The organism is Ercella succinigenes, from assembly GCF_900002895.1.
In genome coordinates this window covers 57672-115342 of sequence record NZ_CDHP01000020.1, presented here as the reverse complement: position 1 = coordinate 115342, position 57671 = coordinate 57672, and the positions used below count along the sequence as shown (strand labels likewise).

At 37.7% G+C, this 57671-nt stretch carries 52 protein-coding genes, 2 tRNA genes, 1 other RNA gene, 2 pseudogenes and 1 riboswitch; of the genes and pseudogenes, 41 read left to right on the top strand and 16 right to left on the bottom strand.

The features are described from left to right. Positions 1-20: 20 nt before the first annotated feature. The 5 genes from AC0KSB_RS05860 to AC0KSB_RS05840 all read left to right on the top strand — a co-directional run bounded on the left by AC0KSB_RS05860 (position 21) and on the right by AC0KSB_RS05840 (position 7662). Entirely contained in the window at positions 21-1610 is a 1590-nt protein-coding gene (locus AC0KSB_RS05860; protein WP_472307276.1) for a YifB family Mg chelatase-like AAA ATPase, read from the top strand. Positions 1611-1699: 89 nt separating this feature from the next. Beyond that, positions 1700-2926, top strand: a complete 1227-nt coding sequence (gene dprA / locus AC0KSB_RS05855; RefSeq protein WP_472307275.1) for a DNA-processing protein DprA — start codon at positions 1700-1702, stop codon at positions 2924-2926. Positions 2927-3106: 180 nt separating this feature from the next. Continuing rightward, the gene (gene topA / locus AC0KSB_RS05850; RefSeq protein ID WP_472307274.1) at positions 3107-5356 is read left to right on the top strand and encodes a type I DNA topoisomerase; all 2250 of its coding nucleotides are present in this window, start codon (positions 3107-3109) and stop codon (positions 5354-5356) included. Then, a complete protein-coding gene (gene trmFO / locus AC0KSB_RS05845) occupies positions 5353-6693 on the top strand; it encodes a methylenetetrahydrofolate--tRNA-(uracil(54)-C(5))-methyltransferase (FADH(2)-oxidizing) TrmFO (RefSeq protein ID WP_472307273.1) in 1341 nt (446 codons plus the stop codon). Before topA ends, trmFO begins: the two co-directional genes overlap by 4 nt. A 15-nt stretch (positions 6694-6708) precedes the next feature. Beyond that, on the top strand, positions 6709-7662 hold the full coding sequence (locus AC0KSB_RS05840; RefSeq protein ID WP_472307272.1) for a YesL family protein: 954 nt from the start codon (positions 6709-6711) through the stop codon (positions 7660-7662). Between the two features lie 33 nt (positions 7663-7695). Here the strand turns inward: AC0KSB_RS05840 and AC0KSB_RS05835 are convergent, their stop codons facing one another. The 5 genes from AC0KSB_RS05835 to dapA all read right to left on the bottom strand — a co-directional run bounded on the left by AC0KSB_RS05835 (position 7696) and on the right by dapA (position 13029). Then, positions 7696-8355: an RloB domain-containing protein gene (locus AC0KSB_RS05835; protein ID WP_472307271.1), complete on the bottom strand. Its 660-nt coding sequence runs from the start codon at positions 8353-8355 to the stop codon at positions 7696-7698. Positions 8356-8357: 2 nt separating this feature from the next. Beyond that, a complete protein-coding gene (locus AC0KSB_RS05830; protein WP_472307270.1) occupies positions 8358-9686 on the bottom strand; it encodes an AAA family ATPase in 1329 nt (442 codons plus the stop codon). Positions 9687-9953: 267 nt separating this feature from the next. Continuing rightward, positions 9954-11072: a sensor domain-containing diguanylate cyclase gene (locus AC0KSB_RS05825; protein ID WP_472307269.1), complete on the bottom strand. Its 1119-nt coding sequence runs from the start codon at positions 11070-11072 to the stop codon at positions 9954-9956. A gap of 199 nt (positions 11073-11271) precedes the next feature. Beyond that, positions 11272-12030 (bottom strand): 4-hydroxy-tetrahydrodipicolinate reductase, encoded by a 759-nt coding sequence (gene dapB, locus AC0KSB_RS05820; protein WP_472307268.1) that lies wholly within the window; start codon positions 12028-12030, stop codon positions 11272-11274. Between the two features lie 120 nt (positions 12031-12150). Beyond that, positions 12151-13029: a 4-hydroxy-tetrahydrodipicolinate synthase gene (dapA, locus tag AC0KSB_RS05815; RefSeq protein WP_472307267.1), complete on the bottom strand. Its 879-nt coding sequence runs from the start codon at positions 13027-13029 to the stop codon at positions 12151-12153. Positions 13030-13208: 179 nt separating this feature from the next. Here dapA and queA point away from each other — a divergent pair, with 179 nt between their 5' ends. The 13 genes from queA to AC0KSB_RS05750 all read left to right on the top strand — a co-directional run bounded on the left by queA (position 13209) and on the right by AC0KSB_RS05750 (position 27158). Beyond that, positions 13209-14252 (top strand): tRNA preQ1(34) S-adenosylmethionine ribosyltransferase-isomerase QueA, encoded by a 1044-nt coding sequence (gene queA / locus AC0KSB_RS05810; RefSeq protein ID WP_472307266.1) that lies wholly within the window; start codon positions 13209-13211, stop codon positions 14250-14252. 81 nt (positions 14253-14333) lie between these two features. After that, the gene (gene tgt / locus AC0KSB_RS05805; RefSeq protein WP_472307265.1) at positions 14334-15482 is read left to right on the top strand and encodes a tRNA guanosine(34) transglycosylase Tgt; all 1149 of its coding nucleotides are present in this window, start codon (positions 14334-14336) and stop codon (positions 15480-15482) included. Between the two features lie 123 nt (positions 15483-15605). Further along, a complete protein-coding gene (gene yajC / locus AC0KSB_RS05800; RefSeq protein ID WP_472307264.1) occupies positions 15606-15920 on the top strand; it encodes a preprotein translocase subunit YajC in 315 nt (104 codons plus the stop codon). 56 nt (positions 15921-15976) lie between these two features. Beyond that, positions 15977-16123 (top strand): six-cysteine ranthipeptide SCIFF, encoded by a 147-nt coding sequence (gene scfA, locus AC0KSB_RS05795; protein WP_472307326.1) that lies wholly within the window; start codon positions 15977-15979, stop codon positions 16121-16123. Between the two features lie 159 nt (positions 16124-16282). Continuing rightward, on the top strand, positions 16283-17644 hold the full coding sequence (scfB, locus tag AC0KSB_RS05790) for a thioether cross-link-forming SCIFF peptide maturase (RefSeq protein ID WP_472307324.1): 1362 nt from the start codon (positions 16283-16285) through the stop codon (positions 17642-17644). A 145-nt stretch (positions 17645-17789) separates the two neighbouring features. Continuing rightward, positions 17790-19670, top strand: a complete 1881-nt coding sequence (gene dnaG / locus AC0KSB_RS05785; RefSeq protein ID WP_472307322.1) for a DNA primase — start codon at positions 17790-17792, stop codon at positions 19668-19670. 236 nt (positions 19671-19906) lie between these two features. After that, the gene (rpoD, locus tag AC0KSB_RS05780) at positions 19907-20956 is read left to right on the top strand and encodes an RNA polymerase sigma factor RpoD (RefSeq protein ID WP_472307320.1); all 1050 of its coding nucleotides are present in this window, start codon (positions 19907-19909) and stop codon (positions 20954-20956) included. Positions 20957-20995: 39 nt separating this feature from the next. Continuing rightward, positions 20996-21763 (top strand): class I SAM-dependent methyltransferase, encoded by a 768-nt coding sequence (locus AC0KSB_RS05775; protein WP_472307263.1) that lies wholly within the window; start codon positions 20996-20998, stop codon positions 21761-21763. A 3-nt stretch (positions 21764-21766) separates the two neighbouring features. Then, positions 21767-22588: a Nif3-like dinuclear metal center hexameric protein gene (locus tag AC0KSB_RS05770; protein ID WP_472307262.1), complete on the top strand. Its 822-nt coding sequence runs from the start codon at positions 21767-21769 to the stop codon at positions 22586-22588. Continuing rightward, positions 22586-22931, top strand: an RNA gene (gene rnpB, locus AC0KSB_RS05765) — RNase P RNA component class A. Before AC0KSB_RS05770 ends, rnpB begins: the two co-directional genes overlap by 3 nt. Before the next feature lie 28 nt (positions 22932-22959). Further along, complete coding sequence (locus AC0KSB_RS05760) at positions 22960-24141, top strand: AIR synthase-related protein (RefSeq protein ID WP_472307261.1); 1182 nt, start codon at positions 22960-22962, stop codon at positions 24139-24141. A 118-nt stretch (positions 24142-24259) separates the two neighbouring features. Continuing rightward, a complete protein-coding gene (gene rpsO, locus AC0KSB_RS05755; RefSeq protein WP_472307260.1) occupies positions 24260-24523 on the top strand; it encodes a 30S ribosomal protein S15 in 264 nt (87 codons plus the stop codon). 250 nt (positions 24524-24773) lie between these two features. Then, positions 24774-27158 (top strand): polyribonucleotide nucleotidyltransferase, encoded by a 2385-nt coding sequence (locus tag AC0KSB_RS05750; RefSeq protein ID WP_472307259.1) that lies wholly within the window; start codon positions 24774-24776, stop codon positions 27156-27158. A gap of 113 nt (positions 27159-27271) precedes the next feature. Here the strand turns inward: AC0KSB_RS05750 and AC0KSB_RS05745 are convergent, their stop codons facing one another. Beyond that, positions 27272-30100: a sugar-binding domain-containing protein gene (locus tag AC0KSB_RS05745; protein WP_472307258.1), complete on the bottom strand. Its 2829-nt coding sequence runs from the start codon at positions 30098-30100 to the stop codon at positions 27272-27274. 266 nt (positions 30101-30366) lie between these two features. On the opposite strand from AC0KSB_RS05745, the gene AC0KSB_RS05740 reads away from it, so the two are divergent. The 3 genes from AC0KSB_RS05740 (at position 30367) to AC0KSB_RS05730 (ending at position 31589) form a co-directional block, all read left to right on the top strand. Next, positions 30367-30720 carry a hypothetical protein gene (locus tag AC0KSB_RS05740; protein ID WP_472307257.1) on the top strand — a complete coding sequence of 118 codons (354 nt, stop codon included), beginning with the start codon at positions 30367-30369 and terminating at the stop codon, positions 30718-30720. Then, positions 30663-30902 carry a hypothetical protein gene (locus AC0KSB_RS05735; RefSeq protein ID WP_472307256.1) on the top strand — a complete coding sequence of 80 codons (240 nt, stop codon included), beginning with the start codon at positions 30663-30665 and terminating at the stop codon, positions 30900-30902. Before AC0KSB_RS05740 ends, AC0KSB_RS05735 begins: the two co-directional genes overlap by 58 nt. 153 nt (positions 30903-31055) lie before the next feature. Continuing rightward, complete coding sequence (locus AC0KSB_RS05730) at positions 31056-31589, top strand: ABC transporter ATP-binding protein (protein WP_472307255.1); 534 nt, start codon at positions 31056-31058, stop codon at positions 31587-31589. Here the strand turns inward: AC0KSB_RS05730 and AC0KSB_RS05725 are convergent. Next, positions 31578-31654: transfer RNA gene (locus AC0KSB_RS05725), tRNA-Pro, on the bottom strand. The two genes, AC0KSB_RS05730 and AC0KSB_RS05725, sit on opposite strands and share 12 nt — an antisense overlap. 282 nt (positions 31655-31936) lie before the next feature. Between AC0KSB_RS05725 and AC0KSB_RS05720 the strand changes: the two genes are divergently transcribed. Further along, a complete protein-coding gene (locus AC0KSB_RS05720) occupies positions 31937-32623 on the top strand; it encodes a SatD family protein (RefSeq protein WP_472307254.1) in 687 nt (228 codons plus the stop codon). Continuing rightward, entirely contained in the window at positions 32616-33371 is a 756-nt protein-coding gene (locus AC0KSB_RS05715) for a DUF3307 domain-containing protein (protein WP_472307253.1), read from the top strand. Before AC0KSB_RS05720 ends, AC0KSB_RS05715 begins: the two co-directional genes overlap by 8 nt. Before the next feature lie 138 nt (positions 33372-33509). On the opposite strand, the gene AC0KSB_RS05710 is transcribed toward AC0KSB_RS05715, so the two are convergent. The 4 genes from AC0KSB_RS05710 to AC0KSB_RS05695 form a co-directional block, all read right to left on the bottom strand. Next, on the bottom strand, positions 33510-34001 hold the full coding sequence (locus AC0KSB_RS05710; protein ID WP_472307252.1) for a flavodoxin domain-containing protein: 492 nt from the start codon (positions 33999-34001) through the stop codon (positions 33510-33512). A gap of 2 nt (positions 34002-34003) precedes the next feature. Beyond that, complete coding sequence (locus tag AC0KSB_RS05705) at positions 34004-34414, bottom strand: FMN-binding protein (protein ID WP_472307251.1); 411 nt, start codon at positions 34412-34414, stop codon at positions 34004-34006. Positions 34415-34510: 96 nt separating this feature from the next. After that, positions 34511-34966 (bottom strand): MarR family winged helix-turn-helix transcriptional regulator, encoded by a 456-nt coding sequence (locus AC0KSB_RS05700; RefSeq protein WP_472307250.1) that lies wholly within the window; start codon positions 34964-34966, stop codon positions 34511-34513. 110 nt (positions 34967-35076) lie between these two features. Further along, positions 35077-35649, bottom strand: coding sequence for a hypothetical protein (locus AC0KSB_RS05695; protein WP_472307249.1), 573 nt, complete (start codon positions 35647-35649; stop codon positions 35077-35079). A 148-nt stretch (positions 35650-35797) separates the two neighbouring features. Between AC0KSB_RS05695 and AC0KSB_RS05690 the strand changes: the two genes are divergently transcribed. From AC0KSB_RS05690 to AC0KSB_RS05675, 4 genes and pseudogenes are all read left to right on the top strand, one after another. Further along, on the top strand, positions 35798-36388 hold the full coding sequence (locus AC0KSB_RS05690; RefSeq protein WP_472307248.1) for a TetR/AcrR family transcriptional regulator: 591 nt from the start codon (positions 35798-35800) through the stop codon (positions 36386-36388). Positions 36389-36451: 63 nt separating this feature from the next. Beyond that, positions 36452-36664, top strand: coding sequence for a hypothetical protein (locus AC0KSB_RS05685; protein WP_472307334.1), 213 nt, complete (start codon positions 36452-36454; stop codon positions 36662-36664). Continuing rightward, positions 36640-36765, top strand: a pseudogene (locus AC0KSB_RS05680) (ATP-binding cassette domain-containing protein); the annotation flags it as partial. The gene AC0KSB_RS05685 and the pseudogene AC0KSB_RS05680, both read left to right, overlap by 25 nt. 247 nt (positions 36766-37012) lie before the next feature. Further along, a pseudogene (locus tag AC0KSB_RS05675) lies at positions 37013-37138 on the top strand (iron chelate uptake ABC transporter family permease subunit); the annotation flags it as partial. A 38-nt stretch (positions 37139-37176) separates the two neighbouring features. On the opposite strand, the gene tsaA reads toward AC0KSB_RS05675, so the two are convergent. Next, a complete protein-coding gene (tsaA, locus tag AC0KSB_RS05670) occupies positions 37177-37521 on the bottom strand; it encodes a tRNA (N6-threonylcarbamoyladenosine(37)-N6)-methyltransferase TrmO (RefSeq protein ID WP_472307247.1) in 345 nt (114 codons plus the stop codon). Positions 37522-37644: 123 nt separating this feature from the next. Next, positions 37645-37862: riboswitch (cobalamin riboswitch) on the bottom strand. Between the two features lie 355 nt (positions 37863-38217). On the opposite strand from tsaA, the gene AC0KSB_RS05665 reads away from it, so the two are divergent. The 3 genes from AC0KSB_RS05665 to AC0KSB_RS05655 all read left to right on the top strand — a co-directional run bounded on the left by AC0KSB_RS05665 (position 38218) and on the right by AC0KSB_RS05655 (position 41972). Next, positions 38218-38622, top strand: coding sequence for a hypothetical protein (locus AC0KSB_RS05665; protein ID WP_472307246.1), 405 nt, complete (start codon positions 38218-38220; stop codon positions 38620-38622). Positions 38623-38689: 67 nt separating this feature from the next. Further along, entirely contained in the window at positions 38690-39370 is a 681-nt protein-coding gene (locus tag AC0KSB_RS05660) for an ABC transporter ATP-binding protein (RefSeq protein WP_472307245.1), read from the top strand. Between the two features lies 1 nt (position 39371). Next, positions 39372-41972 (top strand): FtsX-like permease family protein, encoded by a 2601-nt coding sequence (locus AC0KSB_RS05655; protein ID WP_472307244.1) that lies wholly within the window; start codon positions 39372-39374, stop codon positions 41970-41972. 109 nt (positions 41973-42081) lie between these two features. On the opposite strand, the gene AC0KSB_RS05650 is transcribed toward AC0KSB_RS05655, so the two are convergent. Further along, positions 42082-42315: a chemotaxis protein CheX gene (locus AC0KSB_RS05650; RefSeq protein WP_472307243.1), complete on the bottom strand. Its 234-nt coding sequence runs from the start codon at positions 42313-42315 to the stop codon at positions 42082-42084. 141 nt (positions 42316-42456) lie between these two features. Between AC0KSB_RS05650 and AC0KSB_RS05645 the strand changes: the two genes are divergently transcribed. Both AC0KSB_RS05645 and AC0KSB_RS05640 read left to right on the top strand, forming a co-directional pair. Then, positions 42457-42789 carry a nitrogenase component 1 gene (locus AC0KSB_RS05645; RefSeq protein ID WP_472307242.1) on the top strand — a complete coding sequence of 111 codons (333 nt, stop codon included), beginning with the start codon at positions 42457-42459 and terminating at the stop codon, positions 42787-42789. Between the two features lie 155 nt (positions 42790-42944). Next, positions 42945-44174 (top strand): nitrogenase component 1, encoded by a 1230-nt coding sequence (locus AC0KSB_RS05640; RefSeq protein ID WP_472307241.1) that lies wholly within the window; start codon positions 42945-42947, stop codon positions 44172-44174. 54 nt (positions 44175-44228) lie between these two features. Here AC0KSB_RS05640 and AC0KSB_RS05635 read toward each other — a convergent pair. Next, a tRNA-Trp gene (locus AC0KSB_RS05635) sits at positions 44229-44303 on the bottom strand. 38 nt (positions 44304-44341) lie between these two features. Next, positions 44342-46654 (bottom strand): helix-turn-helix domain-containing protein, encoded by a 2313-nt coding sequence (locus AC0KSB_RS05630; protein ID WP_472307240.1) that lies wholly within the window; start codon positions 46652-46654, stop codon positions 44342-44344. A 310-nt stretch (positions 46655-46964) separates the two neighbouring features. Between AC0KSB_RS05630 and AC0KSB_RS05625 the strand changes: the two genes are divergently transcribed. The 5 genes from AC0KSB_RS05625 to AC0KSB_RS05605 all read left to right on the top strand — a co-directional run bounded on the left by AC0KSB_RS05625 (position 46965) and on the right by AC0KSB_RS05605 (position 52692). After that, positions 46965-47948: a substrate-binding domain-containing protein gene (locus tag AC0KSB_RS05625; protein ID WP_472307239.1), complete on the top strand. Its 984-nt coding sequence runs from the start codon at positions 46965-46967 to the stop codon at positions 47946-47948. 15 nt (positions 47949-47963) lie between these two features. Beyond that, entirely contained in the window at positions 47964-49466 is a 1503-nt protein-coding gene (locus AC0KSB_RS05620) for a sugar ABC transporter ATP-binding protein (protein WP_472307238.1), read from the top strand. A gap of 10 nt (positions 49467-49476) precedes the next feature. After that, positions 49477-50481, top strand: coding sequence for an ABC transporter permease (locus AC0KSB_RS05615; protein ID WP_472307237.1), 1005 nt, complete (start codon positions 49477-49479; stop codon positions 50479-50481). After that, positions 50481-51524: an ABC transporter permease gene (locus AC0KSB_RS05610; protein WP_472307236.1), complete on the top strand. Its 1044-nt coding sequence runs from the start codon at positions 50481-50483 to the stop codon at positions 51522-51524. The genes AC0KSB_RS05615 and AC0KSB_RS05610 overlap by 1 nt, the downstream gene beginning before the upstream one ends. 136 nt (positions 51525-51660) lie before the next feature. Then, positions 51661-52692, top strand: coding sequence for a rhamnose ABC transporter substrate-binding protein (locus AC0KSB_RS05605; protein WP_472307235.1), 1032 nt, complete (start codon positions 51661-51663; stop codon positions 52690-52692). A 134-nt stretch (positions 52693-52826) separates the two neighbouring features. Here the strand turns inward: AC0KSB_RS05605 and AC0KSB_RS05600 are convergent, their stop codons facing one another. After that, positions 52827-54326: an arabinose isomerase gene (locus tag AC0KSB_RS05600; protein ID WP_472307234.1), complete on the bottom strand. Its 1500-nt coding sequence runs from the start codon at positions 54324-54326 to the stop codon at positions 52827-52829. 269 nt (positions 54327-54595) lie between these two features. On the opposite strand from AC0KSB_RS05600, the gene AC0KSB_RS05595 reads away from it, so the two are divergent. From AC0KSB_RS05595 to AC0KSB_RS05580, 4 genes are all read left to right on the top strand, one after another. Then, the gene (locus AC0KSB_RS05595; RefSeq protein WP_472307233.1) at positions 54596-55105 is read left to right on the top strand and encodes a hypothetical protein; all 510 of its coding nucleotides are present in this window, start codon (positions 54596-54598) and stop codon (positions 55103-55105) included. Positions 55106-55120: 15 nt separating this feature from the next. Beyond that, the gene (locus tag AC0KSB_RS05590) at positions 55121-56098 is read left to right on the top strand and encodes a hypothetical protein (RefSeq protein WP_472307232.1); all 978 of its coding nucleotides are present in this window, start codon (positions 55121-55123) and stop codon (positions 56096-56098) included. Positions 56099-56117: 19 nt separating this feature from the next. Next, positions 56118-56483, top strand: a complete 366-nt coding sequence (locus AC0KSB_RS05585; protein WP_472307231.1) for a hypothetical protein — start codon at positions 56118-56120, stop codon at positions 56481-56483. A gap of 237 nt (positions 56484-56720) precedes the next feature. Next, complete coding sequence (locus tag AC0KSB_RS05580) at positions 56721-57611, top strand: helix-turn-helix domain-containing protein (protein WP_472307230.1); 891 nt, start codon at positions 56721-56723, stop codon at positions 57609-57611. Positions 57612-57671: the final 60 nt, after the last annotated feature.

The window sequence follows — 57671 nt, the reverse complement described above, 5'->3', positions numbered from 1 at the left end:
TTTTACAGGAGTTGATATTTGTGAACAAAGTAAAGTATGGCAGAATTTTGTCATGTGCTTTATTTGGTATAGAAGGCGTTCTTGTTGAAATTGAGGTTTCTTTACTGCCTGGTATGCCGCATTTCGAAATTGTTGGATTAGGGGATTCTGCTGTTAAAGAATCTCGTAACAGGGTTTATGCTGCAATTAAAAATAGCGGTTTTAATTTTCCGCAAGGAAAACTGACAGCCAGTTATGCTCCGGCTTGGTTAAAAAAAGAAGGAACCTCATTTGATTTGGCTCTTGCTTTGGCAATATTAATTGCTTCCGGTCAATTGAGTCAAAAAAGAAGTGATTGGCTGCCATGTGTTTTTGGGGAATTAAGTCTTAAGGGGCAGGTCAAACCTTTGCCTGGTGTAATCTGCATGGCTGTGGCATGTCTGGAAAATGGCATTGAGGAAATGATCGTTCCATCAGATAACTGGTTAGAGGCAGATTCGGTTGATGCGTGTAAACCAATACCTGCCTCAAGTTTGAGCGAGGCTGTAAAAATTCTGGCTTTGGACAAAAAATATTGTCTGGAGCTGGTAGCTAAAAAGCATATTATGCATACAGCGAACTGCGAACAGGAGGATGAATTAGCAGGAAATAGTTCTGAAATAGAAACAATTAACTTTGCTGGACAAAAAAGAGCTGTTAGAGGTTTGACTCTGGCGGCCGCCGGTTGGCATCATAGCTTGCTTATGGGGTCTGCCGGTTGTGGTAAAACCACTCTGGCACAGATTATGCCATATCTTTTGCCGCCGATTGATAATCAGGAAGCACTGATGATAACAAGAATACACAGTGCTGCCGGGAGGCTTGCCCAAAACAGTGGTTTAATTAAAGAACGGAAATTCTATGCCCCGCATCATAGTATTACACGTGCGGCTTTGACAGGAGGAGGTCGTTTCCCGTCACCTGGACTTTGTAGTCTTGCTCATTCAGGGGTTTTGTTTCTTGATGAAATGACAGAATTCAGTGCTGTTGTTTTGGATAGCCTTAGACAGCCCCTGGAAAATAAAGTAGTGAATATTTCCAGACTTAATAATCAGGTTACATGGCCGGCTGATTTTTTGATGATTGGTGCGGCTAATCCATGCCAATGTGGTGAATATCTTGAAAAGGATTCTGCCTGTAATTGTAATGCAGAACAAATAAAAAGGCATCTTGGTAAAATTAGCGGACCTTTAATGGACAGAATGGATATTACTATAGAAATGACCAGATTAAAGGGAGATGAATTACCTGATAGTGTTTCAGGTAAAAATTCTACGCTGGTAATCTGGCAGATGAAAAAAGATATTGAAAAATGCTGGAGAATTCAAAAACAAAGAACACGGGAATATGGAATAAGTGAACAGTTAAACAGCAGGGTTAAAAGTGATGATATTTCCGGTCTTTTTAAGTTTTCAAATGAAATTCTTAAATTCACGGCCTCTTCTGCTGAGACTCTAAGGCTATCTGCCAGAGGTTATATTAAGGTTTTAAAATTAGCAAGAACGATCGCGGATCTTCAAAATGAAGAACAAGTGAAAACTGAACATGTTGCTGAAGCTTTTCAATATAGACTACAGCGGCCGGTTGTATAACCAAAGCTTTTAATGTAAATATGTTTGTCAGTAACATAATTGAATGTATGACTAAGAGTAGGACTGATTATATAAAGGGAAAACAAGATATGATATTTGCAAAAACTATGACAGTAGAGTCAAAAAATCTTGCTTGTGCCATCTGGTTTGTAGACTTTTGCCGTAAAATAAGATTACCGGTCAAATTTCAACTTCTGATCTTGGAGAAATCGAATGGTCTTTACGGTATATGGCAGCTTGATTTTCCCAAACTGGTAAATGAGCTTAAAGCTACAATTGAAGCTGAAGATTGCGATCCCTATATTACTGGCAGAACCAAAATTTATTTTGAGAAAAACCATCTTAATATGGTTAAGCAATGGCAAAAAACTGCTGAACGTAAATCAGCAATTGAACAGGCTTGTCTTTTGAATGGTAAACAAATTTTTGCCCTTGATTATTATGATAATAAATTCCCGCCGAAGCTAAAACAAATCAGCGGCTGTCCGGCTGTATTGTTTTTTCAGGGGACAAAACTGGATTCTTTTTTGACAAAATACTTAGCTGTAACTATTGTGGGTACCAGAGAGGCTACTCCTTATGGCTTGAAAGTTACAGAAAATATCGCCGGACGATTAGCTCTTTTTGACACTGTTGTTATTAGTGGTCTGGCAAAAGGTATAGATGCCAGAGCACATGAAGCTGTTTTGAAAAATTCAGGCTTAACCGTAGGAGTTGTTGCCTGTGGAACTGACATTTTTTATCCACCTCAGAATAAGGAGCTGCAAAAAAAGATTGCAGATCAAGGTCTGCTAATAAGTGAACATCCGCCTGGAACCAAACCCATTCGGCAGTTTTTTCCTGCCAGAAACCGCATTTTAAGTGGTTTGGCAGATATTGTTATAATAACTGAATCTCCGAAATATAGTGGTACTATAGTAACTGCGGCTTTTGCAGCAGATCAAGGAAGAGACGTGTTTGCTGTGCCGGGAAATATTCTGCAAAAGAAAAGTTCGGGTTGTCATCAACTTATCAAAGATGGAGCATGTCTATTGGATGACATCGATGAAATTATTAATGAATACGATTGTCCTTTGAAAAAATCAGAATTAGATGATAAAACGGAGGATAAAAGCACTGCTGACAGACATACAGCTAATGTATCTGATATAGCAAATGATATTTTAAGCTGCCTTACAGAGCGTGATATGAATATAAATGATATATCTTCGCAGATTAACCAATCTATTGAAAAAACAGCTTCTTGTCTTACTATGCTTGAGCTTTCAGGTAGGATATTAAATAGCCGAGGACGGTATTTTTTGACATATAAGTGATTTTACAGTATATAATGGTACATGTTGTCATAAAAAGTGACGAAATGCAGACTTGCTATATTTTGTACAAAACTGCTATATTTTGTGTGGAAAGCAGATTTTGGCTTTCCTTGTGAAATAAACTTTTAGATTTTTGATAGCTGTGCTGTAAATTATTTTATTTATAAAGGAATTGATTAAATGGGAAAAAACCTGGTAATAGTCGAGTCGCCTGCTAAAGCTAAGACAATTGGCAGATATCTTGGAGATGATTATATTATATCTGCATCGGTTGGGCATATACGTGATTTGCCTTCTTCCTCAATTGGTGTAGATGTCAAGCAAGGTTTTAAACCTCGCTATATAACTATGAAGGGCAAAGAAAAAGTAATACGTGAATTAAAAGATCTTGCAGCTGATGCAGATCGAATTTTGATCGCAACTGACCCTGATCGTGAGGGAGAGGCTATAGCCTGGCATATCGCCCATGTGCTCAAAGTAGATGAGAACAGTCAGTGCCGTATAGCTTTTAATGAAATAACCGAGTCTGCTGTCAAAAAAGCTGTGGAAAGCCCTCGGCCAATAGATATGAATAGAGTTAACTCACAGCAGGCAAGAAGAATTCTGGACAGGCTTGTAGGTTATGAATTAAGTCCCTTGCTTTGGCGAAAGGTTCGTAAAGGTCTTTCTGCCGGTAGAGTACAATCTGTGGCTACAAGAATGATTGTTCAAAGAGAAAGAGAGATAAAAGCATTTAATCCGGAAGAATATTGGCTTTTGACTGCTTTTCTTAAAAAACAAGCTGCAGATTCGCCTTTCCGCAGTCGATATCACGGCGAATTTAATGGCAAAAAGCTTGAAAAGCGCAAAGTGAAAAGTCTTGAAGAAATGCAGGAGTTATTGAAATCTCTTGAAAATAAGGAATGGCAGGTTCAGAAAGTAAAAAAAGGCAGCAGGCAAAAACAGCCGAATGCACCTTTTACAACAAGTACGCTGCAGCAGGAAGCATCACGTTATCTTGGTTATAGTTCAAAGAGAACAATGAGTGTTGCACAGCAGCTTTATGAAGGGGTGGATCTGCCATCTGTCGGAGCAACTGCTTTAGTTACTTATATCCGTACAGATTCAATGCGCGTTTCACCTGAAGCCGAGCAGGAAGCACGTAAATATATTATTTCACAGTATGGCGATAGTTATTTACCTAAATCACCACGGAAATTCAAAAATAAAAATGCAGCCCAGGATGCTCATGAGGCGATTCGGCCGGCTCATTTTGAACTTCCTCCAGACAAGATCAGAGCTCAGCTTTCCAATGACCAATATAGATTATATAAGCTGATATGGGATAAATTTATGGCATCTCAGATGGCTGCTGCTATTGTAGACACTGTGACTGCGGATATTGTTGCGCATACACATTTGTTTAGAGTAAGCGGAGAAACAGTCAAATTTCCAGGATGGCTTAAACAGTATGGTGTTTCAGCAGAAGGTAGTCAGGAGGATGAAAAAGAAAGTGACGATTTGAATAAGGAAGTATTGCCCGAATTAAGTGAAGGTGACAAACTTATTCTAGATCATCTCAAACCTGAGCAAAAATTCACTCAGCCACCTCCGCGCTACACTGAAGCAAGTCTGATAAAAGCTATGGAAGAACAAGGTATAGGAAGACCGTCAACATATGCTCCCACTATATCTACGATTCTGGACAGAAAATATGTAGACAAGGATAAACGTCATCTATTGCCTACTGATTTAGGAACTATTGTCACAGAATTGCTGGAAAATCATTTTGACAATATTGTAGATGTGACATTTACCGCAGGGATGGAAAAAGATCTTGATACTGTAGAGTCAGGTGATGAAAACTGGGTAAGACTACTTGAGCAATTCTATCCTCCTTTTCACGAAAGAATAGAAAAGGCAAATGATAATGTTGAAAGAGTAAAAATGCCGGAGGTTCCTACAGGGGAGAAATGTCCTACCTGTAATGAAGGCGATCTGGTTATAAAAGAAGGAAGATACGGCAAATTTATAGCCTGTACAAATTATCCTGAATGTAAGTTCACCAAAAACGTAGAAGAACAGGTTCAGGGTAAATGTCCTTTATGTGGTTCAGGGCTTATTGCCAGAACATCAAGAAAATACCGCAATAGCCGGTTTTACACTTGTGATAAAAAAGGAAGTGACCCGGAATGTGGCTTTATCAGCTGGGATATACCCATAGACGGAAGAACCTGTGAAACCTGCGGAACTTACATGGTATGGAAAAGATTCCGTGGACGTTCCTTCCCTAAATGTGGTAATAGAGATTGTCCGACAAACCAAAAAAAGGCTACTAAGAAAACAGAAAAATCGGCTAAAGAGAAATCAGATAAGACTGCCTCAAATGACAGTCTGACAAGTGATACTACTGCTGATAAAACATCAGTAGATTCAGGTGATGATGTATGAAGCAGGCAACTGTAATAGGAGCTGGCCTTGCAGGCTGTGAAGCTGCCTGGCAACTGGCACAATGTGGAGTACAGGTCAATTTAATAGAGATGAAGCCACGGCATATGACTCAGGCGCATAATTTGCCTTATATGGCAGAACTTGTTTGTAGTAATTCTTTGAGAGCGGCCAGACTGGAAAATGCGGTTGGTTTGCTCAAAGAGGAAATGCGCAGATTGGATTCTTTAATTGTTCGTTGTGCTGATCAGACTTCTTTGCCGGCAGGCGGTGCTCTTGCCGTAGATAGAGAAGCTTTTGCTAAATTGGTTACTTCTGAGATTATGGACAATCCGTTTATAAGCGTAACAACTCAAAAAATAGACAAATTACCACAAAGCGGATTGACTGTTATTGCCACCGGTCCGTTGACCGAAGGTGACTTGTTTGCAGATATTGAAAAAGAACTGGGACAGAATACTTTGCATTTCTTTGATGCGGCCGCGCCGATTGTTGCATCTGATTCGATAAACTATGATATTGCTTTTCGCCAGTCAAGATATGACAGGGGAGGAGCTGACTACATTAATTGTCCGTTTAACAAAGATGAATACCAGCATTTTTATGAAGCCTTAATTACTGCAGAGCTGGCAGCCGTACATGATTTTGACCGCGAAATAGTTTTTGAAGGCTGTATGCCGATTGAAACGATGGCCAAAAGAGGGTATGACACAATTAGATTTGGTCCTCTAAAACCTGTAGGCTTAAAAGACCCAAGAACGGAAAAAGAACCGTTTGCTTGTGTACAGCTCCGTCAGGATAATCAGGCTGCCACCTTATACAATCTTGTTGGTTTTCAGACCAGATTGAAATTCCCTGAGCAGAAAAGGGTTTTTCAGATGATACCTGGTTTAGAGAATGCTGAATTTGTAAGATATGGTGTTATGCACAGAAATACATTTATGAAATCACCTGATATATTAAATGCTGATTATAGTTGCAGAAAAAGATCAGATTTGTATTTTGCCGGACAGATGACCGGGGTGGAGGGTTATGTTGAATCTGCTGCTTCTGGCATAATCGCAGGGTTTCAGGCTGCATTACAGGTTCTTGGTATTAATTCTGAAAATAGATCAAAACTTTTGCCTGACAGGCATACAGTCATTGGTGCGATGGCACATTATGTATCTTCTGCCGATAGCAAAAATTTCCAGCCGATGAATGCTAATTTCGGGCTGGTTGACTTGCCGGAACAGAAATTTAAGGGCAAAGCGGCAAAAATTCAGGCGATTATAAGTGAGTCGTTGGAACAAATTGACCGTCTGTCTGCACTGCGTTATAATTTTCTGATTAACAAATAATTGATGGAGGCTTTCATGGCAGGTTTTTTTGGTTTTTTTAATTACAATAAAGAGGGAAAAGGTGTAAATCCAGAAGATTTGGATCGTGGTGCGATACCAACTTTTTTTGGTATTGTCGGCCGCAAGTTTTGGAAAATAGCCTTGATTAATATAATGTACGTGATTTTTAGCATACCGGCATTATTGCTTGCTTTTTTTGGCAGTTCTTTTCTAATACAGACATTGTTTCCCGGTTTGGATTTTAATGCTGCTTTAGGAACCGTGCAAGAAGGGACTGACCTGCTGATTGCACAAGCCTTTGAGATGACCTTGATGTTTTTCCTTTTTGGAATGCTTCTTACCGGGCTTTCTTTAATAATCATAGGACCGGTGCATGCAGGAATAGTATATGTTTTAAGAAACTATAGCAGAGAGGAACACTCTTTTATCTGGTCAGACTTTAAGGAACATGCTTTATCCAATATTAAACAATCTCTGGCATCTGGTCTGATTGCTTTTGTTGTTACAATAGTGTTTGTCGTTAATTTGAATTTTTACAACCAGGCTGGATTTATTCAAAATGAGCTGATTAAAACTGTTCTGACCACAGTAATTGTTATTCTTTTTTTATTATTTTGCATAATGCAGATGTATCTGTATCCAATGATGGTAACTTTTGAGCTCAATCTAAAACAGCTTTATAAAAACAGTTTTTTCTTTGCCATCCTTAAATTGCCAATGAATTTTCTTATGCTGATTTTATCTTTTATAGTAATATTTGGCATACCGGCTGTTTTGATTTTCATCAATAATGGTATAACATTTATCTTAGCAGTGTTCTGGTATTTATTCTTTGGTTTTGCTTTTAATCTTTTGATGACAACTTTCTATGCTTACCGAGGTCTGGATAAATATATGATGAAAAAATCAGATGATTCAGAGTCTGATGATTTTATAGAGGATTCGGTAGAAGAATCTGTAGATAATTAGTATTGCTGAATGCTTGATTTTATTAAACGTTTTTTAAACCAAACTGCACTCTACTAAAACTCGTTCAATCACTTCCCATATTGCCAACGAAGGATTTTCTTTGTAGTATCTGTACCCCTTGTATTCTTGAAGCACATAGCCGTTTTCTGAATTTCTTTGCATAATCAGCTTGGCTCGTTCTACGGCATCTCTGACATTTTGCAAGGCGAGCTGCCCCAAGACCCTTTTAAAGTTGTTCTCATGCTTAAACTCATCCATGTTTTCAAAGTTTTCATTATAAGCACGGTTAATATGCTGCAAGTATTGTCTCCGATGCGCTAACGAGCCATTACAGTTTGAATTGTGGAGCACAATCCATAAATCAAAAGTCAGGTTTGTATAACCGAATTTATAGTTTATTTGCTTTCCAAGTTCTTTTGCAAGCTTCATGTTATCCATGGCTTCTCTGAATTCTCTTACATGAATTTCATCATCGCTTTCATAATCCGAAATATGATAAATATCTGTTTTACTCGTCACGACAATCGATTTAGCCCGCTTCAGGGGATTCTTTTGAACAGGGCAATCAAATGAAACCTTATATTCAGAATCAGCCGTTTCATTTATGAGATTTTGAAGCCATTTAAAATACCACTGCTCTGTCTCACCTTCAACACTGAAATAGTACTTTTTTGTCTGTTTTAACTTTGCCATTTCTACACCTCTCTTTCTCTAGAGATTAACTCCTCAAAGATCGGTGTAAAGTCGATATCTTTTATCGCACCATATTGGCTGATAAAGTAATTCTTCATATAGTCTTCGTGCTTCCTGACACCCTTTTCACCGGTAGTTCCAAAGTCGGACAAAGCGTATAATACACTGTTATTATTACTCTCATCTCGTTCTACAAATTTTATCTCATCTCTTCTAAGGATATTTGAGTTTAAGAATATTGGGTTATGCGTATTAAAAATCAGCTGTGCATGTTTTTCATTAATATCATCATTATGGAATATATTGATGATGCTCATCAGTGCCATAGGATGGATTGATGCATCAAACTCATCCACGACTAATGTTCCACCTGTCAAAATTGCTCTTATTACTAATGGGAACATGTTTAAAAATCTTATCGTTCCATACGATTCAAATATCTCCGCAGCGACAATTGCATTTTTTTGATCCTTTATATTTTTAAATATTGAACACAACTTGGCTTCGGCCTCATCTTCGCTTATTACGTATCCTAGCGCATTAGAGTTTATTCCAAATAGCTTTGCCGCATTATTTGTTGTTTTTTCAACATATACCGTCTGTTTTTGCGGATCCACAAATCGCTTTATGAGTTGCAGGGAATCTGCTCTATAAATAACCATGAACTTGTTTGTAAACCAATTGTTAATTATCTTAACAAAGCCCTGGCTTATGATAAGTTTAAATCCGTTCATTAAAAACAGCTCTTTATCATTCAAACTGTTTTTCGCAATTTCTTTTACGCTATCTTCATTCTTGCGAACGCCGCTCGAAATAAACTTATTGATATTTTTAAAATCTCCAAAGGATAGTTTCCCATCTCTGATAAAAATCTTTTCATTATTAACATGGAGTTCTTCTATCAGTACTTTTCTTGTATATGCACTATCCAAAAAGCAGCCTAAATCAAAAATTACTTTATAATGAATCAACAAATTATTTTCTATAAAATCTATAGAGAACAAAACAGGATCTGAGCATTTTGCTGTATTGTTCGGTATCAATTCTAAAGCACTTGCTGCTTGGTTAGGCGAAGATTGTTCTTCGGAATTGCGAATATGTCCTCTAAGTACGATCGCTCTAAAAGTGTCCATAGCCCCTATAATATTGGTCTTACCAGAAGCATTAGGTCCATAGATAACAGAAGAACAAAGTCCCTTTAAATTTTTTCCTTTTATCTTTTTAATGAGCAAGCTATAATCTAACCCTTTCTGTTTCGGGGCAGCAGTCATTGAAAGTACTGCTTCATCTGCGAATGATTTATAGTTCTTTGTTTTAAATTCCAAAAGCATATATTTTACCCTCCATTTTGCAATTTTTCTGCAAAACATTAGCTTGATTATAGCTTTTTTTTATATTTAAGTCAATTTTTTTGTGTTGTTTTGCAGAAAAAATGCAAAACAACACCAAGTTTTAACCGTGGATGATTTATCTTCCTTCTTATACACATATAACTAGTGATATTGCCTAAAATAGTTATTTAGACTCGCTCGAAATACTATTGTAATTTTCCTGCCATGATAAGATGTTTTGGTAATTACTATGATATACAAAATGTATTAACAGACCTCAGGTGTTTTTGCTAAAATGCACTGATTTTTGCCGTTATTTTTAGCAGTATACAAAGCTTTATCAGCTTTTTGGTATGATGAGTTTAATGAATTTGATTTTAGGTATTTTAGGTCTGCTATTCCAAAGCTAGCAGTAATTTGTATTTCTTTTCCGTCTACAAAAAATATTTTGTTTTCTATAGCACTTCTAATGCGTTCTGCTATAGGAAAGCCTTCTTTTGCGGATGTGTTATGAAGCATTATGATAAACTCTTCTCCGCCCCAACGTGCTAGGAGGTCAATCTCTCTCAACTCTGTTTTTAGAATAAAAGAAAATTGTTTTAATATTTCGTCTCCTATAGGATGTCCGTAGCTATCATTAATATTTTTGAAATAGTCTATGTCGACCAGAATAATACAAGCTTTGTTATCGTGCCTTGGTATTTCAAGCAACGCTCTTTCAATCAGTTTTTCAAATTCCCTTCTGTTTAATAATCCTGTTAATTCGTCACAGGAAGCCATATAAGTTAATTTTATATTGATTTCTTCCAAATCTTTTTTTTGCATTTCAAGTTTAGCATTTTGTTTTTCTATTAATTTTTTTTGCAAAAAATCTTTACTGTAGTATTGCCATAGAATATTTGATAGTGCTATACCAATTGCTGCGGCTGTAATTCCATTTACTCTGTTTGATGCCAGAACTGATGGATTATTTTGGGTGAGCTCTATAGAAAAATAAAAAATCAAGTAGGCAGTTATATAAATTGGTACAGAAGCTAAAGGTTTTAATAAAAATACCAGTGCAATTACTGTGCAGATAACAAGGAACGGAGTTATGCTTGTAGTGACTAATTGATCTATAGAAACAATAGCAACACCTAAAACAATTATCAAAAAAATATATAAATATTGAAGAAATAGCATTGTCTTCAAAGAGGAAATTTCTTTTTGTTTTAAATAAGCAACAATAAGCAGAGTAAATACATACATTGTAATCAAAACTATATGTAACAATATAATACCTGCTCGCCATACAATTTCTGTGCTGTTATCTGCTTTTACAAAAAAAACAAACATTATTAGATGCAATAAGCTAACAGGAATACCAAAAAAAACAACTTTTTTCATTCTGCCGTAATTTGTTTTTACCGACTCAAGATATATTTCATTATTTTGGGCAAAATTTTTTTTTATTTTCTGCATTAGCAACCGTCTCCATATCTAATGGTCTGAATGTCTTTCAAAAAAGCTGATAAATTCTGCAAACAATTTGTTGACGGAATTTACCAGCTTTGTATTTGAGAATTTAATTACTTTTGCCCGATCTTTAATTGCTGGCAATTAAATCCTTCATATTGTACATGCCTGCTGGTTTTCCCGGCATAAATCTGGCGGCAGCTAATGCTCCACGAGCAAAAACATCGCGTGAGTGTGCGCTATGATGTATGGAGAGGGTTTCTTCACCGCCGGCAAACATTACTGTATGTTCACCTACAATGTTACCTCCGCGAATAGCGTGCAGTCCTATTTCATTATCTTTTCTGGCTTCTTTTTTCTGACTGCGGTCATAAACATATTCCAGTTGATTGTCAAGTGTTTCATTCAAGGCATCCGCAATCATCAATGCTGTTCCTGATGGGGCGTCTACTTTGCGCTTGTGATGTGCTTCGACGATTTCCAGGTCGAATTCCGGGTAAAGCATTTTGACCGTCTGTTGTGCCAGATGAATCAGTACATTAATTCCCAGGGACATATTGGCAGATACAAAAACAGCTTGCTTTTTACTTATTTCCTGAAGCTCGTTTTTTTGTTCCTGACTAAGTCCTGTTGTGCATATAACGGCAGGTTTGCCTGTTTTACGCATTAAGTTAAATAACTCAGGTAAAGCCAGAGGATTGGAAAAATCAATAATTACATCGAAGTCTTCTTGGCATTCTGAGGCTTTCTGGTATACAGGAAAGCCGATATTAGCATCTTGGTTGAGATCACTCCCGGCGACAATCTGAAGATCATCGTAACTTTTGGTAAGCTCAAGTATTACCCTTCCCATGTGTCCCAGACAACCACTCATAAAAATTGAAGTCATATAAACCTCCTGAAGTTTTGTTTGGCGTTCAGAATAAATTCTGAAACTTTTTTGCTTCCTCAATCAGCTTTTATGTCAATTGAGGAAGCAAGTGTTAATTTGCTGAATTAAACAATTTATTTAGATTAGTTTATAGGCTTTTAGTACTTCTTTTATTTTTTCCTGCGATTGTTCTGAAGGCTCACATAGTGGCAAGCGACATTCTCCTACGTTCATGCCTATTATATTCATTGCAGCTTTTACCGGTATGGGATTTACTTCGCAGAACATAGCCTTTATTAAAGGAATCAAGCTTATTTGAAGATCGCGAGCCTGTTCTATTTTGCCGTCCATCCAGTATTCAACAATTGAGTGTACTTTTTCCGGGACAATATTTGCAACAACGGAAATAACACCTTTGCCTCCAAGTGAAAGCATAGGAACTACCATCGGATCTTCACCGGTATAAAGATTAAGATCATCTTTGCAAAGTCCGGCAATTTCGGCGGCCTGATCGAGATTACATTCTTTGGTTCCGTTGATGTTTGGGTGTGCACTTAATCTCTTATATGTCTGAGGTGCGATGTTAAGTGCTGTTCTTGATGGAACATTATAAAGAATGATCGGCTTATCAATTGCGTCTGCTATAGCAATGAAATGGCGGTAAAGTCCTTCTTGCGAACATTTATTGTAATAAGGTGTGACACTTAAGATAGCGTCTGCACCGTATTCACAAGCTTTTTTGGTTAGCTCTATTGCGTGCTTGGTATCATTGCTGCCTGTACCTGCTATTACAGGTACTCTTCCTGCTACTGTATCAACGACATGTTTGATTGTGGCAAGATGCTCTGAGTCAGGCATAGTTGAAGCCTCGCCAGTTGTACCGGCTACCAAAATAGCATCAGTTTTGTTTGCGATATGGAATTCACACAATTCCGATAATTTACCGAAATCGACACCTTTATCCGTAAATGGCGTGACAATTGCAACAGCAGAGCCAATAAATACGGGTTTTTTCATAGTGATTTCCTCCAATTTTTTCTTAGTCTTAAACGACTGTAATTTTTGTCTTTGCAGATTTTCTGCACTTTTCAGATTGACACATAGTCTTAATAATCATATCATTATCACTAGTTTACAGTCAATTCGAGTCAAGTGAAGAATGTTAGCTGACTAGAAGTTTTTTCAATTGGAGATTTATGATTAGAAAACAGGATTTTTATTATGATTTACCTGAAGAACTGATTGCTCAGCATCCTTTGCAGCAGCGTGACAGTTCTCGTTTGCTAGTGCTGCCGCAAAACGAGCAGCAGCTTGTACATAGTATTTTTTCGGATTTGCCAGAATATCTGCAGTCCGGAGATTGTTTGGTTATCAATAATACAAGGGTTTTGCCTGCCCGGCTTATGGGAAGAAAAAGAGATAGTGAGATTGCTGTTGAATTTCTTTTGCTAAAAAGAATAGAGCTTGATGTCTGGGAAGTAATGGTTAGACCAGGCAGACGTCTTAGAGAAGGCCATATTGTTGATTTTGTCCCTGATATTCTTTCTGCCGAGATACTGGAAATAGTTGAAGGTGGCAACCGTTTGGTAAAATTCAGCTACAAGGGTGTCTGGGAGGAAATACTTGATAAAGCCGGTACGATGCCTTTGCCTCCATATATTCATGAACAACTGGAGGATAGGGAAAGATACCAGACTGTATATGCCTGTCAGGAAGGTTCGGCAGCAGCTCCTACTGCAGGCCTTCACTTTACACCTGAGCTTCTTGAGCAACTTAGAAATAAAGGGGTAAATATTGCCGAAGTTACCTTGCATGTGGGATTAGGTACATTTCGCCCGGTAAAAGTTGATAATATTCTGGAGCATAAAATGCACTCGGAATATTATGAAATAGGAGAGTCTGCAGCTGATATAATCAATCAGACTAAGAGCGGTGGCGGGCGGATTATTGCTGTGGGTACTACCAGCTGCCGGGTTCTTGAGGCCGTGACCGATAGAGAAACCGGCAGAATATGTGCTCGGAAAGGCTGGACAGATATTTTTATTTATCCCGGATATCAATTCTGTATGATAGATGGTTTAATCACAAATTTTCATCTGCCTGAATCGACTTTGATGATGCTGGTATCTGCTTTTGCCGGCAGAGATCGTGTAATGTCGGCTTATCAAGAAGCTGTTGCGCAGAAATACAGGTTTTTTAGCTTTGGCGATGCTATGTTGCTTTTTCCAAATAAAAAATAGATTTTGATTATTAATTTTATCAGTGCTGGTAATTTGATTTGCTGATACGCCATTAGATAAAGTGAAAGAGAGAAACGATAAATGAATTATGCGGATAAATATCCGGTCTGGTATGAATTGAAACATATTTGCAAACAATCCGGTGCTCGTCTTGGTGTTGTTCACACACCACATGGCAGCTTTGATACGCCGGCCTTTATGCCGGTAGGAACCCAGGCAACTGTCAAGGGGATGTCTCCAGATGAGATTAAATCCATGGGAGCCGGTATTATTTTGTCAAATACATATCATCTATGGATGCGTCCCGGTAGTGATATAGTGCGTGATGCCGGCGGACTTCATAAATTTATGAACTGGGATCGGGCTATACTTACTGATAGTGGCGGGTTTCAGGTATTCAGTCTTAGTGATAACAGGAAAATAGATGAAGAAGGTGTGCATTTCAGATCTCATATTGATGGTTCTAAGCATATTTTGACACCGGAAAAATCTATTGCTGTGCAAAATGATCTTGGTGCGGATATAATAATGGCTTTTGATGAATGTATCCCCTGGCCGGCAGATCATGATTATGCCAGAAAATCTTTACAGCGTACTACACGCTGGCTTGAAAGATGTATAAAAGCACATGAAAAGGCAGATAAACAAGCTCTTTTTGGCATAATCCAAGGTTCTACATATACTGATCTGCGTAAGCAAAGTGCCAGAGAGATTACTCAGTTTGATTTGCCGGGATATGCTATTGGCGGTTTGAGTGTGGGCGAACCTGCTGATCAATTGTATGAAATGCTTGAGGCAACCGTCCCGCTGATGCCATCGGATAAACCTCGTTATCTGATGGGGGTTGGCACGCCGGATTATCTTATAGAAAGTGCAGTAAGAGGAATTGATATGTTTGATTGTGTTTTGCCAACAAGAATAGGTAGAAACGGAACTGTTCTTACAAGTGGCGGCAGAATGATAATCAGGGATGCAAAATTTGCCAGAGATTATAATCCCATTGATGAGAACTGTGATTGCTATGTATGTAAAAATTATAGCCGTGCATATATAAGACATCTGATAAAAGCTGGTGAAATGTTTGGCCTGCGTTTGGCGTCATGGCATAACATTCATTTCTTGCTGAATTTGATGGAGGAAGTCAGGTTAGCAATAGCTAAGGACAGGCTGCTTGATTTCAAAACTGAGTTTTTTGAAAAATTCGGCTATGGTAAATTAAAAAAAGCATAATGCAAAGACTTCTGATTTGTAATTGTACTTGCATCAAGTGGCAATGCAGTGGTAATATAAGTTTTGTCTATGATCTGCCTGCTTTATGAGCAAGAGCAGAAGATACTTTAGGAGGCTTCTCGAATGATAATGACAAATAGTGTATTAACAAATGTAGGTGGTATCGAGGGTATACTCGGTCTGGTTCTGCCTTTAGCTCTGATGTTCGGTTTGATGTACCTGCTTCTTATCCGTCCACAGAAGAAAAAGGAAAAAAAGCTGCGTGAGCAGATCAATGCAATGGTTGTCGGTGACAATGTTGTTACTATCGGTGGTGTTGTCGGACGTGTTGTAAACATCAAAGATGACGAAATTACTATTTCTACAAGTGTTGCCAATACTTTGGTTACTTTTAAGAAATCAGCTGTAAATACTGTTGTTAAGCCGGTTTCTGAATAACATTGGAAATAATCAGATAATTTAATATAATTTTTTATATCAGGGGGATATTAATGATGAAACATATTCAAACTATCAGTGGTGTATGTATACAGCCAGCCGAGAACGCTTCAGCTTGTGGTGAATGCCAGACTTCCTGTCAGTCTGCATGTAAAACCAGCTGTACTGTCGCCAATCAGCCTTGTGAGCAGGTAGAGCGCTAAGCTTGACTCTTCTGCAAATAAGCTTTTCCTGATTGATGTGATTTCAGACACCCGGATAGTGAAAAGCCCTAAGGCTTTTCACTATTTGCTTGTTTGAGAAAAAATTCTGTAGGCAAGGGATATGCCTGATAATATACTGGAGGCAAAAAATTGGTTCATATGTTTGTTATGCTGGGCGAACGTCTGGCTTTTGATTCTGAAAGTGGTGCCTTGCATCGCCTTGATAATCTGGCCGGAGATGTACTGGCTTTATATATTGAATATAATGGTCAAAGACCACCGTTAAACGATATGCAAAAATTGGCGGCGACTCATGGGACAGATGTTTTCGAAGTAGCAGAGGAATTAGATGTATTGATTTCGCGTGAGGAATTGTTCTGTCCTTCAAGAGAGGTTACTGTCGAACAGTTGTATCCTGATCAGCCTAGAATCAAATCAATGTGTCTTCATTTGTGTCATGACTGCAATCTTCGTTGTAAATATTGCTTTGCCGGTACAGGTGATTTCGGCACAGGTCATCGCTCAATGCTAAGTGAAGAAACCGGGCGTCGGGCGATAGATTTTCTAATAGAGGCATCAGGTCCCAGAAAACACCTTGATATAGATTTTTTTGGTGGCGAACCTTTGATGAACTGGCCTGTGGTAACTGCTCTTACGGCTTATTGCAAACAAAGGATGCAGGAAACCGGTAAAATAATCAGGCTTACTATTACTACTAATGCAGTTTTGCTTGATGATGAAAAAACTGCTTTCATTAACGAGAATTTTGACAATTGTGTCTTGAGTATTGATGGCAGAAAACATGTACATGATCTGATGAGACCAGATGCCGGTGGTCATGGTTCTCATGATATGGTTGCAAAGACAATAAAAGAATTTATCAAACAAAGAGGTCAAAAACAATATTATCTAAGAGGAACATTTACGCGCAATAATCTTGATTTTGCTGAGGATGTACTGCATCTGGCAGAGTTGGGAGATCAGGTTTCCATGGAACCGGTAGTAGCACCGCCTGGCAGTGGTTATGAAATCAGACAAGAGGATTTACCACTTATTGAAGCAGAGTATGAACGTCTGGCAAAAATAATAAACCAACGTAACAATGAGAAGAATGGTTTTAATTTTTTCCATTTTGTTATGGATCTATCGAAAGGTCCATGTGCCTTTAAACGTCTTAAAGGTTGTGGTGTAGGGATGGAATACTGTGCTGTGACACCAGATGGTGATATTTATCCTTGTCATCAGTTCGTTGGTGAAGAAAAATTTAAAATGGGAAATGTTATGTCTGATCAGATCTTATTGGATTCTGCCGTGCAAAAGCCTTTTCGTCAGCTCATGGTACCAGATAAACCTGAATGTCAGGATTGCTGGGCAAGGTTTTTCTGCAGTGGTGGATGCGCTGCCAATAGTTATCATGTTAGTGGGAAAATTGACGGCTCTGATCCTATAGGATGTGCTCTGCAAAAGAAAAGACTTGAATGTGCATTGTGGTTAAAAAGCAGACAAACAGAAACTTTATAAGCGACAATAGATTTTTCTTTTGTGATTTTGCTTGTCAAACAAACCAGAAGTTAGTTTTGCATTCAACTTTTTTTGATTGTTTTTAAGATATATGAAGGTATTTAATAAATCTTGTCGAATAGTATATAGCATAGGCATTTAGAGCCTGACGAAAAAGAGATATGGAAAGAAGGTATATACTATTAGCCCATTAATTCCTGAAAATATCGTAGATGAAATAAAAAGCAGAAATGAAATTGTGTCGGTGGTTGAGCAATATGTTACGCTCGATCATAAAAGTGCCGCCAATTATTTTGGGCTATGTCCTTTTCATAAGGAGGATACTCCTTCTTTTAGTGTGTCTCCTTCGAAACAGATTTTTTATTGTTTCGGCTGCCATAAGGGTGGAGATGTAATTGGGTTTATCAAAGAGATTGAAAAGGTATCGTATCCGCAGGCTTTACGTATTCTTGCCGAAAGGGCGGGCATTGATCTGCCGGAGCCTGATGATGAGGCATGGAAAATAAAAAATGACAAAATCAAAATACAGCAGACAATTTTACTTGAAGCAGCTCGTTGGTATTATCGTAATCTCATAGGAAATCAAGGTCAGATAGCACAGCAATATTTGCAAAAAAGAGCTATATCAGCAGCGACAGCTAAAAAATTTGGTATAGGTTATGCTCCTGATAATTGGGATGGTTTGCTAAAACACTTAAAGAGTCTTTCGTACAGCGAAGGTGATCTTCTGGAAAGTGGCTTATTTAAGAGAACAAAACAGGGTAATTTGATTGACCTGTTCCGATCAAGACTGATGTTTCCTATCTTTGATGCTTTAGGAAAGGTTATTGCATTTGGCGGCAGAGTGCTTGATGAAGGCATGCCGAAATATATTAATTCTCCGGAAACTCTTGTTTATACTAAAGGCAGACATCTGTATGCCCTTAATTTGGCGAAAAACAGTAGAGCAGATAATCTGATTATTGCTGAAGGTTATTTGGATGTTATAGCTATGCATCAGGCGGGAGTAGATCAGGCTGTTGCCTCACTTGGTACAGCATTGACGGAACAGCAGGCAACTTTGTTAAGAAAGTATAAGGAAAATATTATTATCGGCTTTGATGCCGATGCGGCAGGACAGCAGGCTGCTGTCCGCAGTCTGGAAATTCTTTCTGCCAAAGGTATGAATGTTTCTGTGCTGCAAGTTCCTGATGGCAAAGATCCAGATGATTATATAAAAAAGAACGGGCCGGAAAGATTTCGTGCTCTAATCGAAAAAGCCTTACCATTAATTGATTTCAAACTGCTTACGGCAAGAAGAGCAAATGAAAATGAGCGTGGTCTTGATATTATAGGTTATCAGGATGCTGCCTGCGATATACTTGCAAAAGTAGATAATGGTATTGTCAGAGAATTATATGCTGAAAAACTAGCACAAACTTTGCATACCTCACAAGACAGTGTAATTAGTGAAATTGAGCGCAGGAGATCAGCTCCCCGTCAGGATAAAGATCATGATATGTTAAGACAACAGTTGCGGCAAAAGCAGGAAAATGCAAAGGCTAAACAGGCGGCGAACAATGATCAGGTGACAAAAGACGAACTCTTTTTGCTTGTTCTTTTGGCTTCAAATCCTGATTGCTGGTCAAATTTGCAGGAAAAGCCGCAGCCGGTTGATTTTTCACAGGGAACAATGAGAAATCTTTATGTTGAAGCAATGCCGCTTTTGGCACAAGCAGAGCTTGATACTGTTAAATTACTTGAACTTGCCGGTGATACTGTAATTCGGGGAAGAGATTTATCAGACCTTATAGCAAGTGCCAGTATGAGAATTGATGAATTAATTGATCATCAGGATGTGAATAAGGTTGCTTTAGGCTGGCTAATGAATATGAAACTTCATCAGTTGAAAAACAGAAAAAACAAACTGAACAAAGAGCTGGAAGAAAGTAGTGACAGTCAAAAAACAGGTGGTTTGCGCCGTGAATTGTTAGAGCTTTCACAGCAAATAGCAGAATTAAAAGACAATTTAAGTAAACAAGCATAACGCAGATTATAATACGGAGGTATTCAGTAATGGAAGAAAACAACAAAGAAATCATGGAGAACGGTCAGGTTGAGGCAGCTGATTCACAAGAGGCTGTCAAAAAAGAGATTGAAGCACCTGTAAAAAAGAAGGCGGCTACAAAAAAGAAACCTGCTGTTAAGAAAAAGGATACGGAAGAAAATGCTGTAAATGATGAAAAAGTAATCGCTGGTGATGATGTTATTAAAGAGCAGAGAATGGGTCTTATTGGTGAACTGGTAAAAAAAGCAAAAGAGAATAAAAATAAAATTTCTACCAAGGATGTAATGGATCTGGTAGAAGCTTCTGATATAGATATAGATCAGGCAGATAAAGTAATAGAAAAACTTGAGAGTGCCGGTATAGAAGTAATCGCCGATAATTCAGTAGAAGAAGATGTAGTAGAGGCCGAGGTAGATATTGCTGCAATTGATGGGATTGGTGTAGATGATCCTGTTAGAATGTATTTGAAAGAAATAGGTAAAGTTCCTCTTCTTACCGGCGATCAGGAAAAAGAATTGGCTCAAGCTATGCTTGATGGGGATGAAGATGCCAAAAATGCTCTTTGTGAAGCCAATCTAAGACTTGTTGTAAGTATTGCCAAAAGATATGTTGGCCGAGGCATGCAGTTTCTTGATCTGATTCAGGAGGGCAATCTTGGTCTGATCAAAGCTGTTGATAAATTTGATTATACAAAGGGATATAAATTCAGTACATATGCTACCTGGTGGATAAGACAGGCTATCACAAGAGCTATTGCCGACCAGGCAAGAACAATACGTATACCTGTGCATATGGTTGAAACAATAAATAAGCTTATCCGAATACAGCGTCAGCTGATTCAGGAGCTTGGCAGGGAACCTGAGGCTGAGGAATTGGCAAATGAGATGGGTATGACAGTGGAGAAGGTAAGAGAGATAATGAAAATTTCTCAGGAACCTGTTTCTTTGGAAAAACCAATCGGTGAGGAAGAAGACAGTCATCTTGGTGACTTCATTCCCGACGATGATGCGCCATCACCGGCAGATCAGGCTGCTTTTACTTTGTTAAAAGAACAACTTCTGGAAGTTCTTAAAGGATTAACACCAAGAGAAGAAAAAGTTCTTAGACTACGTTTTGGACTTGATGACGGACGTACCAGAACGCTTGAAGAAGTTGGTAAAGAGTTTAATGTTACCAGAGAAAGAATCCGTCAGATTGAAGCAAAGGCTTTGCGTAAAATGCGTCATCCAAGCCGCAGCAAAAAGCTTAAGGATTATCTGGATTGATGCCAAAGATCATAAAATGGAGTTTGAAAAGTATAGATAATGAATAAAAACAAATCAGAGAACGACCATAAAAACAGCAATATCTTGAGTTCTTTGAATCTGCCGCCAAGATTGCAGGCGATTGCGGATATGGTACCTGAAAATACAGCCAGAGTTGCAGATATAGGCACAGATCATGCCTATCTGCCTATCTGGTTGTTATTAAACGGAAAAGCCAGAAAAGCCGCAGCTTCAGACTTGCGTTCTGGGCCTGTCGCAAGGGCAAAGGCAAATATAAAAAAGTACGGCCTGGAAGATACAATATCGGTATGTCTCGGAGATGGTCTGGAAAAAATTAAGCTTAAGGCTGATGATCTGATCATAATTGCCGGTATGGGCGGTATGGAGATTATTCGTATTTTACAAAGACCTCTACCCCCAGATATACGTTTAATACTTCAACCTCAAAGATCTATACCGGAGCTTAGATTCTGGCTCGCTAAAAATAATTTTGAGATTGCTGATGAGAATATAGTAGTTGACCGTGCTCACTGTTATACAATAATAGAAACTGTTTATAAAAATTTTTCAACCGTTGAAAATTTGAATTCAGTAAATGATTATTACAAACATTGTGGCGAAAAAGAGTTGGTCAACTTATGGCTTGGTTCTGTCATACTTGCCAAATATAGTAATCATTCTGATTCGGACTGGGATTTTTATCTGGCGGAAATGAAAGCTGGTCTGGAAAAAATTTGTATTGGTAAACCTGAATTAAAAGCTGTATTATCAGCTGTTAATGCAGAACTTGCAAAGAAAGGAGACTGAATTATGCCTACAGTTTCTGATATTATAAGAAAAATTGAAAATATTGCCCCTCTTAGGTTGGCAGAATCATGGGATCCGGTAGGACTTCAAGTAGGAGATCCTGCATCTGAGGTTGAGGCTGTGATGTTGTGTCTTGATATCACACCGGCTGCTATTGCCAGGGCAAGAGCGCATAGGGCTAATATGATAATTACCCATCACCCGCTTATTTTCTCGCCATTATCGACTGTTAGAACTGATAAACCGGGACAACAGCTGGTTCATGATCTGATTAGACAGCAAATATCAGTTTATAGCGCGCATACTAATCTGGATGCAGCATATGGTGGTGTTGCCGATTGTCTGGCAAAAGCTCTGGAACTTGAAACTGAGAAATGGCAGATCGTTTTTCCCGGGGAGAAGAATAATCCTCAGGACGATTTAGACAAAAACCCTTCCGGACACGGTCGCTTTGCTGATCTTTATCAGCCTGTAAAGTTTTCGTGGCTTAGAAAACGTGTAATAGAAAAGCTTGGCAGCTCAGGCTGCAGAATTAATACAGACTTAGATCCAATGGTTTCCAGAGTAGCTGTTTTCCCAGGATCTTTTTCAGAAGAATGGACAGAGGATCTTGAAATACTTGATATTGACACGGTGATAACCGGTGAAGCAAAGCATCATGTTGGTTTGGAGCTTGCACAGCGTGGAATTACATTGCTTGATGCAGGTCATGATGTAACTGAAAGAGTAGTTTTGCAGCCGCTTGCAGATAAGCTGCAAAATGAGTTTTCACAAATAACCTTTGCCGTAGATGCCGGCTTGGATTATAATAAGGTGGCTTTCTGAGTAAGTTGGATGGTCGCGGGCGCATGGCGAAAGCCAGCGCGTGAGGAAAGTCCGGGCTCCATAGGGCAGGGTGCCGGGTAGTTCCCGGTGAAGGCGACTTTAAGGATAGTGCAACAGAAATAAACCGCCGGTTGTAAGACCGGTAAGGATGGAAAGGCGAGGTAAGAGCTCACCAGCGGTCTGGCAACAGTCCGGCTATGTAAACCCCATCTGGAGCAACACCGTGGAGGGACGAGAAGTGTGGCCCGCATGTCCCGGGGAGGTGGCTTGAGCTAATCAGAAATGATTGGCCTAGATAGATGACTGTCCACGACAGGACCCGGCTTACAGACTTGCTCAGAAAGCATTTTTTTCAAAAATCGGAGGAAATCATGAAAGCAGAATCATATCTTTCTCGTGGAGTATCACCAACCAAAGATGATGTAAAACTGGCTGTAGCAAAACAGTCAAAAGGTGAATTCCCAGGCTCATTTTGCAAAATAATAACAGATCCGGCCGGTGATCAGGACTGGTGCTGTTCCGTACATGCTGATGGAGCAGGTACAAAATCTTCCTCAGCTTACCTGATTTATAGAGAAACAGGCGATACTTCCTGGTTTGCAGGTATAGCACAGGATTCTCTTGTCATGAATACTGATGATCTTATCTGCATTGGAGCAACAGATAATTTTCTTGTTTCCAATACAATTGGCAGAAATGCGCATAGAGTAGATGCTGCTTGTTTAAGTTCTATTATCAATGGCTATGATGCTTTTATTGATAAAATGGCAGAGCATGATGTAAAAATTGTTATGACAGGCGGTGAGACAGCAGATGTTGGTGATCTGGTAAGAACAGTTATATGTGACTCTACAGTTGTTGTTCGTTTAAAAAGAAAAGATGTGATTAATGCTTCTAATATTAAACCTGGTCAGGTTATAGTTGGTCTTGCTTCTTTTGGACGTACAAACTATGAAGATAAAGAAAATTCTGGTATAGGTTCTAATGGACTTACTGCTGCCAGACACATGATTTTACATTCGGATTACAGGAAAATATACCCTGAGACATACGCAGATACTATGCCGGAAGATAAAGCTTATTGTGGAAGATATCATGTCAATGACAGATTGCCTGGCAGTGAACTGACTGCAGGTGAAGCTGTTCTATCTCCAACCAGAACATATTTGCCTGTAATGCGTCAGATACTGGCTAAGTATAGCGATAGAATAAGCGGGTTAATTCACTGTACCGGTGGTGGTCAGGTTAAATGCCGTGATTTCGGCAAAAATATTCGTTATGTAAAGGAAAATCTTTTCCCGACACCCTCTGTATTCCAGGCGATTTATGAATCGGGAGAGGTAAAGCAGCAGGAAATGTATCAGATCTTCAATATGGGACACCGCATGGAAATATATTGTGATCAGGACGCTGCCGATGACATAATTGCTATAGCTGCATCATATGATATGGCAGCCAGAATAATAGGGTATACAGAAGCATATAAATCAAATTTGGCTGCAGAAGAGAATCAGGTTATAATTTGTGATCAAGGTAAAGAATATATTTATTGAGTGCTTTCTTTACAAAACAAGCTGATTGTGTTAACATTTTCTGTAGTCTGCCATGTCAAGGTTTATGGATCGTCCGACCATATACTTTGACAGAGGTGAATTTCAAGGAGGAACAATAATGGACAAGGCAAGAAAAGCTGAAATTATGGCAACCTACGCTTTACACGAAGGTGATACAGGTTCACCTGAGGTACAGGTAGCTCTGCTAACAGAGCGTATCAATCATCTGACTGAACATCTGAAGACACACAAGAATGATCATCATTCACGTCGTGGTCTGCTGATGATGGTTGGACGTCGTCGTGGTTTGCTTGATTATCTGATCAGTATTGATATTGAGCGTTATCGTACAATAATCGAAAAACTCAAGATCAGAAAGTAATTAAATCTGCCGTTGTGGAAATGGTGAGCGTTAAAACTCACCATTTTTTACAGGCAAAATGAGTATTAGAAACCTGAGGGCTGTAGAAGGTAGGTTGCGCGGCTGAAGAAGCGGCCCCGGACCCTACAAACTACCGCCCAGAAGGATCGGATGCAGATAGTCTATTTGATTTATATAGATGATAAGGTTGATACAAAACCAGATCTTTTAGTTTATCGCATCACAAAAATCCAATGGAGGTAAACCATTTATGAAAAAAGTATTTGAAACAGTAATGGCCGGCAGGAAGCTGGTCGTTGAGACAGGTGAACTGGCACAGTTTGCTAATGGATCTTGTCTGGTTCGTTATGGTGAGACTGTTATTTTGTCTACAGCCACAGCATCAACATCACCACGTCCCGGTATTGATTTTTTCCCTTTAAGCGTTGATTATGAGGAAAAACTTTACAGTGTAGGGCGTTTCCCAGGTGGTTTTATTAAGCGTGAAGGTCGTCCAACCGAAAAGGCAATATTAACTTCACGTGTCATAGACCGTCCTATGCGCCCACTTTTCCCAAAAGATTTGCGTAATGATGTTTCTATCAATAATCTGGTATTGTCTGTCGAACAAGATAATGCTCCTGAAGTTGTTGCGATGTTCGGCTCATCACTGGCAGTAGCAATGTCTGATATCCCCTGGAACGGACCAATGGGTGGTGTTCATGTCGGTATTGTTGATGATGAAATTATTATTAACCCGACAGAAGAGCAAAGAGAAAAAAGCACTTTGCAACTTACTCTTGCTGCGACAGAAGAAAAAGTCTGTATGATAGAGGCCGGTGCCAATGAGATTCCTGAAGATAAAATGATGGAAGCTATAATTGAAGGCCATAAAGCAATAAAAGAGCAATGCCGTTTTATCAAAGAAATTGTCGCTGCTGTAGGTAAAGAGAAATTCGCATATGAATCATCTGATTTGCCATCTGAAGTTTTTGAAGCGGTGAAAAATTTTGCCGGCGAAGAAATGAAAAAAGCTGTTTTGTCTTCTGATAAAGCTGTCAGAGATGCACAGGTTGGTGTTTTAAAAGAAAAGACAGCAGAACATCTTGAAACAATTAATCCAGAATGGGTCGTTTATACAGGTGATGCAATTTATAAACTTGAGAAGAAAACTGTTAGAGAATTTCTTTTCAAGGAGCATAAACGTGTTGATGGAAGAACCATTGATGAAATACGCGCTTTGTCTGCTCAGGTAGATCTTCTGCCACGTGTTCATGGATCGGGTTTATTCCAGCGTGGACAAACTCAGGTTCTGACGACCTGTACTCTGGCTACTTTGGCTAAAGCTCAGATTCTTGATGGGCTGGATAATGAAGATCAAAAGCGTTATATTCATCATTATAATTTCCCCGGATACAGTGTAGGTGAGGCTAAATCTGCCAGATCTCCCGGACGTCGTGAGATCGGACATGGTGCTTTAGCAGAGCGTTCGCTTGTTCCTGTGCTTCCTGATGAAAAAGAATTCCCTTATGCGATTCGTTGTGTATCAGAAATTTTGATGTCTAACGGATCTACTTCTCAGGGTTCTGTTTGTGCAAGTACGCTTGCTCTGATGGCTGCCGGTGTTCCAATAAAAAAACCAGTTGCAGGTATTTCTACCGGTCTTATTGTTAATGAAGAAAATGAAAATGATTATCTGGTATTTATGGATATTCAGGGAATTGAAGATTTCTTCGGCGATATGGACTTCAAAGTAGCGGGAACGGAAGATGGTATCACTTCTATACAAGTGGATATTAAGGTAGATGGTTTGTCATATGATATTATCCGTGATGCTTTCGAGATGACTCGCAAAGGCAGACTGCAGATAATCAATGATGTTATTATCCCTTGTATTGAAACCCCACGCAATGACCTTTCTGGTTATGCTCCTAAGATTGAAAAACTCGACATACCTTCTGATAAGATTCGTGATATTATTGGGCAAGGCGGTAAGGTTATACGCAAAATAACAGAAGAAACAAATACAGAAATAGATATTGAGGAAGATGGTGCAATCGGACATGTATTTATTGCATCACCGAATGCAGAAGCAGCGGAGGCAGCAATTGCAAGAATTCGCAGCATAGTATTTGACCCAGAGCCGGGAACTGTTTTTGAGGGTGTTGTAACACGCCTGATGGCATTTGGCGCATTCGTAGAAATTGCCCCGGGCAAGGAAGGTCTTGTTCACATTTCTAAACTGGCATGGAGCCGTGTGGAAAAAGTGGAAGATGTTCTTGAAGTTGGACAGACCGTTAAGGTAAAAGTTCTTGAAGTTGATGGTCAGGGCAGACTTAATCTCTCTGTACGCGATTGTCAGGACAAACCAGAAGGTTATACTGAGAATGAAGAAGGTTCACGTGGTGGACCAAGGACTGAACGTCCTGACAGACGCCGTGATACAGGCAGAGGCCCACGTTTTAATGAACGTCCTGATCGCGACCGTTCAGGACGTGGCGGCCATAGATCAGATCGTTCTGACAGAGGCGGACGTTCAGAACGCGGTGATTATAACCGTGACCGTGGCTTTGCCCGTGATCAGGCTACTGGAGACAGTGAAAGCAAGCCGCAAAATGATAATCAGCCTCCGCGTCGTAATGAGCGTGAGTTTTAATAATAACTCTTTAACTTAAGGATATTAGAAAAAACTATTCAAAGGCGAAATTCAAAAATGTTAAATCCCCGAAATGTCTGTTATGCAGAATATTTCGGGGATTTTTGTAAGCTTTAATTATCTGACATACTTATAACCATTGGCTGCAAAGTAAATTGTCTCTTGCAAATAGTCGTTTTTACATTGCCTGCAAATTCAAGGTCGAACTGGTGCCAATGACGGTTGAAAAACTGATTTGAACTGATGCTTTTGTCAGGGATACTGCTGCATAAATATGAATTGAAGGCAAATTTGTTATCAGATTGAATCATGATTCCCAGACCTTGTTCATTATGAGCAAAAAGCCAACTGCATTCTGTTCCAGATGTTTTAACGCTTTCAACTACGCCGTTTTCGCTTATTGTCAGATCAGATTCTGATACTTTTACCAAACTGTCCGTATTGTTTTCCAGTAACGTATTATGTTGCATCAGCCACTGATCTTCATCCTTACCATACCACTGCAATAGATTTAATTGCCTTTTTAATCCAAATTCCAAACTTATATAGTCAGGCATTGTAGAATTATTGCCGCTACATGATATTGTGGCAAAAACATTCAACTGCCCCTGCATATTTATTTCATATCTAATAAAAGATGTAAACTCCGTAGGGCTGCCCTTTCTTGCCAAAACAGATTCTATTTCGATTACTGCACATTCACCATCGCAGGCATGCTTGATAGAAATAGGGATGTGACAAAACCTTTGATGTTCTAAACAATTCCTATCCTTTGATCTGGCAAAAAATTTCCAAACAGGTCCGGCAGATGTTCCGGGTCTTTCAGATTCCAGAAGCTCTGTTTCACCACAGCGCCAGCTTTCAAGTTCTCCGTTTATTCGATTGAATATGAGCCAGAAGCGATGACCGGATAATAATAATAAATGCCTGTCTTTTTCAATACGCAGCTTACCGTGACTTATGGCTGCAAATTGACCAGAAGGCGGCAGCAAAGGTTCATTAAATTGGTTTTTGATTTCAAAATAGTATTTATTACTTTGTTTGAGTGGTTTATGAATAAAACTGTTATTGTGCCAGTTAACCAGACAGTTAAGGTGCGCTTCAAAAGAATCCTTTTCTGTTTCTGGCAAATCGAGCAAAACATTTTCGCCTGCAATAAGATCAAAAGACTCAAATTGTCCCTGCTCTTGCCAGTTATTATCCAGATAAAGCTGCCAGTTTATACTTATATTGCTTAATTTTGCAAAAGTAAGTTTATTTGTAACAGATAATTTCTTTTCAGTAGTTAAGAATTTTATTTCCAGAGGTAAAAGCTGTTTAATAAGATTCTGACCTCTGGTATTAAAATTGCCTTTTTTATCTGTTAAGGAGCACAAAAGATATTTTGCCTGATCTGATGACAGAAATTCATTTGAATTCAGAATTAATCTGTTGCTATCAAGTTTTTTGATTTGTTTATTAATGTAATCAAAATCAGGCCATTTTTCGACATTTTCCCCAGCATCCCAGCCAATAATGCTGCTATGATTTCTAATGCTTTTGATAAATCTCTGTATGCGGTCAGCAATATGCTGATTCCACTTTTGATTGTTTCCAGTAAGCTCTTCCGGGCTTTGGGCTGTCAAAAAAGCATTTGAAAGAAAAATATCAGATTTGCATATCACATAAAGTCCTATCATGTCGGTAAGATCATAAAATGCAGGGTCAGCAGGAAAATCCGCTAGATAAACACAATTAAAACCAGCTCTTTTTATTTTAATCAAATCAGTGCTGATCTGATCAAGTACTGATTTTTTACACTGACTGAACATGGGTTGATGATAGCAAATGCTTTTAAGTTTTAAGAGTTTATTATTGATGGAGATTTGATTTTGTTTATTTTCTATCTGACGGAAGCCTATTGGCTGATGATAACAAGCTTGTTCATTTCCATGGCTGTCTTTTACCGTAATAAAAAGATCGTATATAGCAGGTGTTTCATCTGTCCAGGCAATGATATCCTTTAATACAAACATTTTTGTAAGCAGACCTGTTGTTTGTACAGGAGAAGAAAAGGTAGACTGATCATCTACTGATTTTAGGTTAACTATATATTTGTGTTCAGCAATACTTTTGCCCTGAAAATGAAGTGATAAATTTATTTCTGGTTTGTCCTGGGATATCCTGTACGAAATAATTCTGGCATCGAAATAAACCTCCCAGCTTGAAAATGAAAGATCAGTATTTTTTGTGCTTATATTAATATCAAAAAGCGAGATGGAAGGAACTGCCTCCAGATATAAATCACGGAAAATACCGTGAAAGTTGTGGTTGCTGTCTGATGACTCTGAATAAGCGGCATCTAAATAGCTGTCACAGGAATTTTCATACACTATGATGAATATATCATTTTCACCCTCATGCCAGTTCTGGGTGATATCAAAATATACAGGCAGGTTGCCCTGTTGAAAAAAACCAGCCATTTTGCCGTTTACATAAAGGTGAAATGCCTTTTTCACACCAAGTAAAACAAGACGCTTGCGATAACTGTTCCAGCGTAAAGGCAGAGTGACTGTTTTGTGATAAACAGCTGCTCCTTGCCGGGAATTGACGATTGGAGGAATAAATGGGAAATCAGAAGAATAATTACTATCTTTATTTTTCCCATAAGCTTGTTCTTGCCAATAGCAAGGAACAGGTATACTGTCAAATCCTGATCTGAAAGAAAGAATTCTCTCTGGTATCTGGTTTACCTGTTCAAAGTATTTAAAGTTCCAAAGTCCGTTTAGCATATGTATATATGGCGAAAGGTAGCGGCGATGATTGCTGACTGCATCAATACAACCACTCTGATCCGGGAATGGTATGAGATAACTGCAAGCAGGTGAAGCATTTCTATTTAGTATTTCAAAATTATTCCAGTCTGGAATCTCATCCCTGCCTGGATAACAAAAAGATAGCATAATAACATAGACCTCCTTGAACACAACAAGATAATCATACCATCTCACTGTGTTTTTGGGTATGTCATAGCGGGTTTTGAATAATTATCTTTGAAAAGAGATATATGAATAAATAATCCCCAAGCTAAAGCAAGTAGTGTGAGGGATTTTGTGTATCCCTCAGCAGTAATCAAATTATAATATAAAGTTTTTAGAGTGTAGTCGAAAAAATGTTGAAATAAATTATTTTTTTTTGGTTATAGTTCTGTTTGTGAGGGGGTGATGTTATGAAATATAGAAATCATTATCTTGATCAACTCATTCAGTTCAAGGATAAAAACTTGATCAAGGTAGTCACTGGTATAAGACGTTCAGGCAAATCAACTAAAGGAATGAGTTCCCAAGATAAATTTAATCAATACCTTCAATACGGTGGACTTCCCACTATCATTGAACTATTAGACAATCCCGATACCATCGATCCTTTTCTGGAGGGTATTTACAATACTGTTCTGATGAAGGACGTTATTGAAAGAAATGGAGTTAGGGATGCCGCCCTTCTGAAAAGTATTACATCGTCGATATGGGTATCCGAAATAGACTGGTCGGCCTACGTGACACAGATTATGGTCACGTTTTAGAAAATATCGTTTATTTGGAACTATTGAGACGCGGCTATGAGGTGACTATTGGAAAAATAGGTTCGTTAGAAGTTGATTTCGTCGCCTCGAAAATGAACGAAAAAAGCTACTATCAAGTTTCAGCTACAATCATGGATGAGAAAACGAGAGAGAGAGCTAAGACCTTTAGAATCCATTTCTGATAACTACCCAAAATATATATTGACCATGGATCAAACTGTCTTCAACGACTACTCCGGGATCAGGGTCAAAAATATCATAGACTTCTTGCTTGATTAATCTACGTTATAAACAACATGTTGTTTTTAACTCTTTATCGGAAAAAGTTGTCAGGCTTGACGGCAAAAGATCGTGAAATTATACGCTGGGCACTATCAAGTACAAATATGACAGAGCTTGCGGATCGGGAAATGGATCAGCTTTCCGGCGGACAGCGGAAGCATGCCTGGATTGCCATGGCATTGACACAGAGGACAGACATTCTATTTCTGGATGAGCCTACCACATATCTCGATATTTTTCATCAGCTGGATATTTTACAACTTCTTCGAAACTTGAATTTAGAGCAAGGTGTTACCATCGTGATGGTACTACATGACCTTAATCATGCCATCATGTTTTCTGATTATCTGGTGGCTATTAAGGATGGAGAAAAACACAGCTCTGGTACACCAGTAGAGGTTATTAATTCTAAGACCCTTCAGGAAGTTTTCGATGTGGAAGCGGAGATTATTTGCCACCCTGTCTTAATTGTGCCTGTATGCCTGCCTTATGGTGTACGTGGTCAAGTTTTTGAAACAGTGAACATAAAAAAAAGAATAACCACAAAGAGCAATGCTCCTTATGGTTATTCGCCATGGTCGGAGTGACAGGACTTGAACCTGCGACCTCTTGCACCCCAAGCAAGCACTCTAGCCACCTGAGCTACACCCCGTTGAACCTTCACAATTTTACTGTTAAATTTTCATTATGTCAAGATCTGATAAGTTTTAGAAATCGTAGACAAATTACTTCAAAAATATTTCCCGATTACTATTTCAAAGAATTCGCATTGATTTGCTTCTGAAAAGATGTGAGTGATAATAATAAGTATGTTCATCTGACGAATATTCACTTTAAAGGTTATACATAATAGATATAACCTATAAGATGAATATTTATTGAATATTCACTTTATAGGTTATATAATGAGGTTGTTGTACTGGGGGTGATTATTATGTTTTTCTCTTTGTTAAATGATCCGTATATTGCTATTATTGGAGATATAAAACAATCTAAAAAAATCGATAACAGAAATGAAGTTCAAAATAAATTGAAACAAGTTTTAGAAGAGATTAATAATAAATATACGAGTTGTATTGCATCGAAATTTATTATAACATTAGGCGATGAATTTCAAGGATTATTAGGCAATGGAAAAAATACAATAAGTATAATATCCGAAATAGAAAGAAAAATGTATCCTGTAAAAATGAGATTTGGGATAGGAATAGGGGAAATTACAACAGATATTGATAAGGAAATGGCGTTAGGAGCAGATGGGCCGGGCTATTATAAAGCAAGAAATGCTATTCAATATCTAAAAGATAATGAAAATAAAAAACAAGCAATCGCTGCAGATATAAGGGTTGAAGTTGAGAGTGATAATCAGGCAACTACAATAATGTTAAATACAATAACAACACTAATGACAGCTATAAAGGAATCATGGAGTGATAGGCAAAGAGAAATAATTTGGGATATGTTGGAGCATCAGGATAGCCAAATTAATGTAGCAAAAAGATTAAAAATTCAACAACCAGCAGTTCAAAAAAGTTTTTCAAAAGGGAAATATTATGCATATAAGGACGCCGTCGATACAATAGAAAAAGCACTTGAAGAAATAAGGAGAGACGATGTTTAGAGAAATTTTCACATTACTTCTTTTGGGGCATATTCTAGGCGATTTCTATTTACAAACAAAAAGAATGGCAGAAAAGAAGGAAAAAAATAAAAGTTGGGTACTGTTCCATAGTTTTTGTTATTGGGGAACAATGCTATTAATTGTTTTACCAGTTATATCGTATAAAATTCTATTAGCGGTAACGGTAGCATCGATACTTCATTTTATGATTGATACGACAAAATATATCTATCTTTTAGTTATGACTAAGAAAAGTAAAAAAACACAAGTTATAGAACGAAATATGTTTTTTTTAGATCAAATATTCCATCTTATATCTTTAATATTTATTGCGTACGGATTGGTAATAAATGATGCCGCAGTAGGAGCCTGGAAAGGGATAGAGGATTTTTTTAGTACAGCTGGTATTTCGGAAGCACAAATTTTATCATGGATTGTTGCTATATTAATAATACATAAACCTGCTAATATCGCAATTCAAAAACTATTGATGTTATATAAGCCTGAAAGTAAAGAAGATTCCGTAAAGAAGGATAATAATGCGGGACGGTTAATTGGGACTGTAGAAAGAATAATCATGTTAATACTATTATCAATAGGGCAGTTTTCGGCAATAGGATTAGTATTAACAGCAAAATCCATTGCAAGGTATGATCGTATATCCAAGGAAAAGAATTTTGCTGAATACTATCTCTTGGGAACTTTAATAAGTACAGTTGTAGTAATTGTTGTATCATTTATATTATAGGAGAAATCATTTATGATGACATCAAGAGAAATCGTTTTGGCTACCATTAATTTTAATACTCCGGTAAAATTGTTACTGAAATAGGCTCACCTAATTGCACTTTAATTGCAAAAAAACTATACTAGACGAAAGAAATTACTACCTACTTGCTAAGTTTAACTGTTCTGCAAATTGATCGATCTGTTCTGATTGAATTTGTGGGGGAGGGGTGCCATCCTTGGCAGTTGCTTTTGTCATCATATTTGTAATCAGACGGTCTGCCATTTTCATTTTATCTTTACGAAGTTCACCACCAAAACAACCGGTTATAGCATGTTCTATGATCTCTGCAGGAAATGCCTGGCTAAGATACTGATCCAGACTTGACGGTAAACCACAACATAGGAAAAGACCTAATGGTTTAGACAATAATTCAGCTTTATGGGATAAGACATATTCACGGATTTTTTTGTTTATCTGCCCTATGTATATTGAGCTACCAATTACAATCTGGTCAAAATCATTCAGATCAGGTACAGTTTCTTTTGCAATGTTAACGAGTATAGCCTCATTATTTAATTTAGTACTTAGTGAAGCTGCGGTTTCTGATGTAGTTCCATATTTGCTTGAATAAATAATAAGCGTTTTCATAATTAATTACCTCTTTCTGCATTTGTCAGAGCATTTTCTATTGATTTTAAATATACATTGCATGTAACGGTGGCACTGCTGATAGTGTCCACATTTGTTGATTGTTCTTTAATAATCCTACTGATTAATTCATTAGTTATTTCTTGACGTTCAAACATTACGGTTTTCTTTGGTTCAATATCAACAATCAGTCCATTCTCGACTGTTACTAATACCTCATTATACCAACGTCCGCTGCCGTATGATCCTTCGTAGGTCATATCAGCAAGATTTTGAGCTGAAACAATTGAGATATCAAGATTTTTATTTTGTTCGAGTCCTTTCATCATAAATGAGATTGCACCAGCCATAATTATGATTATAAATACAAAACAAACAAGAATTATCCAGCCGGTCTTTTTCTTTTTTTTCATTATTTTTTATCCTTTTCCATTAAAATAAAATGTAAATCAACTTCATGCACTATTACTACATACAGCTATTATTTTCTGACAATATTTTCTGTATTTTCAAGTATCCATTTGATTAAGGTTTTGCCACATCTGCATCAATACTTTTCTTGCACAAGCAATATCTTGATCATTTAATCCTGAAAACAGATTTGCCATGAATTCTTTGCCTGGTTCATCTGTTTGTGCCCAGAAGGCAGCACTTTTATCGGTCATAACTAATCTTGTTACTCTGCCGTCATTTTGATCTTTTACCAGTTCAAGCAATCCCTTTTCTGCTAATTTCAAAGCAACCTGTTTAACGTTTTGATGAGAATTGCCCATTGTACGAGCAACATCTTTTATAGTGGGATCTTCATCAAACAGAGAATATATAATTACAGACATAAACCATTGCTTGGCTGTGACATTGAATTTGCTTAATTCGCGTTCCAGCATAGTATCCATGCGGTTTGCGGTTAAAAGTAAAGTTCCAAAAATAAATTGCTGATCAGGCATTTGTGAATAATCAGGCATAGTTTCCTCCTTGGTATACTTGTTTAAGCTGTCAAAAAAGGTAATGCATTACTTAAAATAGATAATACATTACCTTTTAGTGTGTGTCAATAAAAATTGAAAAAATATTTTCAAATTTGATTTTTCATTAATTTGCTGAGCGTATTATAGATGCTGTCTGTGTCTGAAAAATAGGGCGGTATGACAAATTTGCTCTTGATCCATTTGTTACTTGTCATTTCGTAACCGGGAAGCTTTCTTTCTATAATTATTTTACCTTGAACTACAATAGCGCCACTTGTTTTGCGGTATACAGATTTTATTTCTAAAAAATGTATATAGTCATGATATGTATAACCATAGTCAATCTTAGCAAAAGGTGCACGCTTGTTCCGTCTATAAATAACCTGGTTTTTTCCTACAAGAATGTAGCTCTCAAGTCTTTGTGCTTTGAGTTTGGCATAATAATAAATAGCCGGAGCTTTGAGCAGCAAAAAATTGGCGGCAAAAGGTGATAGAAGTTCGCTGAAAGTATTAATCTCTGTAGGGAGTAAATAAAAAGTTGTTGGCGTCAAAATTGAATAAATAAAAAGGCCATCAAGAAAAAAAGATGGCAACATTGCCAGAAACATCAATGGTAGGCGATGACGCCTGAAACTGGCTGGATATAATAAATGCTTTTTAAAATCGTTTATTGTTTCCATTTTTTTATTATATGTTAAAAGCTTTGAAAATTGTAAAAAATATTATTACTTGACAACTCATAAATAAACAATTAGAATCAAAAAAAAGAATATTATTTAATAATAGTCGCTTAATTTTTAATAATGTTCCGGAAAAGAGGGATTGTTTATGACACCAAAAATTTTCGCGCTACAGGAAAGAGAAGAAGTGCGGATAAAAATGCTTGATGCAGGGTTCTTGCTTATTAAGGAACATGGTATGACACATGCTTCCGTTGAAAAAGTGACACAGGCGGTTGGCCTTGGAAAGAGTACTTTTTATAATTTTTTCCCATCTAAGGAAATGTTTGTTTATGAAATAATCAAATATCAAAGAGACAAAGCTAAACAGTATTTTATGGATGTGCTGGGAGATCGGGGAAAAATCACGACTGAGGAGGCAAAGACCTTTTTAAGGAGAATTATTTTTAGCAAAGACAGCATTTATCAGTATCTAACAGCAGAAGATGAGGCTAAATTATGTGCAGCTTTACCTGAGGAATACCAAATTAATCCTGATGCAGAATCTGTCGTTATGCGTGGCTTATTTGATCATATCGAAGGTATTCGGCAGGATATAGACTATAAAGTGGTTGCCAATCTGGTTAAGCTTATGGCTATTGCGATGTTCAATAAAGGAACCCTGCATGCAGACGCTTTTGATAGAACTTTGAACCATCTATACAGTCTTTTGTTTTCTCTTATTTTCGAACAAGGTTAATAAGAGAAATTTTTTTGGTGCGCAGTCAGCCATGCCTAACTTGTTTTTTGAAAGGAGATAAAAATGAATAAAAGAAATAAGGTACAAAAAGAAAAAACAGGCATTTCCAGACTTTTTGAATTAGCTGGACAAAAAAAGAATAAACTAATAGTTGCTTGTCTTCTGTCCGGGGTATCTTCAGCAGCAAGACTTGTTCCTTTTTTCACAATTTACGGAGTAATTCGGGAGCTTCTTTTGCACTATACCACGGCTCCGGCGGCGAAAAGCAACGCATAGCAATTGCGCGAGTTTTTCTCAAGGACACACCAATTGTAATTCTTGATGAGGCTACAGCTTATGCAGATGCAGAAAATGAAGTGAAAATCCAGCAAGCCTTATGATAATATGATTGCCGCCAATGAGCGGAGGGATAGTTGGACGATTCGGAAGGGAGAACAATTAATATGAAAAAGTTCAGGGAATGGTTCAAAACCATAACTTTTGGTGAAACAAAAAATATATCGGTTTAACTTTATGGAATTTTCTTGATAGTTTGGTTGTATCTGTACCTTATGGTGTGATGATTATTTCAATATATTTATTGCTAATACCGTTGGCAGAACCAACTGCGCCATTGCCGTTAAACCGTCTTTGGCTGTGGCTGGTTCCATTATGCAAGGGATAACTCGTAATCCTATGGCGGATTCCGGTTTGATGGGACTGAATGCCGGTGCAGGATTTGCCTTGTCTATTTGCTTTGCTTTTTTCCCGTCTTATTAATGATTTAATATCCAGCAGGGGACTACCATCTAGTGCGTCAACCCTTTTACAAACAAAATATTGTTTTCTATAGAAGTTATTTCCGCTTCGCATAAATTTATAGGGTTAGGTCGCGCCGGGGATCGTGTAGCGAAAACACCTTTTATTTCCGGCCCGAAAGGTGTTTTTGTTTGTAAAATATTTCGATCAGCCTTATCTGCCCAATAAAGTACAACGATTTTCTGATCAGGTTGAAGTGTGTGCAGACCTTCTGCAAATTCAGGGAAAATCTCAATTTTTACTTTTTCTTCAGAAAGAAATCCCTGCCTTGGAGCAGACAATCTATCTCCATATGGACTGTGAATCTTTCCTATGATATTGATACTGATATTCATATATTAATCCTTTCTTAGAGCTGTTTTCAGCAGATATTAGCGAAACTGTTTAAACGCAAAAAAACTGTGGCAAAAGCCACAGCCGTATTTCCGTGAAAAACAAGCAAAAGCCTGTAATCGCAGGCAATGCAACATACTCAAGCAGGTCTTCTGACTTGCGTCTGTGGAGATTATCTCCGGCAACAGTGCTCGGCCTTCCCGGGTTCCCAGTGACTGACTTTCATCATGAGCTACTATCTTCAACGCTTACAGCGGCGGTACCGTCCGGGATTTTCACCCGATTCACTATTCTTTCCATAAAGCTTGACGCCATATGGAACACTTGAATAATATTAAATTATTGCAAAAGGTTAACATGTTGTATTTTTTTTGTCAATATTAATCGGAGCAGATAAATACAAACTGAATATCAGATACACGATCCTGGAATTTATGTACCCTATTAATAACGCTGATATTGTTTTGAAGTATGAATAGATAAATATGAAAATATTTATGTGAATTATTTGTAATTGTTATCTTAGTTATCTTTGTTATTAGTTTACATTTTTTTTTTTGTGTGATAGAGTTGAAGTATCGAAACGAAACCGGTTTGTTGTTTATTGATAAATTAAGCTGTTTACTTTTTGCGCAATGAGTGAGTGTTTTTGGAAAAGAAATAAGAGACTAAAATCAAAATGAAAAGAGGATACGATTATGAAAAAGATAGGAGCATGTTTGTTAATTGTTTTATTGACGATAGGAGTTATTTCATCCCTTGTTTCCGCTGGAACAGCTTATTTCTCAAGATCATTACCTGGAAACGGTTCTGTTGTATTAATCGGACCAGTTTCAAAAACTACTAATACAAATGGGTCATACATACATCCTGATTATGAAACAGGTGTTTTGAAAGCTATTAAATGTCGAACTAAAGCCCGAATTGGCGATGGTCAAATGATTTACAGTAATCCTATTGTTTCAGCACCTAAAGGTTCATCAACTTGGTTAGGAGCATATACTGGTGTTAATTTGTACTCTGGGCAATTAGTTTGGATAGAAATGTGGACAAACACTATCGGAATTGCAGATACAACCTCTGGATCTTGGGATTATAAATAGCATGACATAATATGATCTATGAGAGCTCGGATTGTAATCCGGGTTCTCAGTAATCTAAGGAGGACATATGTTGATTCGATTGGAAAACATCACCAAATCATATGGAGAAACAGAGCCAAAGGTCATGGCTATAAACGAATTAAACTTAGACATAGACACAAATGAACAAGTAGCCATTATGGGTAAAAGCGGTTGCGGTAAAACAACCTTGATTAACATGTTATCGACTGTAGATTGCCCCACAGAAGGTAAATACTATTTCAACGATCTAGAAATAAATGTTATGAAGGAAAAAGATCTGGCAAAATTCAGACGCCAGCAGGTATCGATAATATTTCAAGCATATAACCTGATGCCAGAACTAACTGTTAGGGAAAATATTTTGCTGCCTCTTATTTTTGACGGTAAAAAGGCTAATTTAGAATATTTTGAAGAGATTGTTTCTGCGTTGAAGCTAGAAGATAGAATGACACATTTTCCGCATCAACTGTCTGGCGGTCAACAACAAAGAGTAGCAATAGCGCGTGCTCTTATAATGAAGCCTGCTGTTATTCTAGCTGACGAGCCAACCGGCAATCTTGACTCAAAGACAGGGCAAGAAGTTATTTCATTAATTATTGCCTGTTGTAAGAAATATGGGCAGACACTTGTTCTTGTTACTCATGATCTGGACATTGCTAAACATGCATCAAGATTAATTGAGATGAGCGATGGCAAGATCATAGCGGACAGGAAAGTGATGGCCTGATATGAATACTATAATTAAACTATCAATCAAGCTGTTTAGGCGTCATCTAAAGAGAAGTCTGATGATGATGCTTGGAATTACGATCACTATGTTTTTTGCTATTTCGATTATATCTGTTTTTTTCAGCTATAATGACATGCTCATAGAAAACGCATATACATATGGTGGACGATGGGATATAAAAATCGAAAGTACCGACATAATAAGCAGGGAAGAACTTCTGGAAAATTCTAATATAACGGATGTAGGACAGGTGCAAACAGTTTGGACGGCAAGACTGGACGCAATAACCGAATCGGAAAAGGAAGGACCAGGTGCGGCGTTTGCGACACATTGGTTGATGGCGCTGCAAGGTTGTGATACCAATTCATTTGATATGCTCCAGCATCAACTGAAAACTGGCCATTGGCCGGGAAAAGAAAATGAAATAGTCCTATCATCAAACTTCATGCTTAATGGTAAAAGTGTTCAGAATGGTGATATAAAAATAGGTGATACCGTTGTTTTGGAACTTGGTAAACGAATAGCTGAAGATGGCAATATAATCCATTCGCAGCAAGTTGAAGGGCCGGAACAATTTTTTGAGACGATTACTCGCGAATACAAAGTCAGCGGTATATTATCTGGATATGACCGATCTTCAGGAGTATTTGTATCATCAGGCGTAGTTAGTACTTCTAACTATGACGAAAACAGTATATTTTTGCTAAAAACAAAAGCTGCTACTCAAGCAGAGCTTGATGAGATGACTAGACAGCTAAGCCAGACTTTTTCTCTTATGCCGGAACAAATTGTTCCAAATGAATTTCTGACAAATGCATTTATGTCTATAGAACAGTCAGATTATTTTCAATCAATAGCTTATGGAGGAATATTCTTCATAGTAGGTTTAGTAATAGTATGTTCTGGTACGATGTTAAACAATCTTTTGATGACGGTACATGAATCGAAAAAGAGAATAGGTCTTCTGAGGATGGTAGGTGCAGGTAAAACACATATTTATTTGATTTTTGTTTTTCAGAGCGTTATGACAGCTGCCTGCAGTTCTGTTATAGGTGTACTGTTAAGCTATGCTGCTGCAGATTCAGTTAGTAGACTAATCGGAGTATTGAAACTATCTGAGTTTAGCGATATAAATATAGTCATTCAGCCACATGTAGTCGCAATAACTGTGCTGATCACATTTGTTATCAATGTATTATTAGCGCTTGCTACAGCCAGAACAACTTATTCGCATGCACCTGTGAAAGCCTTTCAATCTGGCTTAAGTGTATCAGAGTATAAGGCTAATAATTCCAATCTTATTGATCTGGTGGGGCGTTTATCAAACAGTTTAGCAGTTGCGTGGCGTGGTTTAGCTCGCAAGAAATTTCGTACAACTTTATCTGTTATCGCTTTGATAATAAGTTTGTCCGTTTTGACTTTAGGCCTATCTATTGGTACAACTTTGTGGAATGAATCACAACGGGCATTAAGAGGATTTGATTCAGATTTTGTTGTTATTTTTTCGCCTGAGCAAGATAACACTGAACAGCTGCTGTCTGCTTTCCCTCCAGTTAAAAACAAAGTTGTTATGTATACTAGCAATAGAAATGTTGAAATTCCCAACGAGCATCTTACTCCTGAGATAATAGATTTTTTAAAGATAGGTAATGCTAATTTACTAAGAAGTATGTCCATTTGTTCTATAGATGAATCCTTGTATAATGACTTGGATCCTGACGGTAAGTTGATGCCGTTTAGTGATTTTGAGAGATCAGGGGGTTGTCTGATCACCAATATTGCTATATTGACTAGCGAATCTGACACAAGTCTGCAAGATGGCAATAATGATTTTAGTTATGTAGATCAAAGCAACTCAAACGATGAAAGAATAGTATCAATTACAACATTATCAGCTGGTAATCATTTGAAAATATTTCCAGAATTCGGAAGCGAAGATAGTATATTGCTTACGATTCAAGGTGTTCTTAGCAAAACACGTACACGACCATTGGAAAATAGTATTGATACAATTGTTTATATGCCTGAACAAGTTTTTTTAGAATATATCACTCAAGGATACAATAGAGTGATGTTTATTGATGCATTTCCTGGAGAACAGGATGAAATCGGACAATTTTTGACTGAAAACAGAGGTGAATTAGGCTATTTCATGCAGGATAATACCCTTATTACCGGCAGTGCCAAAGATAATAACACCATTCAGACAATGACTATTTTTTCGATAATTATTATAATAGTTTTGCTTTGTACTATCAGTATTTTCAGTATTGTCCGTACAGACTTTTTTCAACGCAGACGTGAAACTGCACTGGCAAGGGCTTTGGGTGAATCATTGTCATCAGCACTTAAAATCAGATTTCTGGAAGATATGACTGTTCTTATTACTGCTGTCGCCTGTTCTATCCTGGTATTCTTATTGATGTTCAGACTTATTGCGCAGTCGATAATGGACTTTTATCAATTAAATAGCAGTATTATTTGGGGATACTTGCTGCTATCTTCTTCGATCATGCTTATCATTATATTCGGGCATAATACTTATAGTCTGATAAAAGCATTCAAACAGAAGATTATTGATGATCTGGCAAGTTATTGACAGCCGGATCAATAATAGAAGAGGCATCGCCAGCAAAATCCAGCTTGTGCTGAATATAAGACCTGACTTCGCTATCATCTAGAATGATCCGGGTAAACACAAAGCTATACTACGACTTTCTTAAAGCAACATTAATAATAAAAACAAGTCCGTCTGCTAGCATTTCAACACATATATATCGGGGAACACTAACGCTGACTGTAAAATCCTCACCGTATATAAGCGTCGGTGTCGAAATATTTGTATCTACGCCAATTTTTGAGAAGCTTATACTTGCGTTGGCGGTTAATATATTTGCCAATTCAGACAGAGCACTTTGTGCCAGTTCATCCAGTTCGTCCACAGGCATACCCATCAACATTTTTGAATCAATGGATTTTGCATTGAACCAACTTGTTGAGTGTTTTACAACATCATCTTTCCCTGATTCCGATATGGCTTTACATTATAAACGGCTTGCTAAACTGTTATTGGAGGCGGAATCATGATAAGCTCATTGCTTCAATTAAAATCATTATCTGAAATTAGAAGCGGGGAAGGTATTCCCTTCCTCACGCCGGATGTATCGCCAGGATCACATTGTCCTATGCGTATGGCTTCTGTGATTATCGAAAATATTGAAGGTCTTTCCTCACTTCTTGTTGGAATGCCGGAATGTACAACTCATTCCAGATTGTTCAGCCCTTATCCTGAAGGTGAAAAAGGTGAACTTCATTGGCTTTATGCTCTGGATTCGAGAGAAGTTGTGTTTGGGTGTCGAGATGGTGTTATGGAGGCTCTAAAAAAATGGAGAAAGCAGGAGCTCAGTCCATTCTGATTATTGCTACATGTATTCCAGAAATGATACGTTTCCTTGGGTGATGGACATGTTTGACTTTTATGGACAGGTAGGCTATGGGCGGACAACAGCTATTTTAAAACGACTATTATCTGCAGTAAATGATTCAAATTATTTTTCAAAAGGAGAGATATATGGGACTACATCGATTTAAACCCGTTCCATCGGGACGTATGGGCGTTTTATGGACACTGTCTACTATCCGTAATGCTGCAATTATTGAATTTGGTTGTATGGGACATATGCTATATACAGGGGTAACATTAAAAAGAGCAGGTGTATATAACGCCTGTAAATTGTACTCTACCCATATTAATGAAACTGATATCGCGCTGGGAGATACTTCAAGGTTGGAAAAAGTTGTAGAGAATGTTATTAAGCGTGATCAAGTTCGTGTAATCTTTTTGACGCCTTCCTCGATTCCAGAGGTTATTGGGATCGATATACCTGCTATCTGCAAAGGTTTGCAAGCGCAATATCCTGATATTCGTTTCGTTTCGTTTGGTTGTGGAGGATTTGACAGAGTACAACATCAAGGAGTACAGGAAGCACTTACATTGCTAGTAAAAATGTTGCCTAAGGAGGTAAAACGAACAACTCTTCCAACCTTTAATCTGATTGGTTCCTGTGCCGATTTGTTTCGATTTCAAGCTGACGCAGAAGAAATAATTCGTATCATGAAGGGCGCTTTTAATATGAAGCCTTTGTGTATTCTCTCTTCGGATACAACAGTTGAGGATATTGAATGTATGGGTGGAGCCCATATAAATCTTATTGTGCGGCAAGAGGGAAAAGAGGCTGGTAGAGAAATGAAAAAGCGGTTTGGTATTCCGTATATGGTGGGAAGACCCTATGGCATAGAGGGAACCACAAAATGGCTTATGAAAATAGCACAGCTTCTTGATATAGAGATTAACAGTGAATTTTTAATAGATGAAAAGGGCACTTCGCTTGGACGACTGGCAGAGATCATTCCTAATTTTAGGCGGATTGTTCGTTCTTTTCCAGAGTCGGCAACTTTGTCACTAGGTGGTCATGCAGATGTTGTAAAAGGAATTTTGTCATATGGCTGCGATGAATTATCTTTTTCCAAGGGCGTTTGCTGGTGTGACTGCCCGGATATGGGAGATGAAGATATTCCGTATTTAACAGAAGAAGATTGGAGTGAAGTGGTTTTTGCTCATGATAAAGGCTGGCTTATGGCTAGTGGCGAAGCATTGGCCTGGAGTGGCAAAAACACAGATATGCAAATTTCCAATCCTGATACAAAGTGGCGGATTTATCCTTATGAACCTCCTTTTGTTGGCTTTCGAGGAGCGTTGCATCTGGCAAATTTGTGGATTAATTCAAATAACCCTGATTAAGTAAAAAACAAAAAATTACCTGTTGATTTAACAAAAATCAACAGGTGATTCTTTTGGCAGGGGAGACGCGATTCGAACACGCAACCGACGGTTTTGGAGACCGTTGCTCTACCGTTGAGCCACTCCCCTAGGGGCGAAAATAATGTTAACATTAGGTCTTATATATGTCAAGTAGAGATATTGTTTTCTCTGAATATTTTTTCTCTGTAGCGGGTAGGAGAGAGGCCTAAATGTTTTTTGAAAAGTGTCGAAAAATAGGTCACATTTGTCATACCTATCCTTTCGCAGACCTTGTAGGCCGGTAAAGATGTTTCTGTAAGTAATCGTGAGGCTTCATTAAGGCGCAGATTGATCAGATAGTGGCTAAAATTCTCTCCGGTAGAAGTTTTGAATATCTTGCCAAGATAACCTGCTGAGAGATTAAAGCTATCTGCCGTTGATTCTAAAGATAAATTGGGATCTGACATATTATCTGAAAGGTATGCTCTGATATCGTATATTAGCTGATCATGTTTTTGCTGCAGAGAATCCTTTGTCTTTGTCTCAGATAGATTCATTAATTCGAGGCAGAAGTTTAAAAGCAGTTTTCTTATATTTGCAACATCATCACATTGACTGATAATTCTTACTGTATCGACATAATTCTCATAATCAGAATCCTGTAGTTCTATAGTATGATCTACTTGTTTGAAAACTGAGAAGGTTAATTGATTTATATAATCTATTATACGCGGACTGTAGCCGCCTGTGATATTTTTGATAAAAAAGTCAATTCCTTCTTCAACTGCTTCTGTTTTTTTGAGATTGATGGCTTCTAAAATGTGTCTTTCCGCTGAAACCGGATATCTGATTTTTTTGCTATTATTAATGACATAATCACTATTAATTAATAAAGATCTGCCTTTAATCAATCTCAATCCAAAAAGTTTACGTGTATTGCTGGTGAATTCATTCATACTTTTTATATTAGTAAATGGCTCCAGCCAGGCATAACTTACAGAAAAACCAAAATACTGACGCAAATATTTTTGCGCCTGAATAAGTGCGGAAGATATATTTTCAGGTTTTTGGCTGCTTTCAAGCTTTATTATTATTGCCAACTCATTTTCGGCTGTAATAATCCCTTCACAGGTGAAGTTGTCCGACAGAAGCTCCTGAGTGACGTTTATAATCATAAAACGATAGCTTTCCATATCAGAAGGATGTTCTTGGCTAAGCTTGATATAGTTATCAAATCTGCATAAAAGAATCAGCCAAGGTCCTTCTTTTAGTAAATCAGGCATAAGCATGGTTTTTTCTGCAGCTTTTAGTTCTCTTCCTTCAATAATATCTAATAAATATTTCTCATTTGCTATCTGCTCTGATTTTTCTCCTATCAGAATCGCTGATTGGATTAGTTCATACTCGGCAGAAGGCAGTTTCTGATTCTGCCCTTTGGCTTTTGCCATAAGAGCAGGGGACATGTACTGAACTAGTTTTTGGATTGGTTTATTAAAATTCCTGATTAAAAGCAGGGTAAACGCTCCGGTTATAATGATGAAAAAAGTAAAAGTAAGTGCCCATGGCCAGAAATGAAAAATTGTTAGCCATAATAAATTGCGATAAGAGAAAAGGCTAAGAGATATTAAATCTGTTTGCTCTGATCTTACCCATACCAGAAATTTGTTTTCAGAATCAATATTTATATTGGCATATCCTGATGGATTTTTCCCACCACTTACAGGTGTCTGGGCAATGCTCTGAAAAAAAGGTACAAAGTCAGGGTCATATGAAAGGTCTGTAATAAATCTTTCTTCATCTGAACTGCTCAGAACTATGCCGTTTTCACTAATTAGAAAATATGTACTATCATCAACCATTCGCTGTTGTGGTGCTTGCCAAATATTATGTGTGACATTTACTACAATAAGTCCTTGATTTGTTCTTTGTGGATCAGAGTCTACTCTTGTATAAAAAGTCAGCATTCTGTTGGAAACAGTATTAAACTGATTAGCTGCTGTTCTTTCTGGTATTATCTCTCGTGGTCTGAAGCTAAATTGTTCAATGCCGGCAGGATTGCCTAGAGTACTTAACGGTGTGACACCGTTAGAAGTAAGATATAGCTCAATATAACTGTTGAACGCACCAACATAACTGATTAAATCGTCATTTGTTGAACTATAGTGAGCCAGTGTTCTGGTAATATTTTGTCTTGACTGGCTAGAGTCTTCTCTGCTATACAGCCATGCGGCAATTTCTGGATCCCTTATTAGTTTGTTACTAAGATTTTGTATTCTTCTATATATATTATCTGTCTGAATTTGTGATTGCAGCAGACTTTGTTCAAGCAGGTTTAGTTGCTGATTTTTTTGATTTTGCCATGTTAAAGCAAAAAAGCCAACAAGACATATTGTCCAGATAACTATAAAAGTTATTGTTATTCTCTTTTTTAATCTGTTAAAAGTAACAGCATTATTAGATTTTTTGCTTCTTTTTTTCAAAAATCATCACCTGCTTGCTGTTTTGCAATTAGCTATCTTTTTATGCTTAATATCTTAAAAAATAAAGTATATCGGTAAAATTAAATATAAATTATCTGATTATAAAAAGCAAGTTTAAATATAATGTGGTCAAATATCTTAAAAGTGAAATGTTCTTTTGTTTGTGTTCTTTTGTTCTTTTGAAATTCGGCTACACTGTATACATAGGGAAAACGAATTTCAAAATGGTTTTTAGAGATTGTTTTCGAAAAAAGCTGGAAATTGTTTTAGGTCAGTTAGCAAAATTAGAAAGAAGATGCGAAAAATATAAATGAAAAAATTTTTTACTCAAAACAAAAATTTTGTCTGGTTCGTAATAATTATTTTGCTTTTAAGCAGTTTAGTGGCTTTGATGTCTTGTCAAAAAAATAGTACACAGGAAGATATGAAAGGTGTTATTGGCTTTACGGGATATAATCTTTCTCTTGATTTCTTTTCTTCTATGGAAGTTGGCATCAGGCATGAAGTAGATAAATTAGGTTATGAGTATATTGCTTTTGATCAAGAAAGCGATGAAACAAAACAAATTGCAACTTTTAAGGAATTAATAAGAAGAGAGGCAGATGCCATAATTGTTTCCCCTATCAATCCTGATGTGCTGGCACCTTTGGTTGAGCAGGCACATGAAAAAGGTATTCCTGTAATAGTTAATGATATAGGTGGTGGCAATTCCAATTATGATGTGATTGTTGTTTCAGATAACTGGCAGGGCGGGCAGCTTGCAGCTGATTATACTGCTTCTTTCCTAAAAGATAGCAATGGCAGCAGAGAGGTTGCAATACTTGCTTGTGAACCAACTGCAATATATGCCGCAAGACGTGGCATGGCTTATAGAAATACAATTGAAACAAGAGGATTTAATGTTGTAAGCGAAAAGACAGCTTTTTCCAGACAGGAAGACGGTTATATAAAGATGAAAGAGATAATCGAAGAATACCCGAACATAGAAGCTGTATTCGCAGAAAATGATCCTATGGCTGTGGGAGCAGCGAATGCACTTGCTGAAATGGGAAGAGATGACATTCTAGTAGTCGGGTTTAATGGTGATCAGATAGCAATTGATGCTATACAGGCAGGGCTGATGCAGGCAACAGTTATGCAGAATCCTGGAGAAATGGGAAGAATTACAGCAATGCTTGCTGATAGGATTCTTGAAGGTAAAGAAATCAGTTTTGACGATGAGACCAATCGTGAAATATATGTAAAAGTAAGCTTGTTAGCCAGGGAAGATCTGGCGACAGGGACTGAACAATAAAGAGGGGGGAAGTAAGTGGAAGAATTTGTTTTAGAGCTGAAAGGTATAACAAAGACTTTTCCAGGTGTAAAAGCACTTGATAGAGTTCATTTTCAGCTTAAACCAGGTCAGATACACGGCTTGATGGGTGAAAACGGAGCTGGTAAATCGACTTTTATTAAAGTAATAACAGGTGTTCATCAGGCAGATGAGGGAGAGATATTTCTGCATGGTGAAAAAGTTGATATTAGAAATCCAAAAGAGGCTATAGCTATGGGTATAGCTGCTATATATCAGCATGTTACATGTTTTCCTGACTTGACTGTAACGGAAAATATCTTCATGGGACATGAAGATTTAAGTAAAGCAGGTATCCTTAAATGGAAAAAAATGCATAGCAAGGCTGAAAATCTTTTGAAGCAGCTTGGTTCAGAGATTGATCCGCGTATGATGATGGGTGCTCTTAGTGTTGCACAGCAGCAGATTATAGAGATTGCAAAAGCTCTTTCAACTAATGCTAATATTATTATTATGGATGAGCCTACTGCAGCTCTTACTAATAGAGAATGTGAAGAATTGTACAGAATTACAGAGCAACTCAGGGATGAGGGTAAATCTATAATATTTATCTCTCACAGATTTGAGGATTTATACCGTCTGGCAAGCCATGTTACTGTTTTTAGGGATGCAAAATATATAGGTGACTGGCCGGTTAGCGAAATATCAAATTCGAAGCTGATTAATGCCATGGTTGGACGTGAATTATCAGAAATGTATCCTCCTGCAATTTCCAAACCGCAGGCTGAAGTCATTTTTGAAGCAAAAGATCTTTCGAGGACAGGCTTTTTTGCCGATATTTCCTTTGATGTTAAAAAAGGTGAGATAGTAACTCTTACGGGCCTTGTTGGTGCTGGAAGAAGTGAAGTTTGTCAGGCTATTTTCGGTATAGATAATTATGATAGTGGCGAGATTTTCCTTTCTGGTGAAAAAATGAAAATAACTGATCCGCTAAGTGCAATGCAGTATGGTATTGGTTATTTGCCAGAAGATCGTCAGAAACAAGGTCTTATACTTAATTGGAGTATCGAGAAGAATATTACACTTGCTAATCTTGATATGTATGGTAAAAAGCTTTCGGTTGATGAGCAAAAAGAAAATGAAGTTGCTGAACGTCTTTCTAAATTAGTAAATATAAAGTGTCAGGGTGTAAAAGATCTGGCTAGTTCTTTGTCAGGTGGTAATCAGCAAAAAATCATTGTAGCTAAGCTTTTGGCTGTTGATCTTAAACTTATCATTATGGATGAACCAACAAAAGGTGTCGATGTTGGTGCTAAATATCAGATTTATCAGATTATGAGAGAATTGGCGAAAGATGGTTATGGTATTTTGATGGTTTCTTCTGAAATGCCTGAGGTTCTCGGTATGAGTGATCGAGTAATAGTAATGCATGAAGGACGAATCACTTTGATTACAGACGCAAATACGACTCAGGAACAGTTGCTTGAGGCTGCTGTGACTAAGAAAAAAGTGGAAATGTGAGGTGAACACCGTGGTTAAAAAAGATAAGGAAATGGTGCGTACCCTCAATATAAGTCGTCTGAGGGATCTGGGTCTGGTATTATTTATAATTCTTCTTTCGATTTTTATTCAGTTTAGAAATTCTCAGTTTCTTACTGTTTCCAATTTGAATAATATGATAATAAATGCCTGTATCATGGGTATTCTGGCTGTAGGGATGATGATGGTCATTATTACAGGTGGTATTGATCTTTCAATAGGTGCTACTTTGGCTTTGTCAGGAATGTCTGCAGGTCTTTTTGTCAGAAACAATCCTGATTCTTCTGCAATTATTGCTGTAGCTATTGGTATTTCAGTAGGTTTGGCTGCAGGCTTCATAAATGGCTTGCTTGTTGGTAAAGGTGGAGTCCTGCCGCTGATTGCAACCTTGGGTATGATGAACGTTTATCGAGGTTTGACTTTCATCATTGCAGGAGGTGCCTGGGTAAGTGCTCATCAAATGAGTGATTCTTTTAAGGCTATTGCTTTTTACAGATTTCTGGGTATCAACAGTCTTATCTGGATAGCAATTATTATATTCCTAAGTGGATATTTCTTTTTGAACTGGACCAGGACGGGACGCAGAATATATGCTGTTGGCAGCAACTACGAGGCATCAAAGATCAGTGGTACCAATGTCGACAATATTCAAATTCTGGTTTATACGATTATGGGCGGTATATCAGGCCTTAGTGGTATATTGTGGGTTTCAAGATTTGCTTCTGCACAAGGAGATACTGCTCAGGGTTTCGAAATGAATGTTATTGCAGCTTGTGTGCTTGGTGGTGTTTCCATCCAGGGTGGTTCAGGCAAGGTTCCTGGTGTTGCTCTTGGCACTCTTTTGCTAGGTATTTTACGCAATGCTTTGCCTTTGCTTAGAGTTTCTCCGTTCTGGCAGGATGCAATATATGGTTTCATAATTATGTTCGCAATCATTGTTAATGTATTGGTAAAACGGACTGTTGATAAGAGAAATCTGCAAAGGAGGCATATTTGATGAATAATAAAACTGTTAAGCTTCCTGCTGCGGGCAATGATAAAATGGATTTTATAAAAAAATATTTTATGCGCTGGGAAGCGATCTTGTTTTTAATTTTTATAATAGTAAATATTTTTAACGCTATTATTTCTCCTTATTATAGTTTGAATGGTGTATTAGGTGCCACCAGGGATTTTATGGATAAAACCTTTGTCGTTTTCCCGATGGCTATGATTATCCTGATTGGAGAAATTGATATTTCTGTTGCTGCAACTGTTGCTTTATCTTCGGTAATGATAGGGGTTTCTTATAATGCCGGAGCGGGAGTGCCAATGGTAGTTGCTATCCTGATTGGTATAGGAACAGCAACGATTTGTGGTTTTATAAACGGATTTGTGCTTACCAGATTCAAAGAGCTCTCACCAATGATTGTGACTCTTGCCACGCAAACTATGTACCGAGGTCTGGCATATGTAATACTGGAAGATCAGGCTGCCGGCAGTTTCCCTACATGGTTTCAGTATTTTGGTTGGGGCAGTATTGGTCCTGTACCGTTTATTCTTATCTGTTTTGCTGTTTTCGCGGTGATTTTTACTTATGTACTTAATAAGACAAAATTTGGACGCAGAATATATGCTATTGGTAATAATAGGGAAGCAAGTCGTTTTTCAGGTATAAAAGTGGAAAAAATGCGACTTATGATTTATACGCTGGCTGGAACTATGTCAGGTATAACAGCGGTTTTCCTAACTTCCAGAATGTCATCTACCAGACCTAATGTTGCTCTTGGATATGAGCTGGATATAATCTCTATGGTTGTGCTTGGTGGTATTAGTACAAGTGGTGGTAAAGGCCGTATAAGCGGAGCAATAATTTCTATTTTCATAATCGGACTTCTTAAATATGGTCTGGGTCTGGTAAATATAAGTGCTCAGGTTCTGATGATAATTATTGGTATGCTGCTGGTAATTTCGGTTATGACTCCAAATATAGCAGCTAAAGTAAAAGAACGTAGAAGACAAAAACTGCTTCATGAAAAACTCTTGGCAGAACGTAAATAAGAAGAGTTTTTAAAATTAAATCAGAAGACAAAAATTTATGCTAGGAAAATTCAACATTCCCTATTGTGTTTACTAGGCAAAGAAGCCTTGTAATAAAGTGCGCGGATAACCGCAAAAAAAAAGGAGGAAAGAATCCATGAAAAATTTCAAACGCATTATGGCAATCGTATTGGTCATGGTAATGGCACTTAGTGTGCTGGCAGCCTGTGGTGGCAAAGATGAGGCATCTAATGATTATGCACTGATCGTTAAAAACACAGGAAATCCTTATAACGAGAAGCAGGCAGAAGGCTTTGAAGAAGCAGTCAAATCTTTTGACGGCAATCCTGTATTAAAAGCTCCTGCTAATCCTTCAGCTGAAGATCAGATCGCAATGATCAACGAGCTCGTCAACCAGGGTGTTGCCGGTATCGCGATTGCAGGTAATGACTATGATGCTTTACAACCAGCTTTGACTGAAGCAACAAAAAAAGGCGTTAAAGTTATTTCGCTTGACTCAGCAGTTAATCCTGAAAGCCGTTTAACACATGTTAATCAGGCTGACCCTGTAGCTATCGGTGTTGCACTGGTAGAAGCTGCATATGATCTGACAGGTGGTTCTGGACAATTTGCTATCTTGTCTGCTACCTCAACTGCTTCAAATCAGAATACATGGATCGAAAACATGAAAAAGACAATGGAAGATCCGAAATATGCTGATCTGGAACTGGTAAAAGTTGCTTATGGTGATGATCTGCGTGATAAGAGTGTTTCTGAAACAGAAGCTTTATTGCAGACATATCCTGATCTGAAATGCATTGTTGCACCTACAACAGTTGGTATTGCCGCTGCTGCAAAAGTTATCACAGACGAAGGTCTGACAGATCAGATTGCTGTTACAGGTCTTGGTCTTCCTTCAGAAATGGCAGAATATATGGTAGAAGGCGGAGCATGTCCTTATATGTTCCTCTGGAATCCAATTGATGTTGGTTACCTTGCCGGTATGACTTTAAAAGCAATGGTTGATGAAACATCTACAGGTGCTGTCGGTGATTCTTTTGAGGCTGGACGTCTTGGCAAAAAAGAAGTTGTTGATGCTACATCAGGTGATGGCGGAACCGAAGTATTGCTTGGTGAACCATTCAAATTTGATCTAGACAATATCGGCGAATGGAAAGATATTTATTAAGAAAAATTCAAATCTTTAGTTCTAAAATCGTAAATTAACCGGCTTTTGCTTTTAATAGCTTTATTAGCCGAAGGGGCTGTCTCTCACGTTCTTTCAAACAGTTTTGAGACAGCCCCTTTTTACAATGGTAGATTTTATATTATTACACTTTTTATATTTAACAGATCGGCAGTTTTCTTGAACAAGGAAGCATGGTGTCCTACCGCCATTGCGAAATGATGAGTAGGAGATTCAGCAAACCAGCGTTCCATGTAAGAATCTATGTCCAGGTCGAATTTGACTGGAGTCTGGGTATTGCCGATTTGCATGATCTGACCATCTGTAGACATTCCTTCACTGATTATAAGCTTTAATTCTCCATTGGCTAATTGTGTCAGTCCCAGCAAAGTTATTGCACCTGTTTTTACTTTTGCTTCTACAGATACACCACTGCCTTGTTTTCCATGATACAACCCCATTCCACGCAGGATGGGTTTTCCTTGGGCTATTTTGATATGAAAAGGACCATCATGACCTAACAGGATAGTTCCATCTTGATAATCAGGGACTACTATTTCGCAATAACTGCCTCCTGTTTCTAAAATATCACAAATTTTCATCGCAATATTGGTTTTGATATCTGCTTCTCCTGCACAGGGTATTCCTTTGGCTGTTAATAGCGAATGTCCTACAATAAAACCAGATTGCAGTTTTTCATATTCGTTGCCTGGCGCTCCGTGATAATAATATGTAAGGGCATCAAGATCGAATTTTTTTACCAGCCTTTCCTGAGCTGCTGCTACTTTGCATGACCAGTCCAGTTGTTCTTCTGTTGGTTTTCTGGCTAGTGGATCAGCTGTTGAATCACCGCTGATCTGGAACATTTTTTCTGTTTCAGATTTTTTTGATAAAATTTCTTTTTCTGTTACAAGGTTAAGCTGTTCGTTTAAATCGCACATTTCCAGTATTTGAGTATGTATTCCTGTTGCTGCCTGCAGTTGTGTGAAATCACTGTACATATCAAGCATACCGCTGTAATAATTTCCCAAAAATCCAAAACGACTGTATTGAAGTGTTCTTTTTACACTTGCCGCCTTAACATATTCTTCTATTTCTTTCCATGCTCTTTTGGCTTCGGGGCGATCTGCTGTACATTCATCAGTCATTGATATTTGAGGGGTTTTATCTAAACCAAGCATGCCGCTGATTATACGGAAAGTGATACCTGCACGATTAAATGCATTTGATATTTCAGGTACAGGACAGGCTCCGCAATGAGCCAGCCATTCACCGGTGCTTGTTTTTTCATAATTAATTTTAACTGCTGGCTGCAGATTTAAAACAACTACCGGTGCTTTGCAAATCTGATGAATGGGAAGGACGCTATCGCTGGTGACATATGTTGCACTATGACAAAAAATCAGGTCTACATCCTCTTTTTTGAAATATTCACCGGCTGCTCTGCCCGCTTCTTCACAATCAACAAGACCGAAGTTACTTACTTCCGACCAATTGGATAATTTATTTTCGATGAATGTACCATATTCAACTAATCTGTCATGCAATCCTGGAAATTGTGACCAATAGGCTTTTAATCCACCAGAGTATAGCCCTATTTTTGCTTTTCTTTCTGGCTTGATTTTTGATATAAGCATTTCATATACCTCCTATAATTTAAAAATATCGTTATTTAACATACAGACTGTATATCTATATTTTAGAAGTTTTAGTTATAGATATAATTTGATATATTGCTGAAAAATATAAGGATATTGGTATAAGTTATCAAATATCATCCTTTTGCCTAAAAGTGTGATATCTGTTTTGGGTTTAAAAAACTGTTTTTGAAGAGAAAAATAAGACCTGGTTGGATAGTTTATTTTTAGGATCAGAAGCATAATCAAACCAAAGGAGGAAAGTAAAGATGTTTCTGAGAAAAAAAGGTTTTTGGCAGATTTTTATTTTTATTATGGTGACAATAATTGCTGCGGCATTTATAGGTGGTTGCGATTCTGGACAAAAATCAGACGTTGATTCTGATCAGAACGGCAAAAATGAGAAAATAAGCGGAGAAGATTTTGTGGCTGATCACTTTACTATGACTGTAGTAAAAGGCTATAACAAAATGGATATCAGTGGAGGAGTTCAGGCATACCAAGGTACAAATGTGATTGAAGTTTGGGTGCGTCCATCAACTCAGGATGCTCTGGAAGAGGCAAAAAAATTTGCTGATCAATATAGTGGCACATCTCCTGAAGAAGTTGAACTATTTGGTTCAGATTTCTATGTTACTACTTTTACGGCTGCAGGCACATCACAGACCAAATATATTGCCGTAGATAATGGTAATAGAATTGAGATTGGTATTGCAGGCGAAGATCATGCTAATAATGCCGATCTTCAGGGTATGCTTAACAGCATTCGCTTTAAATAAGAATGGAGTATAGTTATGAATATTTTGGCGAAAAAAATATATGCTTTTATTGCTTTTATTTTAGTGCTGGCCTTGTTTTCTGGATGTGCAATGCTTGCTGGTAAAACAACTATTGAGTCTTCCAGCGAGAAAAGTACTTCAAAACCGGATTCAGAAGCTAAAGTTGTTTATTCAGAAGAGGTGACAACACCATTAAATAGCAATACAAGAGATTTTTCTGGTGATTGGGCTGGTACGATGCTTATAGCAGAGGTTATTGGAGACGATGCAGAAGAGTTTAAAGATCTTGAAAATGTTATTTTTGACTGTGTTTTGCGTCTGTCTTTGTCTGCCGATAATACCGGTACCGGTGTTTTGATGATCGAAGATGAAAATCATCCTGAACTTGGAGCGGCAGCGGAGTACGACCGTCTGGCATTATACGGTGAACTTTGGGGTGACCCTTTTGAATGGGAAGGTACTTTTGAATATATTAATGATGAAGATTTATGGACACTTGTGGGCAGTGGCAATATTTATGATCGTACAGCCGATGTTATTTTTCATACTGTTTTAAGGCTTAGTCTTTTTGAATCTGATATACCCGCTGAATCAACTACTGAAAAGACTGATATAAGTGAGACAGCAGAAGTTGTTGAAAATACAGAAACTATAGATACAAATGCACCTCTTGAAGAGTTTTTACTTGGAGTCTGGATGGGGCCTGAATCAAATGTTATGGTTGAAAGACTTGTTCTTGAATTCTATGAAGATGGAAAAATTGATTATTATTATGCCAAGCCTGATTCTGATGACACAATCGAAACATGGAAAACCGGAAACTGGAAAATAGATCAGATTAATACCGGCGTATGGGAAACAGATGGCAATAAATTGTCGGCTGTTTTTGACAATGATTTAATATCTTTTGAAACAGATGTACGTGTTATAGATGCCTCAACAATTGGAATTGAAATATTTTATACCAAAAGCGAATATACAAGGTTAAGTTGAAAGGTCAGGTGAGCAGGAAGTGTTTGGAGAAGAAAAAATTGTTGGCAAATGGACAATTAATTTTTTAACAAAAACTATCAGACTGGTAGGGAAACTTACTGTAACAGATTCAGCGGTTTACTTTCAGCCTACAAATGTGATTCTTGGATCTATGGAAAAAGAATCAAGATTATTTCGGGAAAGTGAAAATGGTTTGTTTTTAAGACTTGCTCCGCAGGATATTCTCTCTGTAACTGCAAAGAGTAAAATTTTAAATAAACGTATAGTGATGCAGATTAGAGATATTGAAGGTTATGAGCAGGAGATTATTTTTGACAATGGTGCTCTTTCCTTAAAATCTATAATTGAAGCTTTGACAGGGCTTATGAAGGTTGAAGTGCATTAAGAATTTTGACAGGTTTTTTCTTGTAGCAGTGGCAATTGGCTGTATATTAGTTGTTATTTTAACACTAATATGGCAGCCTCTTGTTTTGCTCGCAAGCTTGTTTTTCTATAATAGGAATGATCATGAAGTTAAAAAATAATAGTATAATGGAAGATAGAATTTGTTTGCAAAGGCCACAGTGGAGAGAATAATAATTTTTCCGGTAATTAAATTTTAAGTATGGCTGAGGAGGGGGATATGGAAGATTTGCTTCAATTTATAAGAGCATCTCTTAATTGGCGCAGTGATTCGGTTCGTTTAAGTCCAACTCCTGGAAGCTGGGCAAGACAGAACCTTTTTTATATTCAGGAAATAGGTAGATTCCGAACTTTGCCAGGCTATCTGACGGAGAGAAAAGACCTTGATTCTGTTCTTATGATATATACGAGGGCAGGCAAAGGAAAGCTGAATATTAATAATCAGAGCTATAGTGTCCAAAGAGATGAGTTTTTGTGGATAGATTGCATAATGCCACATGTTTATATGACTGACAGTGATGATGGTTGGGATTTCGATTGGGTTCATTTTAACGGGCCTGGTATAAGGTCGTATCTTTCACTTTATCAGGATCAGCTTGATTATAACCCTGTCAGAATAGTTGACCCTTCCAGCAAAATTGCGGATATTTTTGATGAGTTGATGATTTTACAGGAGGATCGCGGTCTCAGACAAGAGCTGATAGTTTCTAAATTATTATTAGAGCTTGCAACTGAAGCTGTTTTGCTTGATATGAATCAGGCAAAATATGGTGAAGGTTATCATTTTGCTGTTTTGCAGGCGATTAAATATATGGAATGTAATCTGGCAATGAAAATTAACCTTGTGCAGCTGGCAGATTTTTGTAATATAGATAAATACTATTTGATAAAATTATTTCGCAAACAGACTGGTTTGACTCCCATGGCATATTTACAGCAAATTAGAATCAGTAAAGCCAAGGAATTGCTTCTTATAAGTGATTTATCTGTTGAAGAGATCGGAGAATCTGTGGGATATATTCCGGCAAGTTACTTTATTACTATTTTTAAAAAATGTGAACAAATGACTCCTTTAGCTTTTCGAAAATATTGGCGTCATGTCAATGAATGATAAGATAACTTTCAAAATAATGGATTAATAAAATAGTTCGTATATAATATGATAGGATTG

Bases quoted from the DNA above. Each gene is read 5' to 3' on its own strand.
- AC0KSB_RS05745 (WP_472307258.1), bottom strand. From the start codon at position 30,100: ATGCTATCTTTTTGTTATCCAGGCAGGGATGAGATTCCAGACTGGAAT.
- yajC (WP_472307264.1), top strand. From the start codon at position 15,606: ATGATAATGACAAATAGTGTATTAACAAATGTAGGTGGTATCGAGGGT.
- AC0KSB_RS05775 (WP_472307263.1), top strand. From the start codon at position 20,996: ATGAATAAAAACAAATCAGAGAACGACCATAAAAACAGCAATATCTTG.
- AC0KSB_RS05685 (WP_472307334.1), top strand. From the start codon at position 36,452: ATGAATAAAAGAAATAAGGTACAAAAAGAAAAAACAGGCATTTCCAGA.
- AC0KSB_RS05750 (WP_472307259.1), top strand. From the start codon at position 24,774: ATGAAAAAAGTATTTGAAACAGTAATGGCCGGCAGGAAGCTGGTCGTT.
- dprA (WP_472307275.1), top strand. From the start codon at position 1,700: ATGATATTTGCAAAAACTATGACAGTAGAGTCAAAAAATCTTGCTTGT.
- AC0KSB_RS05825 (WP_472307269.1), bottom strand. From the start codon at position 11,072: ATGAAAAAAGTTGTTTTTTTTGGTATTCCTGTTAGCTTATTGCATCTA.
- queA (WP_472307266.1), top strand. From the start codon at position 13,209: ATGATTAGAAAACAGGATTTTTATTATGATTTACCTGAAGAACTGATT.
- AC0KSB_RS05645 (WP_472307242.1), top strand. From the start codon at position 42,457: ATGATAAGCTCATTGCTTCAATTAAAATCATTATCTGAAATTAGAAGC.
- AC0KSB_RS05640 (WP_472307241.1), top strand. From the start codon at position 42,945: ATGGGACTACATCGATTTAAACCCGTTCCATCGGGACGTATGGGCGTT.
- AC0KSB_RS05840 (WP_472307272.1), top strand. From the start codon at position 6,709: ATGGCAGGTTTTTTTGGTTTTTTTAATTACAATAAAGAGGGAAAAGGT.
- AC0KSB_RS05595 (WP_472307233.1), top strand. From the start codon at position 54,596: ATGTTTCTGAGAAAAAAAGGTTTTTGGCAGATTTTTATTTTTATTATG.
- AC0KSB_RS05835 (WP_472307271.1), bottom strand. From the start codon at position 8,355: ATGGCAAAGTTAAAACAGACAAAAAAGTACTATTTCAGTGTTGAAGGT.
- AC0KSB_RS05770 (WP_472307262.1), top strand. From the start codon at position 21,767: ATGCCTACAGTTTCTGATATTATAAGAAAAATTGAAAATATTGCCCCT.
- AC0KSB_RS05580 (WP_472307230.1), top strand. From the start codon at position 56,721: ATGGAAGATTTGCTTCAATTTATAAGAGCATCTCTTAATTGGCGCAGT.
- rpoD (WP_472307320.1), top strand. From the start codon at position 19,907: ATGGGTCTTATTGGTGAACTGGTAAAAAAAGCAAAAGAGAATAAAAAT.
- tgt (WP_472307265.1), top strand. From the start codon at position 14,334: ATGAATTATGCGGATAAATATCCGGTCTGGTATGAATTGAAACATATT.
- AC0KSB_RS05665 (WP_472307246.1), top strand. From the start codon at position 38,218: ATGAAAAAGATAGGAGCATGTTTGTTAATTGTTTTATTGACGATAGGA.
- AC0KSB_RS05625 (WP_472307239.1), top strand. From the start codon at position 46,965: ATGAAAAAATTTTTTACTCAAAACAAAAATTTTGTCTGGTTCGTAATA.
- AC0KSB_RS05660 (WP_472307245.1), top strand. From the start codon at position 38,690: ATGTTGATTCGATTGGAAAACATCACCAAATCATATGGAGAAACAGAG.
- AC0KSB_RS05700 (WP_472307250.1), bottom strand. From the start codon at position 34,966: ATGCCTGATTATTCACAAATGCCTGATCAGCAATTTATTTTTGGAACT.
- dapA (WP_472307267.1), bottom strand. From the start codon at position 13,029: ATGAAAAAACCCGTATTTATTGGCTCTGCTGTTGCAATTGTCACGCCA.
- AC0KSB_RS05830 (WP_472307270.1), bottom strand. From the start codon at position 9,686: ATGCTTTTGGAATTTAAAACAAAGAACTATAAATCATTCGCAGATGAA.
- rpsO (WP_472307260.1), top strand. From the start codon at position 24,260: ATGGACAAGGCAAGAAAAGCTGAAATTATGGCAACCTACGCTTTACAC.
- scfA (WP_472307326.1), top strand. From the start codon at position 15,977: ATGAAACATATTCAAACTATCAGTGGTGTATGTATACAGCCAGCCGAG.
- topA (WP_472307274.1), top strand. From the start codon at position 3,107: ATGGGAAAAAACCTGGTAATAGTCGAGTCGCCTGCTAAAGCTAAGACA.
- AC0KSB_RS05600 (WP_472307234.1), bottom strand. From the start codon at position 54,326: ATGCTTATATCAAAAATCAAGCCAGAAAGAAAAGCAAAAATAGGGCTA.
- trmFO (WP_472307273.1), top strand. From the start codon at position 5,353: ATGAAGCAGGCAACTGTAATAGGAGCTGGCCTTGCAGGCTGTGAAGCT.
- AC0KSB_RS05740 (WP_472307257.1), top strand. From the start codon at position 30,367: ATGAAATATAGAAATCATTATCTTGATCAACTCATTCAGTTCAAGGAT.
- scfB (WP_472307324.1), top strand. From the start codon at position 16,283: ATGTTTGTTATGCTGGGCGAACGTCTGGCTTTTGATTCTGAAAGTGGT.
- AC0KSB_RS05655 (WP_472307244.1), top strand. From the start codon at position 39,372: ATGAATACTATAATTAAACTATCAATCAAGCTGTTTAGGCGTCATCTA.
- AC0KSB_RS05705 (WP_472307251.1), bottom strand. From the start codon at position 34,414: ATGAAAAAAAAGAAAAAGACCGGCTGGATAATTCTTGTTTGTTTTGTA.
- AC0KSB_RS05605 (WP_472307235.1), top strand. From the start codon at position 51,661: ATGAAAAATTTCAAACGCATTATGGCAATCGTATTGGTCATGGTAATG.
- AC0KSB_RS05695 (WP_472307249.1), bottom strand. From the start codon at position 35,649: ATGGAAACAATAAACGATTTTAAAAAGCATTTATTATATCCAGCCAGT.
- tsaA (WP_472307247.1), bottom strand. From the start codon at position 37,521: ATGAATATCAGTATCAATATCATAGGAAAGATTCACAGTCCATATGGA.
- AC0KSB_RS05735 (WP_472307256.1), top strand. From the start codon at position 30,663: ATGGGTATCCGAAATAGACTGGTCGGCCTACGTGACACAGATTATGGT.
- AC0KSB_RS05720 (WP_472307254.1), top strand. From the start codon at position 31,937: ATGTTTTTCTCTTTGTTAAATGATCCGTATATTGCTATTATTGGAGAT.
- AC0KSB_RS05590 (WP_472307232.1), top strand. From the start codon at position 55,121: ATGAATATTTTGGCGAAAAAAATATATGCTTTTATTGCTTTTATTTTA.
- dapB (WP_472307268.1), bottom strand. From the start codon at position 12,030: ATGACTTCAATTTTTATGAGTGGTTGTCTGGGACACATGGGAAGGGTA.
- AC0KSB_RS05715 (WP_472307253.1), top strand. From the start codon at position 32,616: ATGTTTAGAGAAATTTTCACATTACTTCTTTTGGGGCATATTCTAGGC.
- AC0KSB_RS05710 (WP_472307252.1), bottom strand. From the start codon at position 34,001: ATGAAAACGCTTATTATTTATTCAAGCAAATATGGAACTACATCAGAA.
- AC0KSB_RS05690 (WP_472307248.1), top strand. From the start codon at position 35,798: ATGACACCAAAAATTTTCGCGCTACAGGAAAGAGAAGAAGTGCGGATA.
- AC0KSB_RS05610 (WP_472307236.1), top strand. From the start codon at position 50,481: ATGAATAATAAAACTGTTAAGCTTCCTGCTGCGGGCAATGATAAAATG.
- AC0KSB_RS05760 (WP_472307261.1), top strand. From the start codon at position 22,960: ATGAAAGCAGAATCATATCTTTCTCGTGGAGTATCACCAACCAAAGAT.